Below are 55,131 nucleotides of genomic sequence, written 5' to 3'. Positions count from 1 at the left end.
CTCGTCGTCGGCCAGCGGACCATCCCCATCGAGGCGCTCGGCGCCACGGAGATCCTCGACGAACGGGAGGCCTTCGAGTGGCGCACCGTGCGGGCCAATCCGTACGCGCTGCTGCTCCTGCGTTCCTACGTCCCCACCGCGCTGCGCATCGAGTTGCGGAACGCGTGGGGCGGCGCGCCCTACGTCTACGTATCGACGCGGCAGCCCATGAACCTGGCGGCGGTGCTGGCCTTCTCCCGGGGCTGAGAACGCGCGCTGGACCCGCCGGGAGACCGGGCCGCACGCTGGTCCCGTGAGCGATCAAGAGAACGACCCCACGGCCGGCTCCCCTTCACCCCTCCCCTGGTACGCGCGGCCCGCCGCACGCGCCTGGACGTGCGACCCACCTCCACGGGACGCCCGGCGCTTCCACGCCACCCTGCCCGGCTACGCGCCCACACCCCTGCACGAACTTCCCGCCCTGGCCCGGGAGCTCGCGGTGGCGAGGGTCTTCGTCAAGGACGAGTCGGCGCGGCTCGGACTGCCCGCCTTCAAGGCGCTCGGCGCCTCCTGGGCGATCGACCGGATCCTGGCACACCGCACGAACAGCACCCCCCGCCCTGCCGACGGCCGCGCCCTGCGCCTGGTCACCGCCACCGACGGCAACCACGGCCGGGCCGTCGCCCGCATGGCCCGGCAGTTCGGCCGGCGCTCCCATGTCTTCGTGCCCGACGGCGTGCACCCCGCCGCGGTCGCCGCCATCGAGGGCGAGGATGCCGAGGTCACCACCGTGACCGGGTCGTACGACGCGGCGGTGAGCCGGGCGAAGGCCGCGGCTGCCGCGCCGGACGCGGTGCTCGTCCAGGACATGGCGTGGGACGGGTACGAGGAGATCCCGTCGTTGATCGTCGAGGGGTACGCGACCCTGTTCGCGGAGGTCGACGCCCAACTCGGCGCCGCGGGCGTCGCGTCACCCTCCTTGGTCGCCGTCCCGGTCGGCGTGGGGTCGCTCGCCCAGGCCGCCGTCACGCACTACCGCAGCAGCCCGGGGCGCGCGTCCGGGCCGGGCGGCACCGCTCCTGCGGCCCTCCTGTCCGTGGAGCCCGTGACGGCCGCGTGCGTCCTTGCGAGCCTCCTCGCCGGACGGCTCACGAGCGTACCGACGGGCAGCACGGCCATGGCCGGACTGAACTGCGGCACGCCCTCCACCCTCGCCTGGCCGCGGCTGCGCGACGGCCTGGACGCGGCGATCGCCGTCACCGACACCGCCGACGCGTCGGCCGCGCGCGACCTGGCGGGACTGGGCGTCGCGGCAGGCCCGTGCGGCGCCGCACCGCTGGCCGGTGCCCGTGCCGCGCTCACCGGCGCCGGCAGCCCCGAGCGCCGCGCGGTGCTCGGGATCGGGCCCGGCTCCACCGTGGTGCTGATCAGCACCGAGGGAACGGCCGCCAATCCGCGTTCCGCCGAGGCCCCAGCGCGTCAATGAGCCGTATGCGGCGGCCCGTCCAGCGATGCTTTCCGGTCGATACAGATCGTCGAAGCGCGAACCAATTTCCCCTTCACGCTGGTCAGCAAGTGGTTCTTGCTTATACCAACGCGCGAAGTCCACATGCTGGACAGGGGGAAGGGAAGCGCTCCCACAACCTCTGAGCTGCCCGAACGAGCGTACGAGTACCGCTCACCGGACACTTCTATCCGGAAATCGACCACTCGCCTGGCGCTCACTCTCCGCACCGGCAAGACTCCTCACCGCAGTCACCAACCGCATCGACTCGAAGGAGAGTTCACCATGCGTCGCACCCTCAAGGCCGTAGGAGCCGCCGCGGCAGCGGCGACCTGCGTCCTCGCCGGGACAGCAGGCACCGCGCAGGCCGAGGCCCCGCAGGCGAAGAGCCTCTACGCGCCCACCGCCCTGGTGTTCACGGTCGGTCAGGGCGAGGACGCCGCCTCCACCTCCGTGGAGCGCGCCGTGACGCTCACCTGCGCGCCGCGCCCGGCCGGCACCCACCCCTCGGCGGCCGCCGCGTGCGCCGAACTGACCAAGGTCGGCGGCCGGTTCGCCGAGCTGGTGCGCAGCGATGCCGACGTGGTCTGTACCAAGGAGTGGCGGCCGGTCACCATGACCGTCGGCGGTGTCTGGAACGGCAGGCACGTCGACTGGTCCGCCACGTTCGCGAACCGGTGTGAGATGCAGGCCGGTCTCGGAGAGGGTGCCGCACTGACCTTCTGACGGGATCATGCCCTGAACCACACTCAGGGGAAGTCCCGGTGACCTTTCGTGGGGGAAGGCGGCCGGGACGCGGGGCGGCCCCCGGTGTCGGGTGACACCGGGGGCCGTAGTGTCGTCACCCGGCCCCAGCAGACATCCGACGTCGCGAGGAGTTCATGGTGAACCAGCCCGCCACGCCCGCTCCGCAGGAAGCACCCTCCGGCTCGCCCCACGCACACTCCGCACCGCAGGCAGCGTCCGCGCCGCAGACAGCCTCCGCCCCGCACGCAGCCTCCGCCCCGCACGGGCCGACGCCGGGCTCGCGGGAGGCCGCACCCGGCCCCTACGAGGGGCTCCCCGGCGGCATCGGGGTGTCGCTGCTGCGCGTCTACGACTGGCCGGCCGCCGACGGGGTGCGCGGCGGAACTCCCCATCTGCACCTGACCTGTTCGGAGGGGTACGCGGTGACCGGCGGCAGCGGCGCCGTGCAGACCCTGACCGCCGACGGCATCCGCACCACTCCGCTCTCGCCCGGCGCCCTGGTCTGGTTCACCCCCGGCACCATCCACCGCCTGGTCAACGACGGCGACCTCACCATCACCGTCCTCATGCAGAACTGCGGGCTCCCCGAGGCCGGGGACGCCGTCCTGACCCTGCCGCCCCCACTGCTCGCCGACCCCGAGGCCTACCGCGCGGCCGTGACGCTGCCCGCCGACGCCGGCGAGACCGAACTGGCGGCCGCGGCCCGGCGCCGCCGCGACCTGGCCGTCGAGGGCTTCACCGCACTCCGTGCGGCGACCGCGGCCGGGGACCCCGAGCCGCTGGCCGCCTTCCACCGGGCGGCGGTCGCGCTGGTGCGACCGCTCGCATCGCAGTGGCGGGAGCGCTGGCGGGCGGGCGCCGCCGCGGCGGCGGCGGCGACCGGGGAACAGCTCGACCGGCTGGAGCGCGGCGACGCCGGCTATCTGGCGCACGCCGCGGTCCGCTCCGAACAACCGTCGGCCCGGGGCCGGTTCGGCATGTGCGGACGGCTCGACGTCTACGCGGTGACCTGAGCCGGCGCCTGCCCCGCCCGGCCCGTCCGTCCCGCCCGCTCCCGGGCCACCTCGTCGAGTCGTTGCAGAACCCGCTCGCGCAGCAGCTCGTACTCCTCGCGGAGCCGGCGGATCTCCGGCGGCCGGACCACGACCGTGCCGCCGCTCACGATCTCCTCGGGCGCGAACTGTTCCCGGGTCAGGTCCACTTCGTGGCCTCCGGCGAGTCTGTTCCACCAGTGGAAGTCCGTCCGCTCGCCGTCCACATGGACCTCCCCGCGCAGCAGGTCGCCGCCCAGCAGGTCGTGCAGGACCAGCGCGGTCACGCCGCACTGGTCCCGGGCGGGGTTGTCGGTGCTCCACCGCGGACGGTGCGCGGGCGTGGTGGTGTCGGCGCTCCAACTGTCGCGTACGGCGGCTTCGATGTCGGTGAGAAGCAGAAGACTCATGCCCACCACCCTGGCACCCGCCACTGACAATCACGGTTCGACGGTGGTCACCGGCTCGTCCGCCGTCGCCGCCGCGCGCACCGCTCCCCGCGCCACCGCCCGGTCGATCGCCGACGCGCCGAGCCCACGCGCCGCGAGCACCTCCCGAGTGTCCGCCCCCGCGCCCCGCACCTGCGGCCGCACCCGCGCCGGCGTGCGGGACAGGGACACCGGTGAGGCGAGCCCGCGGTAAGTACCGTCCTCGACGACGAGACCGCGGTGGCGCACCTGGGGTGCGGTCAGGGCCTCGGCGACGTCGTGCACGGGCGAGGCCGGGATGCCTCGGGCCGTGAGGAGGGCGACCAGTTCGGCGCGGGGGCGCGCGGCGATGGCCTTCTCCAGGGCGGCGCGCAGCTCCTTCTGATGGCGTACGCGGTCCGGGTTGGTGCGAAAGCGCGGGTCATCGGCCAGGGCCGGCATCTCCAGGACCTCCGTGAGCGCGCCGAACTGCCGGTCGTTGCCGACCGCGACGAAGAGCGGCCCGTCGGCGGCGGCGAAGGAGTCGTAGGGAGCGATGCTGGGGTGCGCGGAGCCGGTGCGGCGCGGCACGGTGCCGTCGGCGAGCCAGGACGCCGAGTGCGGGTGGAGGAGACTGACCGCGGTGTCCAGGAGGGTGCAGTCGACGAGTTGGCCGAGGCCGGAGCGGTGGCGTTCGTGCAGGGCCAGGAGGATTCCGGAGAAGGCGAGGATCCCGGTGACCTGGTCGACGACCGGCACGCCCACGCGCAACGGCGGTCCGTCCGCCTCGCCGTTCACGCTCATCAGCCCGCTGTAGGCCTGCAGCACCGCGTCGTATCCGGGCTGTCCGCCGAGCGGCCCTTCGGTGCCGAAGCCGGTGACGCGGCAGTGGACGAGGGCGGGGAAGCGGCGCCGTAGTTCGTCGTCCGGGTAGCCCCACGCGGCGAGGGTGCCCGCCTTGAAGTTCTCGACGAGGACGTCGGTGTCGCCCAGGAGCGTGTCGAGGATTTCCCGGCCCTCGGCCAGGGACAGGTCGACGACGATGTTCTTCTTGCCCCGGTTGAGGTTCTGGTAGTACGCGGAGGTGTCCGGCGCGACGAACGGCGGCCCCCATCCGCGGGTCTCGTCCCCACGCGGGGGTTCGACCTTGATGACGTCCGCCCCGTGGTCGGCGAGCAGCTGCGCGCAGTACGGGCCGGCGAGGACCCGGGACAGGTCGAGCACCCTGAGCCCGGCGAGAGCACCGGCGGACGGGGCGCCTGCGGACGGGCCGGGTGCGGCGGCGGGATGTGTCATCAGTACGACCTCGGCAGACCCAGCACATGGCTGGACACGTAGGTGAGGATCATCTCCTGGCTGATCGGGGCCAGGCGCAGCAGCCGTGACTCCCTGAAGTACCGCTCCACGTGGAACTCCTTCGCGTATCCCATCCCGCCGAGCGTCTGCACGGCCCGGTCGGCCGCCTGGTAACCGGCTTCCGCGCACAGCCACTTGGCCATGTTGGCCTCCTTGCCGCAGGGCAGCCCCTGGTCGTACCGCCAGGCGGCGTTGCGCGCCATGAGTTCGGCGGCGTCGAGCCGGGTGGCGGCCTCGGCGAGCGGGAAGGCGATGCCCTGGTTCTGCCCGATGGGGCGGTCGAAGACGACACGCGTGCGTGCGTAGTCGACGGCGCCGCGCAGGGCGGCCCTGCCGATGCCGAGGGCTTCGTGGGCCAGCAGGATCCGTTCCGGGTTGAGGCCGTCGAGGAGATGGCGGAACCCCTCGCCCTCCTCCCCCACGCGGCAGGACGCGGGCACGCGCAGCCCGTCGATGAGGACTTCGTACGAGGCGACGGCGTTGCGGCCCATCTTCGGGATCGCCCGCAGTCGCACCACCTCGGAGTCGATGTCGACGAGGAAGAGCGTCATGCCGTCGGTGGGCCGTTCCTCGTCGCGGGGTGCCGTGCGGGTGATGAGGACCATCTTCTGCGAGTGGCCCGCCTTGGTGATCCAGACCTTGCGCCCGCTGATGACGTACGTGTCGCCGTCGCGGCGGGCGACGGTGGAGATGCGCGTGGTGTCCGTGCCCGCGTCGGGTTCGGTGACACCGAAACAGACGTGCAGCGAGCCGTCGGCGGCCCGCGGCAGGATCTCCTCGCGCAGCTGTGGACTGCCGTGCTTCACCAGGGTGTTGAGGCCGAAGATGGTCAGGTGCAGGGTGCTGCAGCCGTTCATGCCCGCGCCGGATGCGGCGATCTCCTGGAGCAGCAGGGACGCCTCCTGGATGCCGCGCCCGCCGCCCCCGTACTCCTCGGGGATCGCGATGCCCAGCCAGCCGGCCCCGGCGAACGCGTCGTAGAACTCCTGCGGGAACGCCGCCCGTTCGTCGTGATCGGCCCAGTACGCGTCGGGGAAGCGGGCGGCGAGTGCGGCGACGGCGCGGCGGATGTCCTCCTGCTCCTCGGTCGGGGCGAAGTCCATGGATCACTGCCTCAGTTCGTATATACGATTGCCGAGTCGGATATGCGTGAGGCTAGGAGCCGTATGATCGGCCGGTCAAGAGCCACTCGCCGGCCAACGGCCGCTCGACGGAGAGGAGTCGGGACATGAGCGAGGGGGCCGCACCCAAGGAGCACAGGACCGTCAGCCGCGTGACGGGCATCCTGGAGTGTGTCTCGCGGCGCGGCGGCGCCAGGATGCAGGAGCTCGCCGACACGCTCGACGCCCCCAAGTCGTCGGTGTTCGGACTGGTGAAAGGCCTCGTCTCGACCGGCTATCTGGTCGAGGAGCACGGGGTCTACCACCTCGGGCCCGCCCTCGGCAGTCTGCTGCCGAGGCCCGGACAGGACCTCGCGGGCACCGCGCTGCCCACCCTGGAGGCGCTGCGGGACCGCTTCGGGGAGACGGCCATGCTGGGTACCGCCGTGGGCGATTCACTGGTCTACGCGAGCGCGGCGGAGTCAGGGCAGCTGATCCGCTACTCGGCGCCGCTGCGCACCCGCCGCCCCTTGTACCCGCCGAGCGCCGGAAAGGTGCTCCTCGCCCATCGCACCCGGGCCCGGCGCGACACGTATCTCGGCACGCTGATCAGTGATCCGGCGGCACGTCGGGCGGCCCACGCCGAGCTGGAGGGGGTCCGCGCCTCCGGTGTGGCGTTCAACCGCGGCGAGACGCTCCCCGACGTGACCGCGGCCGCCCGGCCCGTCCTGGTGGACGGACGGGTCCGCGCGGTGATCGCGGTGGCGGGCCCCACCTCGCGCACCGCGCGACGGCTCCCCGACATCGCGGACGCGCTCGTGGACGCGACCCGCACGCTCGCCGCCCGGCTCGGCACAATGCGCCCATGATCCCCACCGAGACACACACCGCCCGGCTCGACCTCGTACCGCTGCGGGAAGAGCACGCCGACGAGATGGCCACCGTGCTCGGCGACCCGGCGCTGCACACCTTCATCGGCGGCGCCCCCGACGACGTCGATGCGCTGCGCGCCCGCTACCGGCGGATGCTCGCCGGTTCCCCCGATCCGGGCGTCTCCTGGTGCAACTGGGTGCTGCGGCTCCGCGAGCCCGGCCGTCCGTCCCTGGTCGGAACGGTGCAGGCGACCGTCACGCCGGACGGCCGCGCGGAGATCGCCTGGGTGGTCGGGACCCCGTGGCAGGGGCGCGGCTTCGCCTCCGAGGCGGCCCGCGGTCTGGTGGCGTGGCTGGCCGGACAGGAGGTGCGCACGGTTCTCGCGCACGTCCACCCCGACCATGCGGCGTCCGCCGCCGTCGCGCGGTCGGCGGGCCTCACCGCCACGGATGAGGTCCATGACGGCGAGATCCGCTGGGAGTTGACCCTACGGGGGTGAGGCAGAGACGAGCCGGGTCAGTACGGCCGGTCGCCCGCGATGGCGACGCGCTCCGCGACCCGACGGTGCGGGGCGTAGTCGTCGACGGCGTAGTGCTGGGTGGCGCGGTTGTCCCAGAAGGCGACGTCGCCCGCCTGCCAGTGGAAGCGCACCTGGTACTCCGGCACGTGCGCCTGCCGCACGAGGTATCCGAGCAGCCGGTCGCTCTCCTCGCGTGCCATCCCGACGATGTGGGTGGTGAAGGAGGTGTTGACGAACAGCGTCCGCCGCCCGGTCTCCGGGTGCGTGCGCACCACGGGGTGGGTGACGGGCGGGAAGCTGTCCTGGAGCGGGGCGAGCTTCTCGGGGCCGTAGAACCGGGCGAAACCGGGGATGAAGTCGTGCACGGCGTGCGCGTCGTCGATGCGGGCCTTGACCGTGTCCGGGAGGTTGTCGTACGCGGCCGCCATGTCCGCCCACATGGTGTCGCCGCCGAACGGCGGCACCTCGCGCAGCTGCAGCACCGCGCCGAGGGCGGGCCGTTCGCGGAAGGTGACGTCCGCGTGCCAGACGTTCTCGTAGGTGGGTGTCGCGCTGCCGCCCTTGGCGAACCGGACGACATCGTCGGCGGAGCCGCGCGCGAGCAGCGGATTGGTCTCCAGGTCGCCCCAGTTGAGGGCGAAGGCGCGCTGCTGCTCGGAGGTGATGCCGGCGCCGCGGAAGAACAGCACCTTCCACTCCAGCAGGGCCCGGTTCAGCTCCTCGCGCAGTGCGGGCGTCAGGGGAGCGGCGAGGTCGACGCCGCGGATCTCGGCGCCGATGACGCGGCCCAGGGGCACGACGTCGAGGAGTTCGTAGGGGCGCTCCTGCCAGCCGTCGGGCAGGCGGCGCAGGGTGCGGCGGCCTTCGTACATGCCGTCGGCGGGGACCTGTGCGGCACGCAGTGCGGCAGGGGTGATGACAGTCATGGGGTCTGATCCTTCGGGTGCGGAAACGGCGGGCGGCCGTGCGGTAGGACTCCGTACGGCTGAGGAACCGACTCCGTGCGGCTAGCGACCCGATCGCTCGCACCCGCGCCGCCACGGGACGCCGAACGTCCGGTCGGCGGCGGTCAGGTGCTGGATCATGGTCGTCATTGTGGGACGCCGGTCGCGCCCGGTCAACCCGCGGGCCTTGCCTTGGAGCGCGCTCCACCTCGTAAGGTCTCGGCATTCACGCCGACGGGCACCGGATGCGCGGCGGCGGAGCCCGAGGAGAGTTGCATGCGCTACCGCGTTCTGGGCGGGACCGGCATCGAGGTCAGTTCCTACTGCCTCGGCACCATGATGTTCGGCTTCGTCGGCAACGGCGATCACGACGACTGCGTCAGGGTCATCCATGCCGCGCTGGACGAGGGGATCAACTTCGTCGACACCGCGGACATGTACTCCTCCGGCGAGTCGGAGACGATCGTCGGCAAGGCGCTCAAGGACCGCCGCGACGACGTGGTCCTCGCGACCAAGGTGCACTTCCCGATGGGTGAGGGCCCCAACCGCGGCGGAAACTCGCGGCGTTGGATCGTCCGGGAGGTGGAGGACAGCCTGCGGCGGCTGGGCACGGACTGGATCGACCTGTACCAGGTGCACCGCCCGGACCACACGACCGACGTCGAGGAGACGCTCTCCGCCCTGACCGACCTCGTGCAGCAGGGCAAGATCAGGGCGTTCGGCTGTTCCACGTTCCCCGCAGACGAGATCGTCGAGGCGCACCACGTCGCGGACCGACGGGGCCTCCAGCGCTTCCGCACCGAGCAGTCGCCCTACTCCCTGCTCGCCCGCGGCATCGAGCGGCACGTGCTGCCGGTGACGCAGCGGCTCGGCATGGGCGTGCTCACCTGGAGCCCCCTGGCCTCGGGGTTCCTGACCGGCCGCTACCGCAAGGACCGGACCCTGGATCTGTCCACGGGACGCCCGACCCTGCACCCGGACCGCTTCGACCCCGCGGCCCCGCGCACCGCCGCGAAGCTGGCGGCCGTGGAACAGTTCATCACCGTGGCCGACGAACTGGGCTGCACGCTGCCGGAACTGGCGACCGCCTTTCCGCTCGCGCACCCGGCCGTCACGTCGGTGATCATCGGTCCGCGCACGATGGAGCAGCTGCGCGCCACCCTCAAGGGCGCCTCCGTGGCCCTGGACGACCCCGCCCTGGACCGGATCGACGCGATCGTGCCGCCCGGCACCGACGTGTACCCCCCGGACGGCGTGTGGGTCCCGCCGGCGCTCAGCACGCCCGCGCTCCGTCGGCGCACGGCGCAGACCAGGCCCGCCGCCTGAGGCGACCCTGCCTCCCGTACGGCGGCCGGTGCCGGTGTCAGAGCAGCGCGTTCTGCCGCAGGATCGACACGGTGGCCACGGTCCGGTATCCGCGCCACTCCAGGGCCGCCGCGGGCGAGTAGCTGGCGAAGTCGACCAGCCAGCCGCCGTCGTCCTGCTGCTGGGCGGCCAGCCGGCTCAGCTCCGCGTCGATGACGGCGGGGTCGTACAGCGTACGCGCGGGGCGGCCGGGGGCGGGGGCGACGTCGAGCGGCCGGATGACCTCGTCCGCCGAGCCGCCCTCGACGGGCAGCAGTCCGTCGGCGGGGATGAGGCGTCGCAGGCCGTCGAGCAGGGCGCCCGCTTCCTCGCGGGTGTCGGACGCGGCGTCCAGGAACCGGATCGCGAACGACAGCTCGATGGCGTGGGGCCGGTCGCCGATCGCCTCGACAGCGCCCAGGCAGTACCGCGTCGCCCCCTCGAGCCAGGGATGGGCGGCGACGGCCGGGTCGTGCGCGGCCACCCGCAGGGCGACCCCGGCCGCGAACGCGGTGCTCTGCAGGGTGGAGGTCTTCGGGTCGGCCTGCGCCCAGAAGGGTGCACAGCCACTCGCGTCCCGGACGGGCAGGGCGAACGGCAGGCCTCCGTCGGGCAGCGAGACCGACGCCAGCCAGTCGCAGAGCCGCACCGCGTGCGGTGTGGTGGCGGGAGCGAGCTCCTCGAACACCTCGAAGGCGTGCAGTGCGCCCGCGGGCTGGCTCTCGGGCGCGCGCAGGTCCGGCTCGAGACCCCAGCCGTACCCGCCGTCCGGGTTGCGGTAGCCGTCGACGGCGGCGAGTACGGCGTCGCTGTCCGCGTCGCCGACGAGCAGCTCGAAGCGCCGGCGGTCGAGCAGTCGGGCGTGTGTGGACATGAAGGAGGCGGCCGCGGAGAGATCTGCGTTCATGCACTCACCATGGCACCGGCGCGCGCGTACCGCTTGAACGTTTCGGACGGTCCGTGCGCAGACGCTTCGGACGGTTCGCGCGCGGGCTCGGCGGGGCCCTCCTACTGGCGCGGTTTGCGCAGCACGCCCCCGTACTCGTAGATCCCCTTGTTGGCAGCGGTCGCGCCGAGGTAGGGCACCAGCTCGGCGTCGACGGGCGCGAGGGGCGGCTGGTCGGGGTCGGGGCGCCAGTCGACGAGGTTCAGCACGCCGGGCTCCACGGGCTCCAGCCCTTCGAGAAGCACGTCGACTTCGGCGGGCGTGCGGGTCTGCCACGGCACGCCGCCGCCGGCGATGTGCGCGGTCATCCTCTCGCCGCGGACCGGGTCGTCGCAGACGACCTGCGAGAAGCCGACGAAACTGCCGGGCGCCGCGCGGTCGATGACGGCGTGCAGGATGCCGCGCGGATCGTCGGCGTCGACGAGGTGGTGCCCGACGGACAGGAACAGGACGGCGACCGGCTCGTCGAAGTCGATGAGGCGCCGCAGGTCCGGGTGGGCCAGGATCGCCTCCTGGTCGCGCATGTCGCCCATGATGACCGTGGTCGAGGAGTCGTCGGCGAGCAGCGCGCGGCCGTGCGCGAGGACGATCGGGTCGATGTCGACGTAGACGACGCGGGCATCGGGGTCGAAGCGCTGGGCGACCTGGTGGACGTTGTCGTCGGTGGGCAGGCCGCAGCCCATGTCGATGAACTGGCGGATGCCCTCCTCGCGCGTCAGATGGCGCACCGCGCGGTAGAGGAATTCACGGTTCTGCCGGCAGATGTCGACGACCTCGGGGAACGAGGGCACGGTGGAGAGCATGAACTCGCGGTCGACCTCGTAGTTGTCCTTGCCGCCCAGCATCCACCCGTACCCGCGGGCCGAGGTCGGCACGTCGTAGGGAATGGACATCGTCTCGGGCTGGTTCTCACTCTCCACAGCGCGTTCTCCACCTCTCCCGTGGCCCTGACGGAACGTGTTCGTTGCGGGGACACTATCCGGTGATCCACGTTCGGGTGAACCGTCTGGGACATCTCCAACATGCTTGTGCGCAAGGGGAATTGGCGCCAGAACCGGAAGCCTTCCTCGCACATGATCCGCGGTGCGGCGTGTGGCGTGTCCCACCCGCGGCCCGCCGGGCCCCGCGCATGACGGATGATCGTGTCAGAGAGCCATCCGCACCACCTGATCCGTACCACCCAGAGAGGACCTCCCCATGGAAGACCGCTTCGACGTCGTCGTGCTCGGAGCAGGACCCGGCGGCTATGTAGCCGCCATCCGCGCCGCCCAGCTGGGCAAGCGGGTGGCAGTCGTCGAGGAGAAGTACTGGGGAGGTGTCTGCCTCAACGTCGGCTGCATCCCGACGAAGGCGCTGCTGCGCAACGCCGAGCTGGCCCATCTCTTCACCCACGAGCAGAAGACGTACGGCATCAAGGTCGACGGCCAGGTGTCCTTCGACTACGGCGAGGCGTTCAGCCGCAGCCGCACGGTCGCGGACGGCCGCGTCAAGGGCGTCCACTTCCTGATGAAGAAGAACGGCATCACGGAGTTCGACGGCCGGGGCACCTTCCTGGACGCGAACACCCTGCAGGTGGCGAAGTCGGACGGCACGACCGCCACGATCGGCTTCGAGAACTGCGTCATCGCCACCGGCGCCACGCCCCGGCTGCTGCCCGGCACGAGCCGCAGCGAGCGCGTCGTCACGTACGAGGAGCAGATCCTCGCCGACTCCCTGCCGGAGTCCATCGTGATCGCGGGCGCGGGCGCGATCGGCATCGAGTTCGCCTACGTCCTGCACAACTACGGCGTGAAGGTGACGATCGTCGAGTTCCTCGACCGCGTCGCGCCGCTGGAGGACGCGGACGTCTCCAAGGAGCTGGCCAAGCAGTACCGCAAGCTCGGCATCGACGTGATGACCTCGACGCGCGTCGAGTCGATCGACGAGTCGGGCGAGCAGGTCCGGGTCACGGTCACGGGCAAGGACGGCAAGCAGCAGGTCCTGGAGGCGGACAAGGTCCTGCAGGCCATCGGTTTCGCGCCGAACGTCACCGGCTTCGGCCTGGAGGCGACCGGCGTGGCGCTGACCGAGCGCGGCGCGATCGAGATCGACGGCCGCTGCCGTACGAACGTCCCGAACATCTACGCCATCGGTGACGTGACCGCGAAGCTGATGCTGGCGCACACCGCGGAGTCGATGGGTGTCGTGGCCGCGGAGACCCTCGCGGACGCCGAGACGATGGAACTCGACTACCCGATGATCCCGCGCGCGACCTACTCGCAGCCGCAGATCGCCAGCTTCGGCTGGACCGAGGCGCAGGCCAAGGAGAAGGGCTTCGACGTCAAGGTCGCGAAGTTCCCCTTCCAGGCGAACGGCAAGGCCCACGGCCTCGGCGACACCGTCGGCTTCGTCAAGATCATCAGTGATGCGCGGTACGGCGAGATCATCGGCGCCCACCTGATCGGCCCGGACGTCACCGAGCTGCTGCCCGAGCTCACGCTGGCCCAGCAGTGGGACCTCACCGTCCACGAGGTGGCGCGCAACGTCCACGCCCACCCGACCCTGGGTGAGGCCGTCAAGGAGGCCGTGCACGGCCTGGCCGGACACATGATCAACTTCTGACGCGCCGCGGGCGCCCCGCCCGGCAGGAGCGACCGGGACCGGTCCTCCCCGGTGGCGGGGCCGCTCCTCCCAAGTGGCGGGGCCGCCCGGACCGGCCGATGCTGTCGAACACGACTGTTGTGCCTCGGGGGCGAGGAGAGGCAGTAGCCGATGTTCTCTGGCCTGGGCCGATTCGTGGTGCGCCGCCCCTGGTGGATCATCCTGGCGTGGGTGGTGGCGGCCGGCGCGGTGATCTCGCTGGCGCCCAAGCTCACCTCCAGCAGCGACGAGGCGAGTTTCCTTCCGGACCATTACGAGTCCATCCGCGCCGCCGACGTGCAGGAGAAGGAGTTCCCGAAGCAGCAGAACATCGGGGCGATCATCGTCTTCCAGCGCTCCGACGGCGGGAAGCTGACGGCCGCCGACTCGGCCGAGGTGGCCCGCGTCTCCAAGGATCTGCAGAACCGCAAGATCTCCGAGGTGCAGGCCGTCGTGCCGGGCCAGGTCTCGCCCAACAAGCTCGTGCAGACCTCGGTCGTCGCCATGCCGAAGATCACCAACCCCGAGGACACCGCCCAGCAGGACGCGGTGAAAGACCTGCGCAGAGACCTGAAGCCGGAGCTGAAGGACACCGGCCTGACGGCCGGGATCACCGGCTCCGCGGCGCAGGCACTCGACGAGAGCGACGCGTCCGCACGAGCGGGCCTGCTGGTCGGCGTCGGCACCATCGTGATCATCGTCGTGCTGCTGCTCGTGATCTTCCGCAGCCCCATCATCGCGCTGCTGCCCGTCGTCCTCATCGGCCTGATCTCACCGATGGCGACCGGCCTGATCGCTTCCGCCAACAAGGCCTTCGACATGAAGGCGGACTCCTCCATCCAGGAACTCCTGACCGTCGTCCTCTTCGGCGTCGGCACGGACTACATCCTGTTCCTGCTCTTCCGCTACCGGGAGGCGCTGCGCGCGGGCGAGGACCACAAGAGCGGCATGGTGCACGCCGTGGAACGGGTCGGCGAGGCCATCACCTCGGCGGCGGGCGCCGTCATCGTCGCCTTCGCCGCGCTGACGCTGTCCTCGCTCGGCATGCTCAGGTCGATGGGTCCGGCCCTGGCCATCGCCGTGTTCGTGACGCTGCTCGCCGGACTCACCCTGGTCCCCGCGGTGGTCTCGCTGCTCGGCACGAAGGTGTTCTGGCCCTCGAAGTCCTGGCAGCGGGAGCCGCAGGGCACGGGCTTCGCCAAGCTCGGCGCGTCCATCGCGCGCAAGCCCGCGGTCTGGGCCCTGGTCTCCGCGCTGTTCATGGGCGCCCTGGCGCTCGGCGCGCTCGGCTACAAGGCCAACTTCGACCTCGCGGGCTCCTCGCTGCCCAAGGACAAGGAGTCGATGGTCGCCCTGGACGACCTGCAGAAGGGCTTCCCCGCAGGCACGACCGACCCGACCTCCGTGTACCTCACCTCGACCACCGACAAGCCCGTGGCCCAGGGGGAGGCAGCCGTCTTCCGCGAGCGGCTCTCCGGCGTCCGGGGCGTGGGCGAGGTGGGGGCGCCGCGCCTGAGCCCGGACCGCACGACGGCCTCGTACTCGGTGATCCTCGCGGACCCGCCCGCCTCCGACAACGCGCTGGCGACCGTCAAGGACCGGCTGCGGCCCGCCGCCCACGACGACGCGCCGCCCGGCACCCAGGCGCTCGTCGGCGGCACGACGGCGGTGTACGTCGACATCAACAAGGCCGTGGACCGGGACTACTCCGTGGTCTTCCCCGTGGCGGCGCTGGCCATCATGGTCATCCTCGGTCTGCTGCTGCGCAGCCTGGTGGCGCCCTGGTACCTGATGCTGTCCGTCGCCCTCGGCTTCGGCGCGACCCTCGGGGCGACCTCGCTGATCTTCCAGCAGATCGGCAGCCAGCCCGGGCTGATGTTCATGCTGCCGGTGATCATGTACTTGTTCGTGGTCGCGCTCGGCACCGACTACAACATCCTGATGGTGTCCCGCCTGCGCGAGGAGGCCCGCGAGGGCCGCAGCCCGCACGACGCGGCGGGCACGGCGGTGCGTCATTCGGGGCCGACGATCGGTTCGGCGGGCGTGATCCTCGCGGGCACGTTCGCGACACTGATGCTCGCGGGCAATTCGACGCTCTCCCAGATGGGTTTCTCGCTCTCCTTCGGCATCGCCGTCGCCGCCTTCGTCATGGCGATGATCTTCACTCCGGCTCTGACGGCCCTCATCGGGCACGCGGCCTGGTGGCCCGGACACGGCGACCGCAAGCGGGACGGGAGCGGGAACGGGAGTGCGAGTGGCGGAGTCACGCCGCCCTCGGGCGCGGGCACGGGCACGGGCTCGACGCGCGCCGACGAGCCGCCGCGCACGAGCTAGGCACCGGCCCGTCACCAGCATCTTTACGGCCGGCCCTCACCGAAGCACTCGCCCGCGGCTTCCGCGGCCAGCGCGTCGGTGACGGCCGCCCGCGCGGCGGCGCGGAACACCGTCTCGTTCGCGTCGACCTCGTGCAGCCAGGTGCGGTGCACCCGCACGGTCCGGAGCTGCCCCGCGAGCCCTTCGCGCACGCCCTCCTCCAAGGCGGCCGCGAGCTCCGGGTAGAGGACGTCCGCATCGAAGGGATTCACGAAGGCGTACGTCCCGGCTTCGCGCTCCACGTCGAGGGTGACCCTCGCCCAGCCACCGCAGCCGGTCTGCGACCCGGCCGTGGCGGTGCGCCGGACCGGCAGGGCGGACCACGCCGACTCGGCCGCTCGCGCGGCGAGTTCGTACTGTGTGCGCCAGCCGTCGTCGGCATCGGCGAACCCGAGGACGATCCGGTCGACGCCTGCCCGCGCGAACTCCACGATCTTCTCGGCAGCCCGCTCCGGTGTGCCGTCCACCCGCATCGCGGCGGCGCGCTCGGGATCGATTCCGCAGCGCCGCGACACGCCCCCGGCCGAAGGACGCTGCCGCCCGCCCGCGCCGGCGTCGTCGAGCGCGGCGGGGACGGCGACGCTGACGGGGCCGGGCCTGCTGACCCGTCCGGTCTCGGCCGCCAGCGCCGCCAGGCGGGGCAGCGTCCGCGCGATGTACGCCGGTGAGGCGAGGCCGGGGAACCAGCCGCCGTGACGGACGGCGCGCCGCAGATCGGCCTCCGCCTCGCCACTGACGAGCAGGGGCAGTCCGCGCACCCGCGGCCGCAGCGTCAGCTCGGTGTCCCCGATCGTCGTCGGGGACCCCACGGACAGGCTCCACAGCTGTTCCAGTACGTGGTCGGTCCGCTCGGCGCACTCGTCGGACGGCATGCCGCCTTCCTCGTGGCCGGGCGGGTCGACGGGATCGCCGGACGTCCGGGCCCACGTACCGACGCCGGTGTCGACGCCCACCAACAGGCGTCCCTCACAGAGGAATTGGAGGCTCGTGAGCTGCCGCGCGAGAGAGACCGCCCCGCGCGCCGGGACCGCCAGGCCCCCGTAGCCGATCCTGATGCGCGTGGTGACCGCCGCGGCCGTGGCGAGGGCGACCATCGCGTCCAGCCCTGGGGCACTACCCGTCGGGCGGCCGTCCGCCCACACCGACTCGAAGCCGAGCTCCTCCGCACGGCGCGCGGCCGCGGCGAACTCCCCGGCCTGCCCGTGCCCGTCCCCCCGCAGCACCGGCAGGAACACCCCGATGTCGACTGCCACTTCCGCTCTCCCCCACTCCCGCTCGGCCGGTGCGCCGTCCGCCCGACGACACCGCGGGCCGAGTCGGAACGCTAGACCAATTTGCCATCGCGCGAAAAGTGTGGACAAAGAAATGAGCGACCCCACCCCTCGCTGCTCACAACAACAACGAAAACGCAAGTGAAATCCATAAAGCCACCGGAAGTCCATGGCCTAGGAATCGAAGCGAAAAGTCAAGTCCGCCGAACAGTCCGGAACAATTCGCAAAGCACGGCCGCGACCAGCGCCTATGAGGTGTTAGGGTTTCGACTCGTCCCGAGCCCTGCCGCGATTCGACCGGCACATCGCTCGGAGTGCATTCCGGTTTCGCCGCCCATCACGGCGGATCACAACACCCTTTTCCTTCGGATGGAATTTCTCCTTCCACCTCGTTCTGGAGCTCTTTCATGTCTGCTGACAGCACGGCTGTCACCGCTTCCGCACCGGCGGGCGCGGCCGGCGCCCCGTCCGGCGGCGGCCGGCACCTCGGCCTGGCCCTGTTCGTGATCGCCGCGGCCCAGCTGATGGTGGTCCTCGACGGCACGATCACCAACATCGCCCTGCCCAGCATCCAGACCGCGCTGGACGTGTCCGACGCGAATCTGGCCTGGATCGTCAACTCCTACGCGCTGGCCTTCGGCGGACTGCTGCTTCTCGGCGGCCGGGCGGGGGATCTCTTCGGGCGGCGGCGGATGTTCCAGGTGGGCATCGTCCTGTTCACCCTGGCCTCCCTGCTCGGCGGTCTCGCCCCGAACGAGGGCCTGTTGATCGGCGCGCGCGTCCTGCAGGGCGTCGGCGCGGCGATCGCGGCGCCGAGCGCGCTGTCCCTGATCACCACGACGTTCCCCGAGGGCAAGCCGCGCAACAAGGCGATGGGGGTCTACGCCGCGATGGCGGGCATCGGCGCCACCGTCGGCCTGCTGCTCGGCGGTGTCCTCACCGACGTCCTGGACTGGCGGTGGGTGTTCTTCGTGAACGTGCCCATCGGCCTCGCCGTCCTCGCGGGCACCAGGACACTCGTCGAGGCCGAACGCGACCGGGGCCGCCTGGACATCCCCGGCACGGTCACCGGCACCGGCGGTCTCATCGCCCTGGTCTACGGCATCACGCGCGGCGGCGAGCACGGCTGGACCGAAGGGCCCACGCTGACCTGCTTCGCCCTCGCGGCCGTACTGCTCGGCGCCTTCCTGTCCATCCAGGGCCGCACCCGGCACCCGATGATGCCGCTGCGGCTCTTCAAGGACCGCAACCGATCCGGCTCCTACGCGACGATGCTGTTCATCGGCGCCGGCATGATGGCGACCTTCTACTTCCTCACCCTCTACCTGCAGCTGATCCTCGGGTACAGCGCGGTCGAGACCGGCTTCGCCAACCTGCCCTTCAGCCTCGGCATGGGCGTCGCCGCCGCGCTCAGCGCCAAGCTCGTCACCCGTCTCGCGCCGCGCGTCATCGCCGGTCCCGGTCTGCTGGTCGCGGCCGCGGGCATGTTCTGGTTCGCCACGCTGACGCCCGACTCGTCCTACGCGGGGCACCTGATGCCCGCGATGTTCGTGACCGCCCTCGGCCTCGGCATGGGCTTCGTCCCGATGACGCTGGGCGCCGTCAGCGGGGTCGCGCACCAGGACGCGGGCATCGCGTCCGCGCTCCTGAACACCGCGCAGCAGATCGGCGGCGCCCTCGGCCTCGCCGTCCTGTCGACCCTCTCGACCTCGGCGGCGGACGACCGGCTGCCCGACGCCGCGGCCTCCCTCTACCGAGGCCTGGCCACCGAGGACCACGGCCTGGTGGCGAAGGCCGCCGACGCCCTGACCCACGGGTACACGCTGGCCTTCGTCGGCGCGGGCGTCATGTTCCTGGCGGGCCTGGTCGTCACCGGCCTGGCCATCACCGCGGGCAAGCAGGAGACGGCCGAGGGCGCCGCCCCCGTCCACCTGGGCTGAGCCCCTGCCGGACGGCACTCGGGGCGGCCGTCCGCCAGGAACTCGCCGGCGTCCGCCGATAGGATTTGTGCGTCAGCTCACTTCCGCCCGCCCGTCCCGGAATTCTTTGCCGAGGGCTGTCGAGAACGCGCCGTCCGCTCCGACGTCCCCTGTGAGAGCCGCCCACAAGGGGTGGCGGCGCAGTCGAGGAGCGAAGTCATGAAGTATCTGGTGATGGTCCAGGGTTCGCAGGCCGACTACGAGGCGATGTCGGGCAAGCCGTCCGAGCACAGCCCGGCCTGGAGCGAGCAGGAACTGCAGGCGATGTTCGCCTTCATGAGCGAGGTGACCAACGATCTCGCCGAGTCCGGGGAGCTCATCGACGGCCAGGGTCTCACCGAGCCCGCGCAGACCCGTTTCGTCAGCAAGGACAAGGACGGCCGCCCCGTGATCACGGACGGTCCCTACGGCGAGACGAAGGAGGTGCTGGCCGGGTACTGGCTGCTGGAGTGCGAGAGCCTGGAGCGGGTCACCGAGATCGCCGTGCGGATCCAGGCGTGCCCCGGGCCCGAGGGCCTGGTCGACCCGCCCGTCGTGATCCGGCCCGTCCAGGACTCCTCGGGCGGCGCATGTTGAGACGTACGACCGACGTCGAGGACCTGCTGCGCCTGCACGCGCCGCAGGTCCTCGGCGCGCTCGTGCGCCGGTACGGCCACTTCGGCGCCGCCGAGGACGCCGTACAGGAAGGGCTGCTCGCGGCGGCCCGGCAGTGGCCCGAGGAGGGCCTGCCCGACAATCCGCGGGGCTGGCTGATCAAGGTCGCCTCGCGGCGGCTGACGGACCAGCTGCGCGCCGACGAGGCGCGCAGGCGCCGTGAGGAGGATGCGGCGCTGCTCGCGCCCCGGGACGCCCTCACCGCTCCCCCGCCGGGCGAGAGCCGCGCCCCGGCGGACGACGACACCCTCACCCTGCTCTTCCTGTGCTGCCACCCCCAGCTGACCGCGGCCGCGCAGGTCGCCCTGACGCTGCGTGCCGTCGGCGGTCTGACCACGGCCGAGATCGCGCGGGCGCATCTGGTGCCGGAGGCCACGATGGCCCAGCGCATCAGCAGGGCCAAGTCGAAGATCAAAGGGGTGCCGTTCCGGCAGCCGGGACCCGAGGACCGCGACGCGCGCCTGGCCGCGGTCCTCCAGGTGCTGTACCTGATCTTCAACGAGGGGTACACGGCGACCTCCGGCGACGCACTGCACCGCGCGGACCTCGCCCGCGAGGCCGTCCGCCTGACCCGCTCGGTGCGCCGCCTGCTGCCCCACGAAGGCGCGGTGACGGGCCTGCTGGCGCTGATGCTGCTCACCGAGGCGCGCACCGCCGCCCGGACCGGGCCGCACGGCGAGCTCATCCCGCTCGACGAGCAGGACCGCGGCCGCTGGGACCGGCAGGCGATCGCCGAGGGCACGGCGCTCGTCGAGGAGGCGCTCTCCCAAGGCCCGCCCGGTGTCTACCCGTTGCAGGCGGCCATCGCGGCACTGCACGACGAGGCCCCGCGCGCGGACGCCACCGACTGGCCGCAGATCCTCGCCCTGTACGACCATCTCGTACGCCGCACGCCCGAGCCCATGGCCGAACTCGGGCGGGCCGTGGCCTATGCGATGGTGCACGGACCGAAGGCCGGACTCGATGAACTGGCCGTGCTTGAGGACCGCTTGACGGGTCATTACCGTCTGGCCGCCGTGCGGGCTCACCTGCTGGAGAAAGCGGGTGATGCCGAAGGGGCCCGCGCCGCCTACCGGTTGGCGGCGCAGGGCACCCTCAGCCGCCCGGAGGCCCGTTACCTTCAGACGCGCGCCGCCCGGCTGGCTCCCTGAGCCGGGTGCGGGCCGAGCTGTGCGCAGTGCTCGGCGACGGTGTCGGCGAAGGCGCGGGCCAGCGGGCTGAGCGCGTCCCAGCGCCGAACGGCCCAGCCGACCGACAGCGGCGGCAGCTCGGGGACCGGGACGAGACACACCCCGTCAGGCGCACGGTCGCGCCAGCCGGGCAGCGCGGGCACGACGGCCTGGCCGAGGCCCAGCTCCGTCAGGAGGACTGCGGTGTCCCAGTCGGCGACGCTGGTGACCGTCGGCAGCGCCACCTCCAGCTCGCCGAGGTGCACGTCGAGCTGTCCGCGTGACGTGGAGCCCTCCGGCGGCGTGATGAGCTGCGCCGCCGCCAGCTCGGCGGGGGTGACGCGCGGCCGGCCTGCGAGCGGGTCGTCGGCGCGGACGGCGAGCACCCAGGGCAGTTCGACGACGGGACGCTGCTCGATGCCGCGCACGGGCTCCCCCAGCGTGATCCAGGCGAGGTCCAGGTCGTCGGCGGCGAGCGCGTCGAAGCAGCCGCGGCTGGAGCTCACGGTCTGGAACTCCAGGCTGACGCGCGGACAGCGGTTCCGGAAGCCGACGACGGCCTCGGTCATGAAGTGCCGTACCGAGGTGGCCCCGGTGGTGACGCGCACCGCCCCGCCGTCGCCGTTCACCTGCTCCCGCAGCCGGCGCACGGCGAGGTCGATGCCGCCGATCCCGTCGTCCGCCGCGGCCCGCAGGATCCGCCCGGCCGAGGTGGGCACGACGCCCCGCGCATGCCGCTCCAGAAGGCTCACGCCGAGTTCCCGCTCCAGGCGTTTGACGTGCTGGCTCACCGCCGACTGCGTACAGGAGAGGTCGCGGGCCACGGCGCTCAGGCTGCCGGCACGGCACACCGCGATGAAGATGCGAAGGTCGTCGAGAGTCACAGAGAGGGAAGCTATCCCTTGGGTGGATACAAGGAAACCCGAGGATTGACTTGGGTTTTCACCGTGCACCAAGATCGCTGATGGCCCGGGCGGCGACCCGGCGACGGGCGTCGACCCGGGGTCACACGACGGGGCCCCGGGGCACGGGCCATCGACTCGGCGGAAAAGGTGACGTGTGGAAGCGCTCGAGATGGTGGCCGTCGGAGCCGCCGGTGTCGCGGCCGGCGGGCTCAACGCGGTGGTGGGGTCGGGCACCCTCATCACCTTCCCGACGCTGCTGGCCTTCGGCTTTCCGCCGGTCCTCGCCAACGTGTCGAACAACCTCGGCCTGGTGCCGGGGACCCTGAGCGCCGCGTACGGCTACCGGCGCGAGATGAAGGGGCAGTTCAGACGTCTGGTGCGGTTCGGCACGGCGTCCCTGATCGGCGGCCTGATCGGCGCGCTGCTCCTCCTGAAGCTCCCCGCCGACGCCTTCCAGGCGGTCGTGCCGGTCCTCATCCTGACCGCGTGCCTCCTGGTGGTGCTGCAGCCCTGGCTGTCCCGCAGGGTCAAGAACCGCGAGGACGGCGCGGGCAGGGACGGCGGGGTGCCGATGTGGTGCGGCGTGCTCGGCACCGGCGTCTACGGCGGTTACTTCGGGGCGGCCCAAGGGGTGCTGCTGATGGGCCTGTTCGGCGCGTTCCTGCCGGACGACCTGCAGCGGCTGAACGCCGCGAAGAACGTGCTCGCCTCGATCGTGAACGGCGTCGCGGCCGTCGTCTTCGTCGCCGTCGCGGACATCGACTGGGCGGCGGCCGGGCTGATCGCCGCCGGGTCGACGGTGGGCGGCCTGACCGGCGCGCGCTTCGGCCGCAGACTCCCGCCGCCGGTGATGCGGGCCTTCATCGTGGTCGTGGGCGTCACGGCTTCGGTGATCATGATCGTCCGTTGACGGACACCCCGCCAGGCCGGTAACGCGCGGCGAACCGGCGGAACCCCACGGCGAAGCGAGCCCCCTCGGCGTAACGCGGCTCACACCCGCGACCCCACCACCAGGGAACACCCCGCTGTGGTTTATCATTGAACATGCTGCGACCCCGAGCGAGATTCCCCCGTCCGCTCGGGGTCGCGCTCCATTCACGTGGGCGCCTTCCCCCGTTTTCACGCCTTCGAGGGCGAATATGCCAACCGCACCGCGTCACACACGCCCGAGCGGCATCATGCGTCCATGGACGGTGCCAAGCCTGTGCAGGTCTTGTTCACGCCCGACGAGTACGCCGAGGTCCGGGGCCACGCGGACCGGCTCGGGATGCCGTTAGCCGAGTTCATCCGCCGCGCGGTGACCGCCCGGACCGAGGAGTCCGTCCCGTGCCAGGCGACGGACACCCGGCGCGGAGCGACCGTACCCCCGGTCCAGCGGGTGCTCGGCCCGGACGGGACACCCGCGCTCCAGCGGTTCCTCGACACCCTCGCCACCGCGGCCGAGCCGGACGAAGGACACGGACGGTGACCGGCCCGCGCCGGCCGGCCCGGGCGGCGATAGGTCAGGAGAGGGCAGGTCAGGAGAGGACGATCTCCGGCTCGTAGAGATCCAGCCAGAGCGCCAGGTCGAGCGTCCTCTCCAGGTCCCGCCGGGAGGCCTGGGTGATCTGCGGCGCCTCCCGCTCGGCGGCCCGCGCCGCCCGCTCCCGGTCCACCAGCCGAAAGACGGGATGGTCGGGCCTGGCCAGCAGTTCCTTGACGTGTCCTTGGAGGGCGACCGCGTACTGGGGGTCCTGCGTGGAGGGGTAGGGGCTCTTCACCCGGTCGTAGACCGACTGCGGCAGCACATCGGCGGTCGCCTCGCGCAGCAGGGTCTTCTCCCTGCCGTCGAACGACTTCAGCGACCAGGGCGTGTTGAACACGTACTCGACGAGCCGGTGGTCGCAGAACGGGACGCGCACCTCCAGGCCGACGGCCATGCTCGCCCGGTCCTTGCGGTCGAGCAGGATGCGGACGAAGCGGGTCAGGTGCAGATAGCAGATCCGCCGCATCCGGAACTCGAAGTCGCTCTCGCCTTCCAGACGCTCGATGCCGGCGACGGCACTCGCGTAGCTGTCCTTGACGTAGCGGGGCAGGTCGAGCGCCGCGGTCAGCTCGGGGCGCAGGATCCCGGCGTCGTCGCCGAAGTGGTCGGCGAACCGGACCAGCCACGGGAAGGTGTCGGCCGCGCGCGCCTCCTCGTCGAAGAACTGCAGGTAGCCGCCGAACACCTCGTCCGCGGACTCCCCGGAGAGCGCCACCGTGGAGTGTTCGCGGATGGCCCGGAAGAGGAGGTAGAGGGAGGCGTCCATGTCGCCGAAGCCCACGGGTATGTCCCGCGCGCGGATCATCTTGGCGCGCACTTCCGGGTCGGCGAGGGCGTAGGAGTCAAGGACGATGTCGCGGTGCTCGGTGCCCGACTCCTTCGCGACGTCGTGCACGTAGGGGGTGTCGGGCGTGCCACGCAGCTCGTCGGCGACGAAGTTGTCGGTCTGCCCGACGAAGTCGACCGCGAAGCTGCGTACGCTCTCGCCCGCCTCGGCCAGTTGGCGCGCGGCGATCGCCGTCATCGCCGAGGAGTCCAGGCCGCCGGAGAGCAGCGTGCAGCGCGGCACGTCCGAGACGAGCTGGCGGCGCACGATGTCGTCGAGGAGTGCGCGCACCGTGGCGACGGACGCGTCGCGGTCGTCGGTGTGCGGCCTGGTCCGCAGCGACCAGTAGACGTGCCGGCGCAGGCCCGAGCGGTCGACCGTCACGACGGTGCCGGGTTCGACCTCGCGCATGCCGTCCCAGACGGCGTGACCGGGCGTCTTGACCATGGCGAACACCTCCCGCAGGCCGTCGAGGGTGACGCGGCGCCGCGCGAGCGGGTTGGCGAGGATCGCCTTGGGCTCGGAGCCGAACAGGACGCCGTCGGAGGTCTCGTAGTAGTAGAAGGGCTTGATGCCCATGCGGTCGCGGATCATGACGAGCTTGTCGTGGCGGGCGTCCCAGATCGCGAAGGCGTACATGCCGTTCAGGCGCTCGGCGAGGTCCTCGCCCCATTCCAGATAGCCGCGCAGCACGACCTCGGTGTCGGACTCGGTCGTGAACCGGTGCCCGTGGTCCGCCAGTTCGCGGCGGAGCTCGGTGAAGTTGTACGTCTCCCCGGAGTAGACCAGGGCGACGGCCCCCGTCGGCGTCTCGACCGTCATGGGCTGGCGTCCGCCGGGCAGGTCGATGATCGCGAGCCGGCGGTGCCCGAGTCCGGCGGGCCCCGCGGTCCACGTGCCCCGGTCGTCGGGACCTCGGCAGGACATCGTCTCCGTCATGGCGTCCAGGGTGGTGGACTCGGCCGTCAGATCACGGTCGAAGGAGACCCAGCCGGTGATGCCGCACATGTGCATTCCTTCCGCTCGCCGAACTAGGTGTAACTAGCACCTATGTCGGCAGCGTGCTCCTGCGATTGCGTACGGTCAACGCCCCCGCGCCACCGCGATCTCGCCGCACCCGACAGTTTCAGCCGCCTTTTGCCAAGGCCAGACGCCTGCCGCCCAGCCGTCCCGCCCTTTCACCCGCCGGGCAGGGCAACGGAACACGCGATGGAACGAAACATTCCGGCCACGGGCAAAGAGTTGTCAACGATCTCCCGACCGCCACCCCTCACCGACTCCCGCGACCCCGCTCCACGACGGCGTCCAGCAGCGCCTCCGCGTCCCGACGGGCCTGATCGAGAGCGCCGGGAAAGACCCGCAGGCCATGCGCCACGAGACCGCCCTCGTGCAGCAGCATCAGCGTCCGCCCCAGGCGGTCCGCCCCGGTGGGCGCGATCCGCTCGGCGAAGCCGGTGAAGAGCGCCAGCATCCAGGCCTTCTGACCGGCGATGATCGGGTACGCGGGATGCGCGGGGTCACTGATCTCCGCGTGCGCGTTGACCATGCCGCACCCCTTGACCAGGCGCCCGTCGGCCCAGTCGCGCGAGGCGTCGAAGACGGCCAGGATCCGCGCGTACGGGGTGGGCGCGGCGTCCACGTACGGGGCGAGGAAGGCCCGCCAGCGCTCGTCCCGGTCGGCGAGGTACTCGACGACGATCTGCTCCTTGGAGCCGAACCGGTCGTAGAGCGTCTTCTTCGTGACCCCGGCCTCGGCGGCGATCAGATCCACCCCGACGGCATGGATGCCGCGCTCGTAGAAGAGCCGCCCCGCCGCGTCCAGGCCGCGCCGCGCACCGGGCGTCATCGCGATGCGCCGCGGCGCCGCCACCCGGCCTTCCGTCCCCTGCACATCCTCGGTCATGCAGCCATAGTAAACCGATCTGTATAGTGGCCGACGGGTAGACCGATCGGTTTACCTCCCCTGTGGTGACGCCCAGACGAGGAGGCATCCATGAACGTCCTGTTGTCCACCGCCTTCGTCCTGACCTGGAGCTCCGGCTTCATCGGCGCCAAGCTGGGCGCGGGGAGCGCCTCCGCGGTGACCGTGCTGATGTGGCGCTTCCTGCCACTGGCCGTCGTCCTCTGCCTGGTGGCCCTGCTGCTGGCCCGGGCGTCCTGGCGCGGTCTGACGGCACGCGACGTGGGGCGGCAGGCGGTCGTCGGCGCGCTGTCGCAGAGCGGCTATCTCCTCACCGTGTACTACGCGATCCAGCTCGGCGTCTCCAGCGGGACCACCGCGCTGATCGACGGCACCCAGCCGCTGGTCGCGGGCGCGCTCGCCGGGCCTCTGCTCGGCCACTACGTCTCCCGGACCCAATGGGCCGGCCTCGGCCTCGGCGTGACCGGAGTCGTCATCGTCACCGCCGCCGACTTCGCGGGAGGCGGGGACGCGGCGTGGTGGGCCTACCTCGTGCCGTTCCTCGGCATGTTCTCGCTGGTGGCTGCGACGTTCCTGGAGCGGCGCGCGCCCCGTCCGGTCGGCCCGGCCGTCTGCATGACCGTCCACTGCGTCACCAGTGCCGTCGTCTTCACCGCGCTGGCGCTGGCGGCGGGTGCCGCGACCCCGCCGGCCGAGTCGTCCTTCTGGACGGCGATCGGATGGCTGGTGGTGCTCTCCACGTTCGGGGGGTACGGCCTGTACTGGCTGATCCTGCGCCGGTCCGGGGTCACCCAGGTCAACACGCTGATGTTCCTCATGGCCCCGGTGACCGCACTGTGGGGCGCCCTGATGTTCGGTGAGCCCTTCGGGCCCCAGACCATGACGGGGCTCGCCGTCGGACTCGCGGCGGTGGTCGTCGTGCGGCGCGGCGCGCGGCCGGCCCCGGCCGACCTCCCGCGCGCCCGTGTCACCGGGGCGTCAGGAACTCCTGCACCGCGGGCGCGTACCGGTCGGTGATCTCGGCGATCTCCGCGGCGCGCAGGTGCGGGCCGCGGGCGATGCCGTACATCACGCCCAGGCCGAGCAGCATGCCGACGGCGAGCTCGGCCCGCAGCCCCGCGTCGGGGCCCGGAAGCCGCTCGCCGAGCCGCTGGACCACTTGGGCGCGGAAGTTGGCGCGCAGGATGTCGCCCCGCTCGCCGTGGAGCGGGGCGAAGACGATGCGCACGATCGGGTCGGCGCCGCGCTCCGCCTGCCCGGTGAGCAGGTGCCGGACCATGTGGCGGCCGAGCTCCGCCACGGGCGCGTCGAGGAAGTCCTCCGCGTCGGTGTCGAACGACATGACGCGGGAGAACAGTCCGTCCTTGTTGCCGAAGTACTTCAGGATCAACGGCGCGCTGACACCGGCGCGTTCGGCCACCGCCTTGAGGGTGATGTCACCGTGCGCGTGCCGGGCGAGGAGGTGGCGGGTGGCGCGGACGATGGCCGCCTTGGTCGCCTCGGCATCCCGGCGCGCGCTCCGCCCGTCGGCCGCCGGTCCCTCGCGCACCGCGGAGACGCTTCTTCCCGCCATGGTCACCTTCCCTCCAGGGCGGTCCGCTGGGCGGGCCCGCCGCTCCCCGCGGCCGCCCGCCCGCCTTCGGGAGCCGTGTCCGAGGGTATGGCGAGGGCGACGGCGCACGCGACGAGGGCGACGGTTCCGGCCAGGGCGAAGGCCAGTTGGTAGCCGCCCAGGGTGGGGAACCGAACGCCCCCGACGTCCGAGGTGTGATGCACGAGCACGGCGGCGACGGCCGCGCTGGAGACGCTCTGACCGATCGTGCGCATCAAGACGTTCACGCCGTTCGCGGACGCGGTCTGCTCGACCGGCACCGCCCGCAGGATCAGTGTGGGCAGCGCCGAGTACGCGAAGGTGGTGCCGGTCGACACCACCGCGGCGCCCACCATGATCACCCACAACTCCCGGCTGTCGACGATGCGTACGACGTAGCCGAGCGCCATGAACACGGCGCCGGCGGCGAGGGTCACCCGAGGGCCGCGGGCCGTCGAGATCCGGGCCGACACCGGCGAGAGCACCAGCATGATGACGCCGTTGGGCAGCAGGCACAGGCCGGTCGCCACGATCGAGAGCTCCAGGCCGTAGCCGGTCGCGGCGGGCGCCTGCACCAGCTGCGCGGTGACCAACGAGTTGGCGTAGAAGGCGAATCCGGCGAGCAGCGCCGTCACGTGCGGCAGGGCCACGCGCCGCCCGGCCGCCAGGCGCAGGTCCACCAGCGGTTGCCTCGAGCGTAGTTGCATCCGCCACCACAGGGCCAGGATGCCGACGGCGCCCGCGAACAGTGCGAGGACCAAGGGACTCCCCCACCCCCACTGGCCGCCCTGCGACACCGCGAGCAGCAGACAGACCAGACTCGCCGCGAGGCCCAGCGCACCCCAGGTGTCGAACCGTCCCGGCGAGCGCACCGGTGACTCCCGTACGGTCCACGCGGCGAGCGCGAGGCCCGCGGCGCTCAGCGCGGCGGTCGCCCAGAACATGGCGTGCCAGTCCGCGTACTGCACGATGAGCGCGGCCAGCGGCAGACCGAGAGCGGCGCCGATACCGACCGTGGAACTCATCAGGGCCACTGCGGACGCGGTCCTGTGCGGCGGGAGTTCGTCGCGCAGGATGCTGATGGAGAGCGGCACCACGGCGGCGGAGGCGCCCTGCAGGGCGCGCGCCGCGATCAGCAGCCGAATGTCGGACGTGAGCGCGCAGAGCACCGCTCCGCCGGCCATCAGGCCCAGCGCGATGAGCAGGACGCGGCGCTTGCCGTACATGTCGCCCGCGCGGCCGAGGACGGGGGTGAGCACCGCACCGGACAGCAGGGTGGCGGTGACCAGCCACGAGACCGCACCCGCCGAACTGTGTGTCAGTCGGGGCAGATCGGGCAGCAGCGGCACGACCACCGTCTGCGTGACGGCCATGAGGATGCCGCCGAAGGCGAGCACGGGGACGGTCAGCCGCTCGCGCAGGCCTTTCGCCGTGCCCGGGACCGGGCGGCCGGGTGGCGGACCACCGGCTGTCGCACCACCGGGTATCGGAACGGACCCCACGGCATCTCCCCCGCCCGTATGAGGTGAATCGAAATTCACCATAGCGGGTGAATGGGCATTCACCGTGCGGAATTCGGTGGCCGCCCGACGCGGACCACCACCTCCGGTCCCGCCCCCGACCCTGTGCCGCGACCGCGCGCGCCGTGTCCGTCAACCGCCCCGGTGGGCCGGGCATCGCCGCCGCGGGGGCCCGGTCAGGGCGGCGTCGGTCATACTGCCGCCCATGAAGCATCTCCGCATCGGCCTGGTGGGTACGGGCCCCTGGGCCTCCGCCACGCACGCCCCCTCGCTGGCCAGGCACCCGGGCGTCGAGTTCGGCGGCGTCTGGGGCCGGCGCCCCGAGGCCGCGGCCGCGCTCGCCGCCACGCACGGGGCGACGGCGTACGCGGACGTGGACGAACTGTTCGCCGCGAGCGACGCGGTGGCGTTCGCGGTACCGCCCGACGTGCAGGCACCGCTCGCCGCGCGGGCCGCGGCGGCCGGCTGCCACCTGCTGCTCGACAAGCCGGTGGCCACGACGGAGGACGGGGCACGGGACCTCGCGGCAGCGGTCGAGCGCGCCGGGGTGGCGTCCGTGGTCTTCTTCACGCTGCGCTTCGCCGACCGCACCGCGGCCTGGGTCGCCGAACAGGCCGCCACCGGGGGCTGGTTCACCGGACGTGCCGACTGGTACGGCTCGTTCTACGGTCCGGACGGCGGCGCGGACTTCTCCTCGCCGTGGCGCGCGAGCCGGGGCGGCCTGTGGGACGTGGGTCCGCACGCCCTGTCGATGCTGATCCCCGTGCTCGGCGACGTCACCGCCGTCACGGCGGCGGCCACCGGCCCCAGGGACACCGTCCACCTGGTCCTGCGGCACACCGGCGGCGCGTCGAGCACGGCGACGCTGAGCCTCACGGCACCGGCGAAGTGCGCGGGGCTCGCCGTGGAGTTGCGCGGCGAGAACGGCACGGTGCTGCTGCCGCCCTGGGAAGGGTCCGATGATGCTTTCCACACGGCGATCGACGGGCTCGTGGAGTCCGCGGGCGGGGGCACGGCGCATCCGTGCGACGTCCGGTTCGGGCTGCGGGTCACGGAGATCCTGGCGCAGGCGGAGGAGCGCCTCGCGGCCGGCTGACGCGGGAGCGCGTCGCGGCCATCCGATCGATCCAGGACAACCACGGGGCGGCCGGTACCGTGGCCGCTACGTAATGGCGAGTGACGGCACCGACCGCATCCGATGGCCCTACGAAACCGGTACGGAAAGAACAGCTGTGCGGTCCTGTGCTGCTCCGATTCCGACCACATGGATCAGAATCCGAACAGTTGTCCCACACCCTTCCCGCGTCGGCCCCATAGGCCTAGGGGGTACCCAATGCCGAGGAATTTCAGCCATTCTCAAGCTCCCCGGACAAGATGCCCCACTGTTGTGCACGAGGGCCCGCCGACGATCAAACCTGCAGGTCGGTGACCCCGCACACTCCATGATGCCTGAACGACTGATCGTTTTCTTCGGGCAATGTTTACTACCAAAGCCGATGTGAATATTTAGACTGATCACGCTCCAACTCGGCGTGCACCAAGAGGGATTACCCACCATGAACAAGACGGCGCTCCGCGCACTGCTCCGCGAACGACGCGCCCTCATAGCTCCCGAATCACACGGCTTCGCCCGCCCCACGGGCCAGGGCCGACGCGCCCCGGGCCTGTCGCAGCACCAGGTCGACCAATTGCTCCACCGCACGTTCGGTACGTATCACCGTCTCGAATCCGGCAATTATCCCAATCCGCCGGCCTCACTGCTCCGTGACGTCGCCCGCCTCTTCGGACTCAACGAACAGGAATGGGTGTCCCTCTGCCGCTACGCCCTGCTGCAGGACCCTCCCGGCCCCCTCCACCTCTCCTCCGGCAAGGAGGTGCCCGGCGTCTGGCAGGAAGCCGTCGACGGGATCGGGCACATGGCCTACGTGACGGACGCCTCCTGGGAGGTCCTCGCCCACAACGCGGCGTTCTCCGGCATGTTCCCCGGCGGCAGGGTCCCCGGGAACACGATGCGCTGGATGCTCCTCGACCCGCACGGCCGCGAGACCCTCACCGACTGGCACACCGCCTGGGCCCCGATGGTGCTGCCCCAGCTGCGCGCCGCGCTCGCCGCACGGCCCGACGACGACATCCTGCGGCAGATCGAGAAGGAGCTCCTCGCCGATCAGGAGATCGCCGAGCTGTACACCAGGGGCAACTCCCACCCGCACCCCGACGGCGACGAGCGCCCCCTCAAGCACGCCCTCGAAGGCCCCGGCTGGGTCACCATGTGCGCGGCGCAGCCCCTCACGGCGCCCGGCTCGCGGCTGATGATCCTGGTCTTTCACGCCGGCACCCGGCGCCCGGCCGCGCACCCCGCCGCCCTGCGCTCGCGCTGAACCCGCCCTGCCGCGGGCGGAGCACCGCGTTCCCGCAGGTCACCGGGGCCTTTCTCGCACACGCCCGCGATGCTTCAGGCGCCCGGCAGCACATCCTCGACAGGGCACTCCCGTCACAGTGCAGTAATTTGGCCACACCCCGTTTTTTCGCCGATCCTGGGGGAGCCGCCTTGTGACCGCGCACGTACTCCGACCTCATACCGTCGTCGGCGACCACAAGGTCACCACGGCCGAGATTGCCGACGACGTGAGCGCGCACCACGCCGACCACCCGCGCCTGCGCGCCATCCTCCGCGTGATCGGCAACTGCGGCGTGCAGACCCGCCACTTCACGCGCCCCCTCGACTCCCCCACCGTCGCCGGCACGGCCGACGTCGGCGAGCGGGCCCGCACCGCGTTCGCCGATGCCCTCACGATGGCCGAACGCGCCGCCGACACCGCCCTGGACAGCGCGGGGCTCACCGCGCGTGACATCGACGCGATCGTCACCACGCACACCACGAGCTGGGCCGTGCCCAACCTCGACATCCACCTCGTCTCGCGGCTCGGTCTCCGTGCCGACGTGCGTCGCGTCGCGCTCGCCACGGTAGCCTGCCCGGGCGGCACCCAGGCCCTCACCCGCGCCGCCGACCTCGTCGCCGCGCGGCCGGGCAGCAAGGTGCTGGTGGTGGCCGCCGAGGTGCTCTCCAGCATCTACCAGCACAGCGACACCACCATCGAATCGATGATCTACAAGGCGCTGTTCGGGGACGCGGCCGCAGCGACGGTCGTCACCGACACCCCACTGGGTCCCGGCCTCGCGATCGAGGACACCTTCGAGTACGTCCTGCGGGACAGCCTCGACCGCCAGCGCGGCCGGATCGCCCCGGACGGCATCCACTTCGACTCCACGAAGCAGGTGCTGGCCGCGGTCGACGACGTGACGCCCCACCTCCTGGAGTGGCTCGGCCCGCGCCGGCTCGACTTCGCCGTCGTCCACCCCGGCAGCCCACGCATCATCGCCGACGCCGTGGCCGCCCTGCACCTGGACGAGGCTGCCGCACGGCACTCCACGGCCACGCTCGCCCACGACGGGAACGTCGGCGGCGTGAGCGTCCTGCGCGTCCTGGAACGCACCCACGCCGACCCGCCGGACAACGGCGCGCACGGCGCGGCCGTCGCCTTCGGTCCCGGCTTCGCAGCTGCGGCGCTGCGCTGCCGCTGGCAGGCGTAGCCCGCTCCGCGGCTTCAGCTGATCCCGCCTGCGAAAACCGGTTGCCGCCTCCGTGCCGCCCTGCTGAGGTGACCGGATGGATCACGCAGCGGTACTGGCCGCGTACGACCGGCAGATTCGGCACGACACGCTGGGCGAGGGCGGTGGCACACGGGTCGAGCGGACCGGGGACGCAGTCCGGGTGACCGGCGCGGCGCACGACTGGAACGGCGTGCTGTGGACGGATCTCGACGCGTCGACGGCGGACGCCGCGATCGCCGAGCAGATCCGCCACTACACCGGCGCCCGGCGGGAGTTCGAGTGGAAACTGCACTCCCACGACCGTCCCGCCGACCTCGGCGAGCGCCTGCTCGCGGCCGGCTTCGAGGCCGAGCCGGTGGAGACCGTCATGATCGCCGAGGCCGCGGCACTGCCCGCGGGGCCCGAACTGCCCGACGGCATCCGGCTGCTGCCCGTGACGGACGCCGCGGGCGTGCGGCTCATGGCCGAGGCACACCTCGCGGCGTTCGGGGAGGGCGACGCGGAGCTGGGCGAGCACCTCGCCCGTCGGGTGCTGGCCCAGCTCACCGAGGCGCCGGACGAGATCGTCGCGGTCGTCGCCATGGCCGGTGACCGGCCGGTGTGCGGTGCGCGGCTCGAGTTCCGTCCGGGCACCGACTTCGCCGGGCTCTGGGGCGGCGGCACCGACCCTCAGTGGCGCGGCAAGGGCATCTACCGCGCGACGGTGGCCCACCGCGCCCGGATCGCCGTCGCGCGCGGATACCGCTATCTGCAGGTCGACGCCTCCGACGACAGCCGTCCGATCCTGGACCGGCTCGGCTTCACGACGCTCTGCACGACCACGCCGTACGTGTACCGGCCGTAGGGGTCAGCCGAGCAGCTTGACGATGGCCTCGGTCGTGTCCGTCTCGCCGAGCCTCGGGAAGATCTTCTCCACACTGTTGCGGTGGGCGTCGGCGTCCATGTCGGTCACGGCGTCGACGGCCACCGTCACGTGGTAGCCGTGCTCGTGCGCCGCGCGGGCCGTCGACTCCACGCCGATGCTCGTCGCGATGCCGGCGAGAACGACCTGGGTGACGCCCCTGCGGCGCAGTTGCAGGTCGAGGTCGGTGCCGTAGAAGGCGCCCCACTGCTGCTTGGTGACGACGATGTCGCTGTCCTTGCGGCCGAGCTCGGGCACGAGGTCCGCCCAGTCGGCGGGCGGCTGACCGCCTCGCGCGGGGGCTTCGGTGCGCCCGGGCGCGCCGCCGGTCACCCGGACCAGGACCACGGGCAGGCCCTTCTCGCGGAAGGCGTCGGCGAGCGTGGCGGCCCGTTCGACGATCTGCTCGGTGGGGTGGACGCCGGGCAGCGCGGTGATGCCCTTCTGCAGGTCGACGAGGACGAGGGCGGTGGTGGGGTCGATGACGGTGGCGGTCATGAGTGGTGCCTTTCTCTTGCGTTGAACGGGGGGAACACCCCTCGTGCGCGAGGGAGTTCAGTCAGGGGGAGGTCGTGGTCCGATCGGACCCGGCGCGCAGGGCGCGGTCGGTGACGGTCAGGACGGTCAGGGCCAGCGCCAGGACGCCGCCGATGCCGACCATGAGGTGGAGGCCGCCGTCGTCGGCCCGCTGCCCGTAGGCGAGGCCGATCAGTCCGGAGGCGGTGATGGCGCCGACGTACTGGGCGGTGCGCTGGAGTCCCGCGGCCGACCCGATCGAGTCGGCGGGCGCGAACTGCTGCACGGCGGCCTGGTTGGCCGTGCCCATGAGTCCCTGCGGAATGCCGAAGCAGGCACCGGCCAGGAGCAGCACGGCCGGCGGTGTGGTCGCCGTCGTGAAGAGAAGCAGGGCGCTGCCCGCGACGAGGAGCACGGCGGAGACGGTGAGCGGCGCGCGAATGCCCTTCGTGCGCGCCCCGATCAGTGAACAGGCCAGCGCGGTCAGGGACATCGGCAGCATGACCAGGCCGGTGTGGAGCGAGGAGAAACCGCGCTCCTCCTCCAGCCACTGCGTGAAGCCGTACATCACGCAGTACACGACGAGGTAGCTCAGTCCGTGCCGCAGGTAGGTGCGGGCGAGTGCGCGGTGGGTGCCCAGCATGCGCAGGTCGATGAAGGGCGCCGGGTGGCGCAGCTGCCACCGGGTGAGCACCGCGGAGAGCAGGACGACGGGCACGAGGAGCGGCCACATCGGGTGGCGCAGGTCGAGCAGGAAGACGACGAGGCAGCTGAGGGCGCCGGTGAAGAGCAGTATCCCGAGCGGATCGAGCGCCCCGGCGCGCCCGCCGCTCGTGCCGTGCGCCCGCTCCTCGCGCGGTGCGTCCTTGGGGATCCACCGCAGGGCGATGCCGTACGCGAGGAGCGCCACCGGCACGTTGACCGCGAAGATGCCGCGCCAGCCGGCCGTGGCGACGAGGAGGCCGCCGAGCGTCGGTCCGACCGCCGCGCTGCCGAGGGCCGCGAAGGAGAGGCGGCCGAGAACGGTACGCGGGGTGGGGCGCCCGAGCCGATCGGACTCGGTGCGCAGGACGGCCATCGCGGCCGGGTAGGCGGCGGACGTGCCGATGCCGAGGAGCAGCCGGGACACCAGCAGCCAGCCGAAGCCGGGGGCGAACGTTCCGACCAGGCCCGAGGCGACGACGACCGCGAGTCCGCCGAGGAAGACCCGGCGCGGCCCGATGCTGTCGGCGAGCTTGCCGAGGACGGGCTGGGCGACGGCGCTGGCGAGGTAGAGCACGGAGACGAGCCAGGCGGTGTCGGAGGCGCCGACGCCGAAGTCGTGGCCGATCGCCACCAGGCCGGTGGAGATCATCGTCGTGTTGAGCGGGTTGAGCAGCGAGCCGAGGAGCAGGGGCGCGGTGAGCCGTGCGCCGAAGCCCGGCCGCTCGTCCGCAGCGGGCGCTGTCCCGGTGGCGGACGCGGCCCTCACTTCTGCACCAGTCGCTCCAGCAGGGCGACGGCCTCGGCCAGTTGGCGCCGCTCGGCCGGGTCGAGCTCCTCGGCGACGGCCACCGAGAGCCAGCCGCGCTTGGCGGCCCGTGCGTCGGTGAGGGTGCGGCGGCCTTCCTCGGTGACGGAGACGACGGACTGCCGCCCGTCGTCCGGGTCGGGGGTCCTTTCGATGAGTTCGAGGGCCTCCAGCGCGCTCACGGTCATCCGCATCGACTGGGGTCGTACGAACTCCGCCCGCGCGAGGCCCGCCGTGGTCGAGGGGCCTCCTCGGTCCAGCCGGGCGAGCACGGAGCGCTGCGAAGGGCTGAGCCCGCTCATGGGCGACGCGCCGCGCAATCGGCGCACGAGCCGTCCGACGACGTGTGTGAGGTCGGCGGCGACCTGCTCGGGGGTGGGGTCGTCCGGAAGTCCGCTCATACGACGAACCGTACGAGATAGACAGGCAGACTTGCAAGTTTCCCTTTTCAATATCTTCCCGCTCAACGCAGCCGCCCCCGGACCCCGGGAAGGGGTGCGGGGGCGGGAGCGTGCGGCGGTGTCTAGCGGATCGGCATGCCCGACAGCGTCCGCGCGATGACGAGGCGCTGGATCTCGCTCGTCCCCTCGAAGATCGTGTAGATCGCCGCGTCGCGGTGCATGCGCTCCACCGGGTACTCGCGGGTGAAGCCGTTGCCGCCGAGGATCTGCACGGCCTGCGCGGTGACCTTCTTGGCGACCTCGCTCGCGTACAGCTTGGACATGGAGCCCTCCGCCGACTCGAACTTCTTGCCGGTGGAGGCCATCCAGGAGGCGCGCCACACCAGGAGGCGGGCCGCGTCGATCTGGGTGCGCATGTCGGCGAGCTGGAAGGCGATGCCCTGGTTGTCGATGATCGGGCGGCCGAACTGCGTACGCGTCTTGGCGTACTCGAGGGCCTCCTCGTACGCGGCACGGGCCGTCCCCACGGCCATCGCGCCGACCGCCGGGCGGGACGCCTCGAAGGTGGCCATCGCGGCGTTCTTCACCCGCTCGCCGCCCGACTTGGCGCGCTCCCGGGCACGCGCGAGCCGCTCGTCCAGCTTCTCCTTGCCGCCGAGCAGACAGTGGCCCGGCACCCGGACGTCCTCGAGGACGACCTCGGCGGTGTGCGAGGCGCGGATGCCGTGCTTCTTGAACTTCTGCCCCTGGGACAGGCCGGGGGTGTTCGGCGGGACGATGAAGGAGGCGTGCCCCTTGGAGCCGAGCTCGGCGTCGACGACCGCGACGACGACGTGGACGTTGGCGATGCCGCCGTTGGTCGCCCAGGTCTTCGTGCCGTTCAGGACCCACTCGTCCTTGGCCTCGTCGTACACGGCACGGGTCCGCATGGCCGCGACATCGGATCCCGCGTCGGGCTCGGAGGAGCAGAAGGCGGCGACCTTCACGTCGTTCACGTCGCCGTACATCTGCGGGATCCAGGTCCCGATCTGCTCCTCGGTGCCATTGGCCAGCACGCCGACGGCGGCCAGGCCGGTGCCCATGATGGACAGGCCGATGCCGGCGTCACCCCAGAAGATCTCCTCGGTCGCCATCGGGATGCCGAGGCCCGAGGGGTCGAAGAACTGCTGCGCGTAGAAATCCAGCGAGTAGATCCCGAGCTTCGCCGCTTCCTGGATGATGGGCCACGGGGTCTCTTCGCGCTCGTCCCACTCGGCGGCCGCGGGGCGGATCACCTCGGCGGCGAACCCGTGGAGCCAGTCCCGGACCTCCTTCTGTTCGTCGTTGAGCTCCATGGTGAACTCGGCCATGACCCCTCCTGGACCTGCGATCTTCAGCGGCGTTACTTGCGGTAACCGCAGTCTGTTACCGGCCAGTAGTCCATGTCAACTCCCGGCAGCCCGTTCGATACGCACGGCCCCGCGAGTGTTACGTTGCGCGTGCGTCACCGATTCAGCACGGGCGGGGAGAAACGATGGAGACCACGCAGCGGACCGATCAGCAGCGGTCCGCGGAGCACCGCCGGCGAGAGCTGCTCGAGGCCGCCGACCGCGTCGTCCTCCGTGACGGCCCGGGCGCCTCGATGAACGCCATCGCCGCGGAGGCGGGCATCACCAAGCCCATCCTGTACCGCCACTTCGGCGACAAGGGCGGCCTGTACGCGGCCCTCGCCAAGCGGCACACCGACGCACTGCTCGAAGCACTGCGCGCCGCCCTCGACGCCCCCGCCGAGCGCAGGGAGCGGGTAGAGGCGACGCTCGACACCTACCTCGCGGCGATCGAGGCACGCCCCCAGGTCTACCGCTTCCTGATGCATCCGTCGGAGGCCCCCTCGACCGGCGAGCAGGGCTTCGACGTCGGACTGCACTCCGCTCCCCTGCTGCGCCGCCTCGGCGAGGAGCTCGCCGAGGTCATCGAGGAGCGCGTCGACCTCGGACCGGAGAGCGCCGAGCTCTCTCGGGTGTGGGGACACGGCATCGTCGGCATGATGCACGCGGCGGGCGACTGGTGGCTCGGCGAACGGCCGTGCCCGCGCGCCCAGTTGGTGCGCAGCCTCGCCGACCTGCTGTGGGGACGGCTCGCGGCGGCGGGCAACCGCGTCGGCGGTCCCGGCTTCTGAACGGGGACCGGGCCGGGCGGCCGGGGGTTTCAGACGCTCCTGGCCGGGGGCGCGACGGAGCCGCTCCCGGTGCCCGCGGAGCCCCGGCCGGTGTTCCAGGAGGCCTTGGCGGCGGCGCGCAGCACCTTGCGGCGCCGCCACCCGGTGACGCGGTCGGTGTAGACGCCGCCCGCCAAGTGGTCGCACTCGTGCTGCAGGCAGCGCGCGAACCAGCCCGTCCCGTGCACCCGGACGGGCTCCCCGCGCAGATCGACGCCCTCGACCACCGCGTGGTCGAAGCGCGGCGTCCCCGCTTCGAGGCCGGGCAGCGAGAGACAGCCCTCGGGACCGCGCACACTCACCCCGTCCGCCTCCACGAGCGTCGGGTTGACCACGTGTCCGAGATGGCGGACGTCCTCGTCGTCCTCGCAGTCGTAGACGAACACCCGTCGGCCCACGCCGATCTGGTTCGCGGCGAGTCCCACGCCCCGCGCGGCGTACATCGTCGCGAACATGTCCTCGACCAGGCCCGCCAGTTCGGGCCCGAAGTCGGTGACCTCCTCGCACGGTGTGTGCAGCACGGGGTCACCGAGCAGGGTCAGAGGTCGTACGCGCCCCGAGGCGCCCGGGATCGTGCCGTGTCGCATGGCGGCAAGAGTACGGTCCAGGGGACGGAGCGGCACCGCCGAGGTGCCGAGGTGGTGCCGTGATTCGGGCTTGCCAGTGGATCTCGATAGGCTGAGCAGCGAAACGATGCCGGGGGCAGGCGCGGCGCCGTACGCAAGGAGGATCTCGACAGATGTCAGGCAACACGGACCCGCTGTCGCCGCGGGCCAAGCTGGCCGTGACGGCGGGCAAGGCGGCCGCGGCGGTGTCGCGCGCGGCGGGCCGCGGCAGCGGATCGGTGATCGGCGGCAAGGTCGCACTGAGGCTCGACCCCGAGCTGCTCGGACGGCTCGCCACGCACCTGGACGTAGTCCTCGTGTCGGCCACCAACGGCAAGACGACCACCACGCGTCTGATCGCCGAGGCGCTGCGGGCCAGCGGCCCGGTCGTCTCGAACGCGCTCGGTGCGAACATGCCCGCGGGGATCACCTCGGCGCTCGCCGGCGGCTCCGACGCCCGGTACGGCGTGATCGAGGTCGACGAGAAGTACCTCTCGGGCGTCGCCCGCGACGTCTCCCCCAAGGCCATCGCGCTGCTGAACCTCTCGCGCGACCAGCTGGACCGCGCCGCCGAGACCCGCATGCTCGCCGAGAAGTGGCGCGAGGGGCTGGCCGGTTCCAAGGCCGTCGTCATCGCCAACGCCGACGACCCGCTGGTCGTCTGGGCGGCCTCCTCCTCGCCGAACGTGGTGTGGGTGGCCGCGGGGCAGGAGTGGAAGGACGACGCCTGGTCGTGCCCGTCCTGCGGTGGCGTCATGCAGCGCCCCGGTGACGACTGGTTCTGCGGCGAGTGCGGCTTCCGCCGTCCGGCGCCCAGCTGGGTGCTCTCCGGCGACCACGTCCTGGACCCGCACGGCTCCGCCTGGCCGATCCACCTCCAGCTGCCCGGCCGCGCGAACCGGGCCAACGCGGCCTCCTCGGCAGCCGTCGCCGCCGTGTTCGGCGTGCCCCCGCAGGTCGCCCTGGAGCGCATGTACCAGGTGCAGGCCGTCGCCGGACGCTATGACGTCGTCCAGTTCCAGGGCCGTGACCTGCGTCTGCTCCTCGCGAAGAACCCGGCGGGCTGGCTCGAAACGTTTTCGCTGATCGACCCGCCGCCCACCCCGGTCATCCTCTCCGTGAACGCCCGCGGCGCGGACGGCACCGACACCTCCTGGCTCTGGGACGTCGACTACACCCGGCTCTCCGGTCACCCGATCTTCGTGCTCGGCGACCGCAAGCTGGACCTGGCCGTGCGCCTGGAGGTCGCGAATCTGGACTTCCGGGTCTGCGAGACCGTCGACGAGGCGGTCCAGCTCGCCCCGCCGGGACGCATCGAGACGATCGCGAACTACACCGCGTTCCAGGACCTGCGCCGCCGCGTCGGCAACTGACCCCACCGGCACCTCGAGACCTTCGTAGGGACGAATGAGCATGAGTGACAACAGCCTGCGGCTGGTGTGGGTCTACCCCGACCTGCTCAGCACGTACGGAGACCAGGGCAACGCCCTGGTCGTGGAGCGCCGCGCGCGCCAGCGCGGCCTCCAGGTCGAGCGCTACGACGTGCGCAGCGACCAGCCGGTGCCCACCTCCGGCGACATCTACCTCATCGGTGGCGGCGAGGACCGTCCGCAGCGCCTGGCGGCCGAGCGGCTGCGCCGCGACGGCGGTCTGCAGCGCGCCGTGGGCAACGGCGCGATCGTCTTCTCGGTCTGCGCCGGCTACCAGATCCTCGGCAACGAGTTCATCAACGACCTCGGCCAGCGCGAGCCGGGCCTCGGCCTGCTCGACGTGATCTCCACCCGCGGCGAGGGCGAGCGGTGCGTCGGTGACGTGCTCGGCGACATCGACCCGCAGCTCGGCCTGCCGCCGCTGACCGGCTTCGAGAACCACCAGGGCATCACGCACATCGGCCCGGCCGCGCGGCCGTTCGCCCGCGTGACGCTCGGCCGGGGCAACGGCACGGGCGACGGCACCGAGGGCGCGTTCAACGGCACGGTGTTCGGGACGTACATGCACGGCCCGGTCCTCGCCCGCAACCCGCTCATCGCGGACCTGCTCCTCAAGCTGGCCCTCGATGTGAACGCGCTGCCGCCGACGGACGACCGGTGGTACGAGGCGCTGCGCGCCGAGCGCATCGCCTCCGCCCAGCAGCCCGCGTAACGCCCGGCACACCCCGGCAGCAGAGCCCGCCTGACGCCCCGCCCGCACATGTGAGCGGGGCCGTCCAGCCCTCGGACGCCTGATGCGGCCCCGCCCCCCGGCGCCTATAGGGTGGCGGGGATCCAGCCGGACGACGTGGTCCGGTCATCGACCCACGTTGCAAAGGTATTCCGGGCAATGCGCATTGGTGTCCTGACCTCCGGCGGCGACTGCCCCGGCCTGAACGCCGTCATCCGTTCCGTCGTGCACCGCGCGGTGGTGGACCACGGCGACGAGGTCATCGGCTTCCACGACGGCTGGAAAGGCCTCCTGGAATGCGACTACCGCAAGCTGGACCTCGACGCGGTGGGCGGCATCCTCGCCCGCGGCGGAACGATTCTCGGCTCCTCGCGCGTCCAGCCCGCGCACCTGCGGGACGGCGTGGAGCGTGCCAAGGGCCACGTCGCCGAGCTCGGCCTCGACGCGATCATCCCGATCGGCGGCGAGGGCACCCTCAAGGCGGCCCGGCTCCTCTCCGACGCGGGACTGCCCATCGTCGGCGTCCCCAAGACCATCGACAACGACATCGCGGTCACGGACGTCACCTTCGGTTTCGACACGGCCGTCGGCGTCGCGACCGAGGCCCTCGACCGCCTCAAGACCACCGCCGAGTCCCACCAGCGCGTGCTCATCGTCGAGGTCATGGGCCGGCACACCGGCTGGATCGCCCTGCACTCGGGCATGGCCGCGGGCGCGCACGCCATCGTCGTCCCCGAGCGCCCCTTCGACATCGAGGAGCTGGCGCGCAAGGTCGGCGAACGCTTCTCGGCGGGCAAGAAGTTCGCGATCGTCGTCGCCGCCGAGGGCGCCAAGCCCCGTGAGGGCTCCATGGAGTTCGACGTGGGCGGCAAGGACGTCTACGGCCACGAGCGGTTCGCCGGCATCGCCCGGCAGCTCTCCCTCGAACTGGAGCAGCGCCTCGGCAAGGAGGCGCGGCCGGTCATCCTCGGGCACGTCCAGCGCGGCGGCACCCCCACCGCGTACGACCGCGTGCTCGCGACGCGCTTCGGCTGGCACGCCGTGGAGGCCGTGCACCGCGGCGAGTTCGGCCGGATGACGGCGCTGCGCGGCACGGACATCACGATGGTGCCGCTGGCCGAGGCCGTGGAGACGCTGAAGACCGTGCCCGAGGAGCGGTACGCCGAGGCGGAGTGCGTGCTGTAGACACCTGCTGGACTAACTGCCCCCGGTCGTGTCCGCGACCGGGGGCAGTTCTACTCTGGTGCGGACACACGTCGCACAATCCGCACGAATCAGGAGCCACTGGATGGATCACAGCGGGCACGGCATGAACATGGATCTGCCGCCGTTCACGCTGGGGCGAGGCCTGGAACTCTCGGCCGACCCCTTCTTCCTCATCGGCTGCCTGGTGGCCCTCGCCCTGTACGGGTGGGGAGTGGCCCGGCTCGTGCGGCGCGGTGACAAGTGGCCGGTGGGCCGCACGGTCTCGTTCGTGATCGGCGTCCTGACCGTGCTGCTCGTGATGTGCACCAAGCTCAACGACTACGGCATGGTCATGTTCAGCGTGCACATGGTGCAGCACATGGTGATCAGCATGCTGTCGCCGATCCTGCTGCTGCTCGGCGCGCCGATCACGCTGGCGCTGCGGGCACTGCCGGTGGCGGCGCGCGGCCACAAGGGCCCGCGCGAGTGGCTGCTCTGGCTGCTGCAGAGCCGGTACATCAAGATCATCACGCATCCCGCGTTCACGATCCCGCTGTTCATCGCGAGCCTGTACGCGCTCTACTTCACGCCGATCTTCGACACCCTGATGGGCTCCAAGGCGGGCCACATCGGGATGATGGTCCACTTCCTCGCCGTCGGCCTGGTCTTCTTCTGGCCGATCATGGGCGTCGACCCGGGGCCGCACCGGCCCGGCCACATCTTCCGGATGCTGGAGCTGTTCGCGGGCATGCCGTTCCACGCGTTCTTCGGCATCGCCCTGATGATGGCGACCCAGCCGATGATCGGCACCTACATGCACCCGCCGGCCTCGCTGGGCATCGACGCGCTCTCCGACCAGGAGGCCGCGGGCGGCATCGCCTGGGCCTTCAGCGAGATCCCGTCGGTGGTGGTCCTGGTGGCCCTGCTCTTCCAGTGGCGGCGCTCCGAGGACCGCGAGGCACGGCGCAAGGACCGTGCCGCGGACCGCGACGGGGACAAGGAGCTGGAGGAGTACAACGCCTATCTGGCCTCACTGGCCGCTCGCGGACGCTAGCGCGCGGGGCCCTTCCCGGGTGACGATGGACCCAGGACCGCGGTCTCGGCGCACCAGCGCCGGAGGCTGCCGGGAGGAGGCTGAGCGATGCCCGGTTCCACGAAGACCATGGGTGGGTTCACCATCGGGGGCCTTGTCATGGTGACGGCCTACACGGCGGCCCTCGGAAGCAACGGCTGGTTGTGGTTCGGCTGGGTGGTGCTCGGCCTGATCACGCTGGCGATGGTGCTGTCGCGCAGCACCCCCTGAGGGCCTCGTCGGGAGGCCCTCACGCGTTCGGCGTCCCGCCTGCCGCCCGGCCAGCGGTCCGGTCAGAAGCGGAAGACGTAGCCGGTCTCCGCGTCCATGGTGCAGACGTTCGGATACGTCTTGTGCCAGTCGACCGTGCGGCCCCGGTACGTGCCCTTCGCACGCACTTTGACGGGCTCGTACTCCTTGGTGCACGCATGCGGGTCCTCGGCGAGCCGGTCGAAGTCGCCGTCCGCCAGGGCAAGCGCCTCACAGGCCTTGACCGCCTGCGGATGGGGCCCGGAGGCCATCGGCTCGCAGTGCAGCTCGACGCCGCGGATCCAGGTGTTGTCGGCGCCCGACACGGTCAGGAAGACCCCCTGTCCGGGGGCGGGAATCCCCTGGGCCGCTTGGGCGGGTACGGCCGCGCCGAGGGCGATCAGGGCGGCGGCCGCGACGGTGGACGGGCGCATGGAAGACCTCCGGGGACGCGACGCCTCGCGGGACGCCGACGGTGACGTTCTGTGGCGTCGGGGACGCCCGGCAGAGGCCAGGGCACCCTTCCCCGGCGCCGCGCGTCGAGCCGCCGCGCCGGTCACTCCCCCGCCCGGCCGCACGCAACGGTCCGAACGGGCTCTCGCGTACGCGCCGTCGATTGGCTACTGTGCGTCGGCACCGCGACCACGGGGAAGGCGGCAGCCATGTTCTACCTACTGCTCAAGCACGTGATCCTCGGACCGCTGCTCCGGCTGATGTTCCGGCCCAGAATCGAGGGCCTGGAACACGTGCCGGACCACGGCGCGGCGATCGTCGCGGGCAATCACCTGTCGTTCTCCGACCACTTCCTGATGCCCGCGATCATCAGGCGCCGCATCACCTTCCTCGCGAAGGCCGAGTACTTCACCGGCCCCGGCATCAAGGGCCGGCTGACGGCCGCGTTCTTCCGCAGCGCGGGTCAGATTCCGGTGGACCGGTCGGGCAAGGAGGCGGGCCAGGCCGCGATCCGCGAGGGCCTGGGGGTCCTGCACAAGGGTGAGCTGCTCGGAATCTATCCGGAGGGCACCCGCTCGCACGACGGGCGGCTCTACAAGGGCAAGGTCGGCGTCGCCGCGATGGCGCTCAAGGCCCAGGTGCCGGTGGTCCCGTGCGCCATGATCGGCACGTTCGAGGCGCAGCCGCCCGGCCAGAAGGTGCCCAACCTCAAGCGCGTCACGATCCGCTTCGGCGAACCGCTCGACTTCACGCGCTACGTCGGCATGGACGACGAGAAGGCGGTCCTGCGGGCCGTCACCGACGAGATCATGTACGCGATCCTCGGGCTCTCCGGCCAGGAGTACGTCGACAAGTACGCGGCCGTCGTGAAGGCGGAGGAGGCGGAACGGGCGGCGGAGCGCGCCAAGGCCCAGCGGAAGTTCCCGAGGATGCCGCTCAGCTGACCGTCGGGCCGGGGGCCTCGACCGCCGCGGTGCGGGCCCTGGCCTAGGACGGCTGGGCGGTGACGGTCCTTCCTCGAGAGGTGGCCGCGACGAGCGATGGCCCTATGGCGTGCGCGCGGTGCGCCTGGACCGGGTACCGGCCGAGCACCACGCCTGGCTCTTCGGCTATGCGGCGGAACATGTCCGACCGGCCGGCCGGCGGAGGTGGGGCCGCGCGACCGGTCGGCCGCCACCGGGTGTCCACCGATGGCGGCCGGCCCGTCGGGGGTTACGGCTTCGGGGTGGCGTGCGGCCCGCACGTCACGTCGGAGGCGTCCACCTTGCCGGTCAACAGGTACGTGTCGACGCGGTCGTTCAGGCACGGGTTGGCGATGTTGGTGATGCCGTGCGAACCGGCGCCCTTCTCCGTGACCATGCGGGAGCCCTTGAGCCGCTTGTGCAGTTCGACGGCGCCCGGGTACGGCGTGGCCGCGTCACGGGTCGACTGGACGATCAGTGTCGTGGGCAGGCCCTTGTGGGTGCGGATGTCCAGCGGGCGCTGCTGCTTGCTCGACCAGGTCGCGCACGGCAGGTTCATCCAGGCGTTGCCCCACGTGAAGAACGGGCTGGTCCGGTGGATGCGGGTGTTGTCGCGGTCCCACTTCTTCCAGCTGCGCGGCCACTTGGCATCGGCGCACTCGACGGCCGTGTAGACCGCGTTGCCGTTCTCCTGGGCGATGTTGCCCGCGGTGTCGGACAGGTCGGGGCTCGCGGCCTCGACGAGCGGCTTCGGGTCGCCGGCGACGTACTTGCTCCAGTTCGTGGCGATCTCGACCCAGTAGGAGTCGTAGTACGGCGCGTTCTGGAAGTAGGAGTGCAGCTCGGCCGGGCCGACGACGCCGTCGAGCGGCTGCCTCTTCGCGGTGGCGCGCAGCTTGTCCCACTGGGCGCGGACCTTGCCGTAGGTGTCGCCGAGGTGGAAGGCCGCGTCGTTTTTCGCGACCCACGTCATCCAGTCGATGAGGCGCTTCTCGAAGGCCACGTCCTGGTCCAGGTTGACCTCGTACCAGATCTTGTCGGTGCGCGGGTTGACCACGGAGTCGAAGACCATGCGGCGCACGTGCTTCGGGAAGAGGTTGCTGTAGACGGCGCCCAGATAGGTGCCGTAGGAGACGCCGAGGAAGTTGAGCTTCTTCTCGCCGAGCGCGGCGCGGATGACGTCCAGGTCGCGGGCGGTGTTGAACGTCGTCATGTGCGGGAGGAGGTCGCCGCTGCGCTCCTGGCAGCCGTCCGCGTACTCGGCGGCGAGCTTGCGCTGGGCGCGCTTGTCGGCCTCGCTGCCGGGGATCGGATCGAGCTTGGGAGCCTTGACGAACTCCTGCGGGTCCACGCAGGAGACCGGTGCGGAGTGGCCGACGCCGCGCGGCTCGAAGCCCACGAAGTCGTAGGCCTTCGCGGTCTTCTCCCACAGCTTGCTCTGGGTGACGACGCGGCGCGGGAAGCGCAGACCGGAGGCGCCGGGGCCGCCGGGGTTGTAGAGGAGCGAGCCCTGCCGCTCCCCCGTGCCGCCGGTGTTCCCGATCCGGTCGACGGCCAGCTTGATCTTCTTGCCGTCCGGCTTGGCGTAGTCGAGCGGCACGGTGACCCACCCGCACTGGATCGGCTTCTCCAGACCCCAGTCGGCGGGGCAGTCGCGCCAGTCGACGCCGGCCTTCGCGGCACGCCGCGCGGCGAGTTCGGCGCCGCGGGCCTCACGGTCCTTGGCGGAAGGAGCCGCGGAGACGCCGCTCCGATCGGCCCGCGCGCCGGTCCTGCCGTCGGCGTTCGCCGTCGGCGCCACGACGGCACCGGCTATCAGTGTCGCCGCGACGAGGGCGCCCGCGGATCCGAGCACCGCCGTCCCTCTGTTCCCTGGGGTCCTTCTCAAGTGAGGCCTCCCGCACATCGATTCGAGAAAATTCGATCAGTACGGGGGATCCTTGCGCCTGCGGGGTGGCCGCGGACAGATGGGGCGGACGTTCTTTACCATTCCGATAAACGGTGCGGGGGGCTCCGGTGAGCGGTCTGCGCCTGTCGGATTCAGGGGCCCCACGGGCCCGGTACTGACCAGTGACTCCCCCGGTACGGCCGTCCCAACGAGAAGGTCGAGCAGATCCTCAACCGGCAAGGAACACCGCCTCCCGGCCGGTCCGAGAGCCTGCGTCGGCGGCTCAAAGCACGGCCGGCCGAGGAGAGGGGAACGCGTAAGGGGCGGCGTCCGTTGCGGACACCGCCCCTTACGTTACCGACAGGCGATTTACTTGACGTTGACGCCGGTCCAGGCGGCGGCCACGCGCTTGTACTCGGTGGAATTCGCGCCGTACAGGTCCTTCGCGGCGCTCAGCGTGCCCTTACGGGCCGCCTTGTAGTTGGTGGTCGACGTGAAGTACGTCGTCAGGGCCTTGTACCAGATCTTCTCGGCCTTGCCGCGGCCGATGCCCAGCACCTTGGAGCCGTCGGCGGTCGGCGAGTTGTAGTCGACGCCGTTGATCCGCTTCTTGCCGCTGCCCTCGGACAGCAGGTAGAAGAAGTGGTTGGCGATGCCCGAGGAGTAGTGGACGTCGACGTTCCCGGCGTTGGCGCTCCACTTGTCCAGGGAGCCGCCGTCCTTGGAGGGCTTGTCCATGTAGCGCAGCGGGGAGCCGTCGCCGTTGATGTCGATCTTCTCACCGACGAGGTAGTCGCCGACGTCCTTGGGGTTCTTGGCCTTGAACTCCACGGCAGCGGCGAAGATGTCGGAGGTGGCCTCGTTGAGGCCGCCGGACTCGCCGCTGTACTCCATGTTGCCGGTCGCCGAGGTGACGCCGTGCGACATCTCGTGGGCCGCGACGTCGATCGAGGTGAGCGGCTTCTTGTCGCCCTCGCCGTCGCCGTACGTCATGCAGAAGCAGCTGTCGTCCCAGAAGGCGTTGACGTAGCCGTTGCCGTAGTGGACCCGGGAGGTCGCGCCCTTGCCGTCGCCGTTGATGCCGGTGCGGCCGTGCACGGACTTGTAGTAGTCCCAGGTGAGCTGGGCGCCGTAGGCGGCGTCGACGGCGGCGGTCTGCGCGCTCGACGGCTTGCCGTTGCCCCAGACGTCGTTGGCGTCCTTGAAGAGCTTGCCGGTGCCGCTCTGCGCGTGCTTCAGGTCGAAGGTGCGGTGGCCGCCCCGTGCCTTGTCGGTCAGCTCGTAGCCGCTCGTGACCTTCTTGGAGCCGATCGTGACCTTGCCGCTGTACTGGCTGTTGCCGGTGCCGTTCTCGATGGCCTGGTACTGGTACAGCTTCTTGCCGGTCGCGGCGTCCGTGATGACGTGGAGCCTGCTGGGCGTGCCGTCCTTCTGCACGCCGGTGACGACGGTCTCGTACGCGAGGACGGGCTTGCCGGAGGCGGCCCAGATCACCTTGCGGGGCGACTGCGCGTCGGCCTTGGCGGTCTTCGCCTTCGCGGCGGTCGACTCGGCGGACTCGGCGACCGAGCCCTTGGCGAGCTTCGCCTCCGTGGAGGCGACCTTCACGGTGGCGTCGGTCGCCTTCGTGACGCCCTTCAGCTCGCCGCTCTTGGCGGTGTGCACGACGAGGTCGCCGCCGAGGACGGGCAGACCGTCGTAGGTGCGCTCGTAGCGGGTGTGCGTGGTGCCGTCCCGGTCCTTGACGACGTCGCGGACGACCAGCTTCTCCTTGGCGCCGAGGCCGATCCGCTCGGCGGTCGCCGATCTCTCGGCGCTCGCGTCCTGGAGGAGGTCCGCGCGGACCGACGCCGAGAGGGCCACCGGGGAGCCGGACGGCTCGGTGTCGTTGTCCGGCTGGGCGGAGGCGCCGGTGGTCAGTCCGGCGGCGAGCAGCGCGCCGGCGGCGACAGCGGTGGCGATCGCGAGCGTCGAACGCTTACGGGATATGTCAGAGGTCACGCGGGCTCCATCTGTGGGGGCCCGGGAGGCATGGAAGGCCGCCCGGAGCAGAAAGGACGCGATGCGGGTGTGCAGCGTGTGGCTGTACGTGCAGCGTGTTGCGGGGAAGCGTGCCATTTCAACCAGTACATGTCAGCTTTTGACTGGATGTTGGCCGGATATGATCCGTTGAGCGATGGTCGACATACGCAATGCGAACAGGTCGCACACGCGGGCGGCATCGACAACGCGCTTGCCGGACACCCGAGTTGACGACCTGCTGTGCCGCCCCTCGGGTGCGGGGAGAGCCTCTGCGCGGGGGAGGCTTATGGACAGGCGACTTTCCAGCCGCCGGCATGGCCGTACCGGCCTGGCGGGCGACGCAAGGTACCTGACGGCTCATCAGGGCGAGCGTCACCGAGGCCACCGTGCATAAGGCCGAGCTGAGGCCCACAATGCTCGTCGGCCGCGCGGAGCGGCGAAGGTCACGCGCCCAGCGGTCTGGCCGCACGGGTGGCGCCCGGATGCCGTGCGCGCCGGCTCTCACCGCGCACGTCGACGCATGACCGTACCCGCGGCTGGTCCTCGATCCAGCCGCGGGTGAGTGTCTGACCGCGTGACAACGCCTCCGAACGGGCGGTCGTCACCGCTCGGCGGCCGGGCCGTCCAGCCTGCGCAGCGCCTCGTCGAGTGCCTTGCGCACCAGGAGGGCGTCGGGGGCGACGGCCGTGATCAGGACGCCCGGCCCCGCGAGCGGGGTGAGCGCGGCCCATGCGCCGAGCGGCGCCGGCTCAGGCTTGCGCTGCTCGTACTCCGGTCGTACGACCACGAGTTGCCCAACTGCCCGGTGCCCGGCGAGCACCGCGGGTCCGTCCCAGCCACCGGGGGCGCCGGGACCGCAGGCCAGCTCCTGGTCCAGGAGGAGCCGGCCCGCGCGGCGCACGGTGAGGCGACTGGTGAGGCGGCCCGGGTCCTCGCCCGTGCGGCCGAGGACCTGCTCCTCGCGCAGGACCAGGCGGGCGCCGACGGCGAGGTCGGCGCGCGTGGTGACGCGCAGGTCGCTGTCGCGTACGGAGATCAGCTGTTCCGGCAGCCAGTGCAGTTCGGCGTCGTCGGCGACGGTGAGGGACACGTCGTAGCGCGCCGTCGGTTCCGTCTGACCGGGCAGCGCGATCGTGGCCGCCGCCGAGGCGATGTGCAGCGCCGCACCGGGGTGAGCCGTGGCCTCGACGGCGAGGTGGTCGCCGCCGAGGGGGCCGCTCATCGCGCCGACCAGGGTGACGCGGGCCGCGGACCCCGTGGAGCGGGTGCGGCGCAGGGCGAGCGGACCGTCGCCGTCCAGGACGGGCAGGGAGGTGCCGCCTCGGCCGTCGGCGCGCGCCTCGACGCGGGCGGTGGCGCGGATGCCCGCGCCGCCGGTCCGGGGGGCGGACCGCTCGGGGCCGCTGGGCAGGGCGGCCGTCCGCTGCGCCAGGTCCACCGTCACGCCGACGCGGTCCATCCGGCGTACTGCTGCCGCACCCATGCGGCGACCGGTCCCACACCCTCGCCGGACCGCAACGACTGGAAGGCGACGGGGAGTTCGGCGCGCTGCGCCTTGGCGTCGGCGGCCATCCTCGCGAGGTCGGATCCCACGTGCGGGGCGAGGTCGGTCTTGTTGACGACGAGCAGGTCGGCCGTGGAGACGCCCGGGCCGCCCTTGCGCGGGATGTCGTCGCCGCCCGCGACGTCGATGACGAAGATCTGCGCGTCGACGAGGCCCTTGGAGAAGGTGGCGGTGAGGTTGTCGCCGCCGGACTCGACGAGGATCAGGTCGAGCGGGCCGACCTCGTCCTCCAGGTCCTCCACGGCCTCCAGGTTGGCGGAGATGTCGTCGCGGATCGCCGTGTGCGGGCAGGCGCCGGTCTCCACCGCGGTGATGCGCTCGGGCGGCAGGACGGCCTCGCGCAGCAGGAACTCGGCGTCCTCACGGGTGTAGATGTCGTTGGTGACGACGGCGAGGGAGAGCTCCTCGCGCAGCTCGCGGCAGAGCGCGGCGACGGTCGCGGTCTTGCCGGAGCCGACCGGTCCGCCGAGTCCGATGCGCAGGGCGCGGCGGCTGCCGTCGGGCCGGTGGGCGTCGGCGCTGACGGCGGCGGGGCCGTCGTGGGAGTGGTCGAGGTGCATGGGTGCAGCTCCAATCCGATGAGTCGTGAGCCCGGGGCCGGGTCAGGGTCCCGGGCGGGGTGGTACGGGGGTTCGCCCCGAAGGAGGGACCGGCGTTCGCTAGGACGCGAAGAGCCGGACCGGCCAGGCCGCGTGCGCCTCCGCGCTGATCTCCAGAAGTGGCGCGGAGGCCGCCGGCAGCACGTCGGCCCCCTCCTCGACGGCGCGTCTCGCCGCGTCGGCCGCCCGGAGTGCCACGTGGTCGACGTCCGGGGCGAGCCGGGCCAGGACCGCGGTGGCGTCGAAGGGGTCGAGGCTGAGCAGCCGCACGGTGGCGGTCGCCGGTCCGCTGATCCCTTCGTACGCCGAGCAGTACGCGGCGTCCTCGGGGCCGAGCCCGGCGGCGCGGGCGGCGAGTCCGAGGACGACGGGCTGGTGGGCGCCCTTGGGGTACTGCCGGGCGAGCGCGTCGAGTTCGGGGTGGGGCCAGGTGGCGCGGGCGGCCCGCATCATCTGCCGGCCGAGCCGCCGTGCGGCGGTGCGCAGGGCGGGAGAGGGCGTGCGGGCGTCCGCCGCCTCGTCCAGGGCGACCGGGTCGACGCCCAGGGCCGCGGCGGCCGCCAGCGCGGCCGACACGAGCCCGGAGGTGTGCAGCCGCCCCCGGCAGAAGGCCTCGAGGCTCGCCGCGCCGGTGACGCGGCCCGCCTTGACGGCCGCCTCCGCCCCGCCGGAGTGCGCGTGCCCGCCGGCCGGGAAGCGGCCGTCGGCCAGGACGAGAAGTGCTGCTCTGGACATGGAAACCGTCGCCTGGATCGTCGGGCCGTCAGAAGAGGAAGTATCGCTGCGCGAGCGGCAGCTCGGCGGCGGGCGACGGCTCGACGAGTTCGCCGTCGATGGTGACGGCGAAGCTGTCGGGGGCGACCTCGACGCGGGGCAGCGCGCTGTTCTCGCGCATGTCCGCCTTGCTGCGGCCTCGCGTGGAGCGGATCGGCACGAAGGGCTTGTCCAGGCCGAGGCGCTCCGGAAGGCCGTCGTCCAGCGCCGACTGGGTGACGAAGTTGAGGGAGTTGAGCGCCGGGGCCCTGCCATGGGCCCCGAACATGCGGCGCGGCAGGACCGGCTGCGGGGTCGGGATGGACGCGTTGGCGTCGCCCATCTGCGCGTACGCGATCTGCCCGCCCTTGAGGACGACCTGCGGCTTGACGCCGAAGAACGCGGGTTCCCACAGCACGAGGTCGGCGAGCTTGCCGGACTCGACCGAGCCGATCTCGTGGTCGATGCCCTGGGCGACGGCCGCGTTGATCGTGTACTTGGCGACATAGCGACGCGCGCGGAGGTTGTCGGCTCGGACGTCCCCCGGCAGGAGACCGCGGCGCCGCTTCATCACGTGCGCGGTCTGCCACGTCCGCATGACGACCTCGCCGATGCGTCCCATCGCCTGGGAGTCCGAGGACATGATCGAGATGGCGCCGAGGTCGTGGAGGATGTCCTCCGCCCCGATCGTGGTGGGCCGGATGCGGGACTCGGCGAAGGCGAGGTCCTCGGGGACGGCCGGGTTCAGGTGGTGACAGACCATCAGCATGTCGAGGTGTTCCTCGACGGTGTTGACGGTGTGCGGCCGGGTCGGATTGGTGGAGCTCGGCAGCATGTTGGGCAGCGAGACCGCCGTGATCATGTCGGGTGCGTGTCCGCCGCCCGCGCCCTCGACGTGGAAGGCGTGCAGGGTGCGGCCCGCGACCGCGTCGAAGGTGGCGTCGATGAAGCCCGCCTCGTTCAGCGTGTCCGTGTGGACGGCGAGCTGGGCGCCGGTCTCCTCGCAGACGTTCAGGCAGGCGTCGATGGTGGCGGGCGTCGCGCCCCAGTCCTCGTGGATCTTGAAGCTGACGGCGCCGGCCCTGAGCTGCGCGTGCATCGACTCCGCGTTGACGGTGTTGCCCTTGCCGAGGAACCCGATGTTGACCGGGCTGGACTCCAGCGCGGCGAACATCCGGGACAGGTGCCACGCGCCCGGCGTGATCGTCGTCGCCTTGCTGCCCTCGGCGGGTCCCGTGCCGCCGCCGAAGAGGGTGGTGACGCCCGAGGCCAGCGCCTCGTCGACGATGGTCGGCGAGATGAAGTGGATGTGGGTGTCGATGCCGCCCGCGGTGAGGATCTTGCCGTTGCCCGCGATGACCTCGGTCTCGGGGCCGATGACGAGGTCGGGGTGGACGCCGTCCATCGTGTCCGGGTTGCCGGACTTGCCGATGCCGGTGACGCGGCCGTCCCGTATGCCTATGTCGGCCTTGACGATCCCCCAGTGATCGATGATCACCGCGCCGGTGATGACGGTGTCCGGGGCACCTTCGGCGCGCGTGGTGCGGGCCTGGCCCATCGACTCGCGGATGACCTTGCCGCCGCCGAACACGGCCTCGTCGCCGGAGCGCCCGGGGCCGCCCGAGCGGTCCTCCTCGATCTCGATCAGGAGGTCGGTGTCGGCGAGCCTGATCCGGTCACCGGTGGTGGGGCCGAAGAGATCGGCGTACGCGGCACGGGACAGCTCAGGCATCGAGGGCACCTCCGGTCTCGCCGCGCAGACCGGGCACGATGCGCCGGCCGGCCAGCGGGACGAGTTCGACGTCGACGGGGATTCCGGGCTCGAAGCGCACGGCGGTTCCCGCGGCGACGTTGAGCCGCTTTCCGTGCGCGGCGCCTCGGTCGAAGTCCAGACCCGGGTTGGCCTCGCCGAAGTGGTAGTGGGAGCCGACCTGGACCGGGCGGTCGGCGGCGTTGAGGACGGTGAGGCGGGTGACCTCGCGCCCTTCGTTGAAGGGGATGGACTCGTCCGCGAAGAGGATCTCTCCGGGGATCATCCCCTGACCCGTGCCGTGCGTTGCGGCATGCATGAGGCGCGAACTCCCGTCAGACGATCGGCTCGTGGACGGTGACGAGCTTCGTACCGTCCGGGAAGGTGGCCTCGACCTGGACGTCGTGGATCATTTCCGGGATGCCCTGCATGACGTCGTCGCGGGTGAGCACCTTGCGCCCCGAGGACATGAGCTCGGCGACGGTGCGGCCGTCCCTGGCTCCCTCGAGGATGTGCGAGGTGATGAGGGCGATCGCCTCGGGGTGGTTGAGCATCAGCCCCCGCGCCCTTCGCTTCTCGGCCACATCCGCGGCCACATGGATGAGCAGTCTCTCCTGCTCGTGCGGGGTCAGTTGCACGCGTCCCACCTCACAGTCCTCGCTCCGAACCGTGCGGGGTCCGGCTGCCGCGGCCACCGCGACGGATATAGATGTAACACACAGCGAAGGTGCGCGATCTTGCGCACCCCGGATAGAGAATCCGCTGGTGGCGTGGCACGGGAGGGTAGTTGGGAGGAGTTTCAACGAGGTTAACCAGCCGTTGACTGATCCATGACCGTCTGCAGAGCTGAGCGATACCTGACGGTTCCCTGGAGCCCCCAGACGCCGGGATTCCGCCCTACGGCAAAATGTTTCCGCCCTGCGGCGGATCGGCAGGAACCCGTCGAGGGGCCAGTGGGTTTCCATGCGGATGAACCAGCACAAAAAGGGCGCTCAACAGGGCAAGCGGCGCACCCAATCCGTCACACGATCGTCAACACCCGCGCCGCTACGTCGCGTTCGGCCCTCGGTGCTCGGCCGCGATGCCGAACCGCTGCCGCTCCGCCGGCGCCGCGGCCGGTGAGGAGCCAAGGGACGTGACAGTGCTGACCGTCCGCTCCGCCGCGGCGTCGAGCTCCGCCAGGCGTTCGAGATCGGCCGCGGAGACCAGCGCCACGAGCGGCTTGCCGTGCCGGGTGACGACGACCCGCTCCCCGCCGTACACGACGCGGTTGATCAGCTCGGCGAGCTCTGCGCGGGCTTGCGTCACCGGAATCTCGTAGGCCATGCACCCAGCTTAAACGGCACCTCTCACAAGCTGCGGGGAGGCGTGATGCCACGGGGACGCGTGATGCCACGGGGACGCGCGATCCCTGCGAGTCGCGGCTCGCCGCTGACGCGAGGACATTCGGCGCACCGTCCAGATCCACCCGAGCGGGGCGAGCCCGAGGGGAGCGGACCGCTCGAGCGCAAGGCGCGGTTGTCGGCCGTGGTGCTGCGGAAGAGCACCTGCCGGGCGCGGCGCGCGCGGCGGGACCGCGCGGCGAGCACGGCAGAGGCGGGGCCCGGCACCCGGCAGGCCGGGCGGGT

The 55,131-nt window shown here is 71.8% G+C and carries 53 protein-coding genes (1 of these 53 only partly in view); 26 read left to right on the top strand and 27 right to left on the bottom strand.

The features are described from left to right. From ACZ592_RS03825 to ACZ592_RS03810, 4 genes are all read left to right on the top strand, one after another. On the top strand, nt 1–246 hold the 3' portion of the coding sequence (locus ACZ592_RS03825) for a DUF3093 family protein (protein ID WP_471579879.1). 198 nt of this gene lie to the left of the window's left edge; the window shows 246 of its 444 coding nt (coding positions 199–444); the start codon falls outside the window, past its left edge; its stop codon occupies nt 244–246. Between the two features lie 46 nt (nt 247–292). After that, on the top strand, nt 293–1,465 hold the full coding sequence (locus ACZ592_RS03820; RefSeq protein ID WP_471579878.1) for a diaminopropionate ammonia-lyase: 1,173 nt from the start codon (nt 293–295) through the stop codon (nt 1,463–1,465). 303 nt (nt 1,466–1,768) lie between these two features. Next, on the top strand, nt 1,769–2,209 hold the full coding sequence (locus ACZ592_RS03815; protein WP_471579877.1) for a subtilase-type protease inhibitor: 441 nt from the start codon (nt 1,769–1,771) through the stop codon (nt 2,207–2,209). 155 nt (nt 2,210–2,364) lie between these two features. Then, complete coding sequence (locus tag ACZ592_RS03810; protein WP_471579876.1) at nt 2,365–3,243, top strand: cupin domain-containing protein; 879 nt, start codon at nt 2,365–2,367, stop codon at nt 3,241–3,243. On the opposite strand, the gene ACZ592_RS03805 is transcribed toward ACZ592_RS03810, so the two are convergent. From ACZ592_RS03805 to ACZ592_RS03795, 3 genes are read right to left on the bottom strand one after another with little or no spacing between them, the layout of a single operon-like run. After that, entirely contained in the window at nt 3,228–3,671 is a 444-nt protein-coding gene (locus tag ACZ592_RS03805) for a YunG family protein (protein ID WP_471579875.1), read from the bottom strand. The genes ACZ592_RS03810 and ACZ592_RS03805 overlap by 16 nt on opposite strands. Nucleotides 3,672–3,701: 30 nt before the next feature. After that, nucleotides 3,702–4,964, bottom strand: a complete 1,263-nt coding sequence (locus ACZ592_RS03800; RefSeq protein WP_471579874.1) for a CaiB/BaiF CoA transferase family protein — start codon at nt 4,962–4,964, stop codon at nt 3,702–3,704. Beyond that, a complete protein-coding gene (locus ACZ592_RS03795) occupies nt 4,964–6,127 on the bottom strand; it encodes an acyl-CoA dehydrogenase family protein (RefSeq protein WP_471579873.1) in 1,164 nt (387 codons plus the stop codon). Before ACZ592_RS03795 ends, ACZ592_RS03800 begins: the two co-directional genes overlap by 1 nt. A gap of 125 nt (nt 6,128–6,252) precedes the next feature. Between ACZ592_RS03795 and ACZ592_RS03790 the strand changes: the two genes are divergently transcribed. Both ACZ592_RS03790 and ACZ592_RS03785 read left to right on the top strand, forming a co-directional pair. Further along, on the top strand, nt 6,253–6,993 hold the full coding sequence (locus tag ACZ592_RS03790; protein WP_471579872.1) for an IclR family transcriptional regulator: 741 nt from the start codon (nt 6,253–6,255) through the stop codon (nt 6,991–6,993). After that, the gene (locus tag ACZ592_RS03785) at nt 6,990–7,496 is read left to right on the top strand and encodes a GNAT family N-acetyltransferase (RefSeq protein ID WP_471579871.1); all 507 of its coding nucleotides are present in this window, start codon (nt 6,990–6,992) and stop codon (nt 7,494–7,496) included. The genes ACZ592_RS03790 and ACZ592_RS03785 overlap by 4 nt, the downstream gene beginning before the upstream one ends. 17 nt (nt 7,497–7,513) lie before the next feature. Here ACZ592_RS03785 and ACZ592_RS03780 read toward each other — a convergent pair whose 3' ends face one another. Then, the gene (locus ACZ592_RS03780) at nt 7,514–8,443 is read right to left on the bottom strand and encodes a TauD/TfdA dioxygenase family protein (protein WP_471579870.1); all 930 of its coding nucleotides are present in this window, start codon (nt 8,441–8,443) and stop codon (nt 7,514–7,516) included. Between the two features lie 294 nt (nt 8,444–8,737). Here ACZ592_RS03780 and ACZ592_RS03775 point away from each other — a divergent pair, with 294 nt between their 5' ends. Then, nucleotides 8,738–9,787: an aldo/keto reductase gene (locus ACZ592_RS03775; RefSeq protein ID WP_471579869.1), complete on the top strand. Its 1,050-nt coding sequence runs from the start codon at nt 8,738–8,740 to the stop codon at nt 9,785–9,787. A gap of 37 nt (nt 9,788–9,824) precedes the next feature. Here ACZ592_RS03775 and ACZ592_RS03770 read toward each other — a convergent pair whose 3' ends face one another. Both ACZ592_RS03770 and ACZ592_RS03765 read right to left on the bottom strand, forming a co-directional pair. Continuing rightward, nucleotides 9,825–10,712, bottom strand: a complete 888-nt coding sequence (locus ACZ592_RS03770) for a hypothetical protein (RefSeq protein WP_471579868.1) — start codon at nt 10,710–10,712, stop codon at nt 9,825–9,827. Nucleotides 10,713–10,813: 101 nt separating this feature from the next. After that, nucleotides 10,814–11,671, bottom strand: a complete 858-nt coding sequence (locus ACZ592_RS03765) for an SAM-dependent methyltransferase (protein WP_471579867.1) — start codon at nt 11,669–11,671, stop codon at nt 10,814–10,816. A 277-nt stretch (nt 11,672–11,948) separates the two neighbouring features. Between ACZ592_RS03765 and lpdA the strand changes: the two genes are divergently transcribed. Further along, nucleotides 11,949–13,352: a dihydrolipoyl dehydrogenase gene (lpdA, locus tag ACZ592_RS03760; protein ID WP_471579866.1), complete on the top strand. Its 1,404-nt coding sequence runs from the start codon at nt 11,949–11,951 to the stop codon at nt 13,350–13,352. A gap of 150 nt (nt 13,353–13,502) precedes the next feature. Further along, nucleotides 13,503–15,704: an MMPL family transporter gene (locus ACZ592_RS03755; protein WP_471579865.1), complete on the top strand. Its 2,202-nt coding sequence runs from the start codon at nt 13,503–13,505 to the stop codon at nt 15,702–15,704. Between the two features lie 23 nt (nt 15,705–15,727). Here ACZ592_RS03755 and ACZ592_RS03750 read toward each other — a convergent pair whose 3' ends face one another. Beyond that, nucleotides 15,728–16,996, bottom strand: coding sequence for an LLM class flavin-dependent oxidoreductase (locus tag ACZ592_RS03750; RefSeq protein WP_471579864.1), 1,269 nt, complete (start codon nt 16,994–16,996; stop codon nt 15,728–15,730). Nucleotides 16,997–17,421: 425 nt separating this feature from the next. Here ACZ592_RS03750 and ACZ592_RS03745 point away from each other — a divergent pair, with 425 nt between their 5' ends. The 3 genes from ACZ592_RS03745 to ACZ592_RS03735 all read left to right on the top strand — a co-directional run bounded on the left by ACZ592_RS03745 (nt 17,422) and on the right by ACZ592_RS03735 (nt 20,798). Next, nucleotides 17,422–18,954 (top strand): MFS transporter, encoded by a 1,533-nt coding sequence (locus tag ACZ592_RS03745; RefSeq protein WP_471579863.1) that lies wholly within the window; start codon nt 17,422–17,424, stop codon nt 18,952–18,954. 198 nt (nt 18,955–19,152) lie between these two features. Then, nucleotides 19,153–19,569 carry a YciI family protein gene (locus ACZ592_RS03740; protein WP_471579862.1) on the top strand — a complete coding sequence of 139 codons (417 nt, stop codon included), beginning with the start codon at nt 19,153–19,155 and terminating at the stop codon, nt 19,567–19,569. Next, a complete protein-coding gene (locus tag ACZ592_RS03735) occupies nt 19,563–20,798 on the top strand; it encodes an RNA polymerase sigma factor (RefSeq protein ID WP_471579861.1) in 1,236 nt (411 codons plus the stop codon). Before ACZ592_RS03740 ends, ACZ592_RS03735 begins: the two co-directional genes overlap by 7 nt. On the opposite strand, the gene ACZ592_RS03730 is transcribed toward ACZ592_RS03735, so the two are convergent. Continuing rightward, the gene (locus ACZ592_RS03730; protein WP_471579860.1) at nt 20,768–21,700 is read right to left on the bottom strand and encodes a LysR family transcriptional regulator; all 933 of its coding nucleotides are present in this window, start codon (nt 21,698–21,700) and stop codon (nt 20,768–20,770) included. The genes ACZ592_RS03735 and ACZ592_RS03730 overlap by 31 nt on opposite strands. A 175-nt stretch (nt 21,701–21,875) precedes the next feature. Here ACZ592_RS03730 and ACZ592_RS03725 point away from each other — a divergent pair, with 175 nt between their 5' ends. Together ACZ592_RS03725 and ACZ592_RS03720 are read left to right on the top strand one after the other, a co-directional pair. Further along, nucleotides 21,876–22,631: a sulfite exporter TauE/SafE family protein gene (locus ACZ592_RS03725; RefSeq protein WP_471579859.1), complete on the top strand. Its 756-nt coding sequence runs from the start codon at nt 21,876–21,878 to the stop codon at nt 22,629–22,631. 276 nt (nt 22,632–22,907) lie between these two features. Then, nucleotides 22,908–23,189: a plasmid mobilization protein gene (locus tag ACZ592_RS03720; RefSeq protein WP_471579858.1), complete on the top strand. Its 282-nt coding sequence runs from the start codon at nt 22,908–22,910 to the stop codon at nt 23,187–23,189. Between the two features lie 49 nt (nt 23,190–23,238). Here the strand turns inward: ACZ592_RS03720 and asnB are convergent, their stop codons facing one another. Continuing rightward, a complete protein-coding gene (gene asnB / locus ACZ592_RS03715; RefSeq protein WP_471579857.1) occupies nt 23,239–25,080 on the bottom strand; it encodes an asparagine synthase (glutamine-hydrolyzing) in 1,842 nt (613 codons plus the stop codon). Between the two features lie 262 nt (nt 25,081–25,342). Continuing rightward, entirely contained in the window at nt 25,343–25,975 is a 633-nt protein-coding gene (locus tag ACZ592_RS03710) for a TetR/AcrR family transcriptional regulator (protein WP_471579856.1), read from the bottom strand. Between the two features lie 90 nt (nt 25,976–26,065). On the opposite strand from ACZ592_RS03710, the gene ACZ592_RS03705 reads away from it, so the two are divergent. Beyond that, nucleotides 26,066–27,010: a DMT family transporter gene (locus ACZ592_RS03705; protein ID WP_471579855.1), complete on the top strand. Its 945-nt coding sequence runs from the start codon at nt 26,066–26,068 to the stop codon at nt 27,008–27,010. Here the strand turns inward: ACZ592_RS03705 and ACZ592_RS03700 are convergent. Next, nucleotides 26,961–27,566 carry a TetR/AcrR family transcriptional regulator gene (locus ACZ592_RS03700; RefSeq protein WP_471579854.1) on the bottom strand — a complete coding sequence of 202 codons (606 nt, stop codon included), beginning with the start codon at nt 27,564–27,566 and terminating at the stop codon, nt 26,961–26,963. The genes ACZ592_RS03705 and ACZ592_RS03700 overlap by 50 nt on opposite strands. A gap of 2 nt (nt 27,567–27,568) precedes the next feature. After that, the gene (locus ACZ592_RS03695) at nt 27,569–29,128 is read right to left on the bottom strand and encodes an MFS transporter (RefSeq protein ID WP_471579853.1); all 1,560 of its coding nucleotides are present in this window, start codon (nt 29,126–29,128) and stop codon (nt 27,569–27,571) included. A 181-nt stretch (nt 29,129–29,309) separates the two neighbouring features. On the opposite strand from ACZ592_RS03695, the gene ACZ592_RS03690 reads away from it, so the two are divergent. The 4 genes from ACZ592_RS03690 (at nt 29,310) to ACZ592_RS03675 (ending at nt 33,560) form a co-directional block, all read left to right on the top strand. Beyond that, nucleotides 29,310–30,200 carry a Gfo/Idh/MocA family protein gene (locus ACZ592_RS03690; RefSeq protein ID WP_471579852.1) on the top strand — a complete coding sequence of 297 codons (891 nt, stop codon included), beginning with the start codon at nt 29,310–29,312 and terminating at the stop codon, nt 30,198–30,200. A 460-nt stretch (nt 30,201–30,660) separates the two neighbouring features. Beyond that, a complete protein-coding gene (locus tag ACZ592_RS03685; protein WP_471579851.1) occupies nt 30,661–31,482 on the top strand; it encodes an MmyB family transcriptional regulator in 822 nt (273 codons plus the stop codon). A 172-nt stretch (nt 31,483–31,654) separates the two neighbouring features. Further along, on the top strand, nt 31,655–32,695 hold the full coding sequence (locus ACZ592_RS03680; RefSeq protein WP_471579850.1) for a PhlD: 1,041 nt from the start codon (nt 31,655–31,657) through the stop codon (nt 32,693–32,695). A gap of 76 nt (nt 32,696–32,771) precedes the next feature. Next, the gene (locus tag ACZ592_RS03675; protein ID WP_471579849.1) at nt 32,772–33,560 is read left to right on the top strand and encodes a GNAT family N-acetyltransferase; all 789 of its coding nucleotides are present in this window, start codon (nt 32,772–32,774) and stop codon (nt 33,558–33,560) included. A 3-nt stretch (nt 33,561–33,563) separates the two neighbouring features. Here the strand turns inward: ACZ592_RS03675 and ACZ592_RS03670 are convergent, their stop codons facing one another. The 4 genes from ACZ592_RS03670 to ACZ592_RS03655 form a co-directional block, all read right to left on the bottom strand. Beyond that, on the bottom strand, nt 33,564–34,115 hold the full coding sequence (locus tag ACZ592_RS03670) for an isochorismatase family protein (RefSeq protein WP_471579848.1): 552 nt from the start codon (nt 34,113–34,115) through the stop codon (nt 33,564–33,566). 61 nt (nt 34,116–34,176) lie between these two features. Next, nucleotides 34,177–35,604, bottom strand: a complete 1,428-nt coding sequence (locus tag ACZ592_RS03665; protein ID WP_471579847.1) for an MFS transporter — start codon at nt 35,602–35,604, stop codon at nt 34,177–34,179. Further along, the gene (locus ACZ592_RS03660; RefSeq protein ID WP_471579846.1) at nt 35,601–36,044 is read right to left on the bottom strand and encodes a MarR family winged helix-turn-helix transcriptional regulator; all 444 of its coding nucleotides are present in this window, start codon (nt 36,042–36,044) and stop codon (nt 35,601–35,603) included. The genes ACZ592_RS03665 and ACZ592_RS03660 overlap by 4 nt, the downstream gene beginning before the upstream one ends. A 122-nt stretch (nt 36,045–36,166) precedes the next feature. Then, the gene (locus ACZ592_RS03655) at nt 36,167–37,393 is read right to left on the bottom strand and encodes an acyl-CoA dehydrogenase family protein (RefSeq protein WP_471579845.1); all 1,227 of its coding nucleotides are present in this window, start codon (nt 37,391–37,393) and stop codon (nt 36,167–36,169) included. A gap of 164 nt (nt 37,394–37,557) precedes the next feature. On the opposite strand from ACZ592_RS03655, the gene ACZ592_RS03650 reads away from it, so the two are divergent. After that, the gene (locus tag ACZ592_RS03650) at nt 37,558–38,202 is read left to right on the top strand and encodes a TetR/AcrR family transcriptional regulator (protein ID WP_471579844.1); all 645 of its coding nucleotides are present in this window, start codon (nt 37,558–37,560) and stop codon (nt 38,200–38,202) included. A gap of 29 nt (nt 38,203–38,231) precedes the next feature. Here the strand turns inward: ACZ592_RS03650 and def are convergent, their stop codons facing one another. Beyond that, nucleotides 38,232–38,828: a peptide deformylase gene (def, locus tag ACZ592_RS03645; RefSeq protein ID WP_471579843.1), complete on the bottom strand. Its 597-nt coding sequence runs from the start codon at nt 38,826–38,828 to the stop codon at nt 38,232–38,234. A 152-nt stretch (nt 38,829–38,980) separates the two neighbouring features. Here def and ACZ592_RS03640 point away from each other — a divergent pair, with 152 nt between their 5' ends. The 5 genes from ACZ592_RS03640 to ACZ592_RS03620 all read left to right on the top strand — a co-directional run bounded on the left by ACZ592_RS03640 (nt 38,981) and on the right by ACZ592_RS03620 (nt 43,494). Continuing rightward, nucleotides 38,981–40,219 carry a DUF1727 domain-containing protein gene (locus ACZ592_RS03640; protein WP_471579842.1) on the top strand — a complete coding sequence of 413 codons (1,239 nt, stop codon included), beginning with the start codon at nt 38,981–38,983 and terminating at the stop codon, nt 40,217–40,219. 40 nt (nt 40,220–40,259) lie between these two features. After that, a complete protein-coding gene (locus ACZ592_RS03635; RefSeq protein WP_471579841.1) occupies nt 40,260–40,988 on the top strand; it encodes a type 1 glutamine amidotransferase in 729 nt (242 codons plus the stop codon). Between the two features lie 177 nt (nt 40,989–41,165). Beyond that, complete coding sequence (locus ACZ592_RS03630; RefSeq protein ID WP_471579840.1) at nt 41,166–42,191, top strand: 6-phosphofructokinase; 1,026 nt, start codon at nt 41,166–41,168, stop codon at nt 42,189–42,191. A gap of 103 nt (nt 42,192–42,294) precedes the next feature. Beyond that, the gene (locus ACZ592_RS03625) at nt 42,295–43,245 is read left to right on the top strand and encodes a cytochrome c oxidase assembly protein (RefSeq protein WP_471579839.1); all 951 of its coding nucleotides are present in this window, start codon (nt 42,295–42,297) and stop codon (nt 43,243–43,245) included. Between the two features lie 87 nt (nt 43,246–43,332). After that, entirely contained in the window at nt 43,333–43,494 is a 162-nt protein-coding gene (locus ACZ592_RS03620) for a hypothetical protein (protein ID WP_471579838.1), read from the top strand. A gap of 62 nt (nt 43,495–43,556) precedes the next feature. Here the strand turns inward: ACZ592_RS03620 and ACZ592_RS03615 are convergent, their stop codons facing one another. Continuing rightward, nucleotides 43,557–43,946, bottom strand: coding sequence for an SSI family serine proteinase inhibitor (locus tag ACZ592_RS03615; protein WP_471579837.1), 390 nt, complete (start codon nt 43,944–43,946; stop codon nt 43,557–43,559). A 228-nt stretch (nt 43,947–44,174) separates the two neighbouring features. Between ACZ592_RS03615 and ACZ592_RS03610 the strand changes: the two genes are divergently transcribed. Next, nucleotides 44,175–44,909 carry a lysophospholipid acyltransferase family protein gene (locus ACZ592_RS03610; RefSeq protein WP_471579836.1) on the top strand — a complete coding sequence of 245 codons (735 nt, stop codon included), beginning with the start codon at nt 44,175–44,177 and terminating at the stop codon, nt 44,907–44,909. 268 nt (nt 44,910–45,177) lie between these two features. On the opposite strand, the gene ACZ592_RS03605 is transcribed toward ACZ592_RS03610, so the two are convergent. From ACZ592_RS03605 to ACZ592_RS03565, 9 genes are all read right to left on the bottom strand, one after another. Next, nucleotides 45,178–46,833 (bottom strand): alpha/beta hydrolase, encoded by a 1,656-nt coding sequence (locus tag ACZ592_RS03605; RefSeq protein WP_471579835.1) that lies wholly within the window; start codon nt 46,831–46,833, stop codon nt 45,178–45,180. 351 nt (nt 46,834–47,184) lie between these two features. Continuing rightward, on the bottom strand, nt 47,185–48,816 hold the full coding sequence (locus tag ACZ592_RS03600) for a M4 family metallopeptidase (protein ID WP_471579834.1): 1,632 nt from the start codon (nt 48,814–48,816) through the stop codon (nt 47,185–47,187). A gap of 622 nt (nt 48,817–49,438) precedes the next feature. Continuing rightward, nucleotides 49,439–50,320, bottom strand: a complete 882-nt coding sequence (locus ACZ592_RS03595) for an urease accessory protein UreD (protein WP_471579833.1) — start codon at nt 50,318–50,320, stop codon at nt 49,439–49,441. Then, complete coding sequence (gene ureG / locus ACZ592_RS03590; RefSeq protein WP_471579832.1) at nt 50,278–50,961, bottom strand: urease accessory protein UreG; 684 nt, start codon at nt 50,959–50,961, stop codon at nt 50,278–50,280. Before ureG ends, ACZ592_RS03595 begins: the two co-directional genes overlap by 43 nt. Nucleotides 50,962–51,060: 99 nt before the next feature. Continuing rightward, nucleotides 51,061–51,735 (bottom strand): urease accessory protein UreF, encoded by a 675-nt coding sequence (locus ACZ592_RS03585; protein ID WP_471579831.1) that lies wholly within the window; start codon nt 51,733–51,735, stop codon nt 51,061–51,063. 28 nt (nt 51,736–51,763) lie between these two features. Then, nucleotides 51,764–53,485: an urease subunit alpha gene (locus tag ACZ592_RS03580; RefSeq protein ID WP_471579830.1), complete on the bottom strand. Its 1,722-nt coding sequence runs from the start codon at nt 53,483–53,485 to the stop codon at nt 51,764–51,766. Continuing rightward, nucleotides 53,478–53,789 (bottom strand): urease subunit beta, encoded by a 312-nt coding sequence (locus ACZ592_RS03575; RefSeq protein ID WP_471580004.1) that lies wholly within the window; start codon nt 53,787–53,789, stop codon nt 53,478–53,480. The genes ACZ592_RS03580 and ACZ592_RS03575 overlap by 8 nt, the downstream gene beginning before the upstream one ends. Before the next feature lie 49 nt (nt 53,790–53,838). Next, complete coding sequence (locus tag ACZ592_RS03570) at nt 53,839–54,141, bottom strand: urease subunit gamma (protein WP_471579829.1); 303 nt, start codon at nt 54,139–54,141, stop codon at nt 53,839–53,841. 409 nt (nt 54,142–54,550) lie between these two features. Further along, entirely contained in the window at nt 54,551–54,829 is a 279-nt protein-coding gene (locus ACZ592_RS03565) for a type II toxin-antitoxin system Phd/YefM family antitoxin (RefSeq protein ID WP_471579828.1), read from the bottom strand. Nucleotides 54,830–55,131 lie beyond the last annotated feature (302 nt).

The organism is Streptomyces sp. NPDC040622 (genome assembly GCF_055593965.1).
This window is presented reverse-complemented; position numbering and strand designations above follow the sequence as displayed.

Excerpts from the sequence above, each read along its gene's own strand:
- ACZ592_RS03795 (WP_471579873.1), bottom strand. The coding sequence starts at position 6,127 with ATGGACTTCGCCCCGACCGAGGAGCAGGAGGACATCCGCCGCGCCGTC.
- ACZ592_RS03660 (WP_471579846.1), bottom strand. The coding sequence starts at position 36,044 with ATGAGCGGACTTCCGGACGACCCCACCCCCGAGCAGGTCGCCGCCGAC.
- ACZ592_RS03735 (WP_471579861.1), top strand. The coding sequence starts at position 19,563 with ATGTTGAGACGTACGACCGACGTCGAGGACCTGCTGCGCCTGCACGCG.
- ACZ592_RS03635 (WP_471579841.1), top strand. The coding sequence starts at position 40,260 with ATGAGTGACAACAGCCTGCGGCTGGTGTGGGTCTACCCCGACCTGCTC.
- ACZ592_RS03610 (WP_471579836.1), top strand. The coding sequence starts at position 44,175 with ATGTTCTACCTACTGCTCAAGCACGTGATCCTCGGACCGCTGCTCCGG.
- ACZ592_RS03755 (WP_471579865.1), top strand. The coding sequence starts at position 13,503 with ATGTTCTCTGGCCTGGGCCGATTCGTGGTGCGCCGCCCCTGGTGGATC.
- ACZ592_RS03775 (WP_471579869.1), top strand. The coding sequence starts at position 8,738 with ATGCGCTACCGCGTTCTGGGCGGGACCGGCATCGAGGTCAGTTCCTAC.
- ACZ592_RS03690 (WP_471579852.1), top strand. The coding sequence starts at position 29,310 with ATGAAGCATCTCCGCATCGGCCTGGTGGGTACGGGCCCCTGGGCCTCC.
- ACZ592_RS03770 (WP_471579868.1), bottom strand. The coding sequence starts at position 10,712 with ATGAACGCAGATCTCTCCGCGGCCGCCTCCTTCATGTCCACACACGCC.
- ACZ592_RS03630 (WP_471579840.1), top strand. The coding sequence starts at position 41,166 with ATGCGCATTGGTGTCCTGACCTCCGGCGGCGACTGCCCCGGCCTGAAC.
- ACZ592_RS03605 (WP_471579835.1), bottom strand. The coding sequence starts at position 46,833 with ATGTGCGGGAGGCCTCACTTGAGAAGGACCCCAGGGAACAGAGGGACG.
- ACZ592_RS03575 (WP_471580004.1), bottom strand. The coding sequence starts at position 53,789 with ATGATCCCCGGAGAGATCCTCTTCGCGGACGAGTCCATCCCCTTCAAC.
- asnB (WP_471579857.1), bottom strand. The coding sequence starts at position 25,080 with ATGTGCGGCATCACCGGCTGGGTCTCCTTCGACCGTGATCTGACGGCC.
- ureG (WP_471579832.1), bottom strand. The coding sequence starts at position 50,961 with ATGCACCTCGACCACTCCCACGACGGCCCCGCCGCCGTCAGCGCCGAC.
- ACZ592_RS03700 (WP_471579854.1), bottom strand. The coding sequence starts at position 27,566 with ATGGCGGGAAGAAGCGTCTCCGCGGTGCGCGAGGGACCGGCGGCCGAC.
- ACZ592_RS03745 (WP_471579863.1), top strand. The coding sequence starts at position 17,422 with ATGTCTGCTGACAGCACGGCTGTCACCGCTTCCGCACCGGCGGGCGCG.
- ACZ592_RS03780 (WP_471579870.1), bottom strand. The coding sequence starts at position 8,443 with ATGACTGTCATCACCCCTGCCGCACTGCGTGCCGCACAGGTCCCCGCC.
- ACZ592_RS03790 (WP_471579872.1), top strand. The coding sequence starts at position 6,253 with ATGAGCGAGGGGGCCGCACCCAAGGAGCACAGGACCGTCAGCCGCGTG.
- lpdA (WP_471579866.1), top strand. The coding sequence starts at position 11,949 with ATGGAAGACCGCTTCGACGTCGTCGTGCTCGGAGCAGGACCCGGCGGC.
- ACZ592_RS03640 (WP_471579842.1), top strand. The coding sequence starts at position 38,981 with ATGTCAGGCAACACGGACCCGCTGTCGCCGCGGGCCAAGCTGGCCGTG.
- ACZ592_RS03650 (WP_471579844.1), top strand. The coding sequence starts at position 37,558 with ATGGAGACCACGCAGCGGACCGATCAGCAGCGGTCCGCGGAGCACCGC.
- ACZ592_RS03695 (WP_471579853.1), bottom strand. The coding sequence starts at position 29,128 with ATGGTGAATTTCGATTCACCTCATACGGGCGGGGGAGATGCCGTGGGG.
- ACZ592_RS03615 (WP_471579837.1), bottom strand. The coding sequence starts at position 43,946 with ATGCGCCCGTCCACCGTCGCGGCCGCCGCCCTGATCGCCCTCGGCGCG.
- ACZ592_RS03815 (WP_471579877.1), top strand. The coding sequence starts at position 1,769 with ATGCGTCGCACCCTCAAGGCCGTAGGAGCCGCCGCGGCAGCGGCGACC.
- ACZ592_RS03620 (WP_471579838.1), top strand. The coding sequence starts at position 43,333 with ATGCCCGGTTCCACGAAGACCATGGGTGGGTTCACCATCGGGGGCCTT.
- ACZ592_RS03710 (WP_471579856.1), bottom strand. The coding sequence starts at position 25,975 with ATGACCGAGGATGTGCAGGGGACGGAAGGCCGGGTGGCGGCGCCGCGG.
- ACZ592_RS03805 (WP_471579875.1), bottom strand. The coding sequence starts at position 3,671 with ATGAGTCTTCTGCTTCTCACCGACATCGAAGCCGCCGTACGCGACAGT.
- ACZ592_RS03580 (WP_471579830.1), bottom strand. The coding sequence starts at position 53,485 with ATGCCTGAGCTGTCCCGTGCCGCGTACGCCGATCTCTTCGGCCCCACC.
- ACZ592_RS03625 (WP_471579839.1), top strand. The coding sequence starts at position 42,295 with ATGGATCACAGCGGGCACGGCATGAACATGGATCTGCCGCCGTTCACG.
- ACZ592_RS03565 (WP_471579828.1), bottom strand. The coding sequence starts at position 54,829 with ATGGCCTACGAGATTCCGGTGACGCAAGCCCGCGCAGAGCTCGCCGAG.
- def (WP_471579843.1), bottom strand. The coding sequence starts at position 38,828 with ATGCGACACGGCACGATCCCGGGCGCCTCGGGGCGCGTACGACCTCTG.
- ACZ592_RS03595 (WP_471579833.1), bottom strand. The coding sequence starts at position 50,320 with ATGGGTGCGGCAGCAGTACGCCGGATGGACCGCGTCGGCGTGACGGTG.
- ACZ592_RS03740 (WP_471579862.1), top strand. The coding sequence starts at position 19,153 with ATGAAGTATCTGGTGATGGTCCAGGGTTCGCAGGCCGACTACGAGGCG.
- ACZ592_RS03785 (WP_471579871.1), top strand. The coding sequence starts at position 6,990 with ATGATCCCCACCGAGACACACACCGCCCGGCTCGACCTCGTACCGCTG.
- ACZ592_RS03655 (WP_471579845.1), bottom strand. The coding sequence starts at position 37,393 with ATGGCCGAGTTCACCATGGAGCTCAACGACGAACAGAAGGAGGTCCGG.
- ACZ592_RS03800 (WP_471579874.1), bottom strand. The coding sequence starts at position 4,964 with ATGACACATCCCGCCGCCGCACCCGGCCCGTCCGCAGGCGCCCCGTCC.
- ACZ592_RS03720 (WP_471579858.1), top strand. The coding sequence starts at position 22,908 with ATGGACGGTGCCAAGCCTGTGCAGGTCTTGTTCACGCCCGACGAGTAC.
- ACZ592_RS03585 (WP_471579831.1), bottom strand. The coding sequence starts at position 51,735 with ATGTCCAGAGCAGCACTTCTCGTCCTGGCCGACGGCCGCTTCCCGGCC.
- ACZ592_RS03685 (WP_471579851.1), top strand. The coding sequence starts at position 30,661 with ATGAACAAGACGGCGCTCCGCGCACTGCTCCGCGAACGACGCGCCCTC.
- ACZ592_RS03810 (WP_471579876.1), top strand. The coding sequence starts at position 2,365 with ATGGTGAACCAGCCCGCCACGCCCGCTCCGCAGGAAGCACCCTCCGGC.
- ACZ592_RS03675 (WP_471579849.1), top strand. The coding sequence starts at position 32,772 with ATGGATCACGCAGCGGTACTGGCCGCGTACGACCGGCAGATTCGGCAC.
- ACZ592_RS03705 (WP_471579855.1), top strand. The coding sequence starts at position 26,066 with ATGAACGTCCTGTTGTCCACCGCCTTCGTCCTGACCTGGAGCTCCGGC.
- ACZ592_RS03670 (WP_471579848.1), bottom strand. The coding sequence starts at position 34,115 with ATGACCGCCACCGTCATCGACCCCACCACCGCCCTCGTCCTCGTCGAC.